Genomic DNA, 57,671 nt, shown 5'->3' with positions numbered 1-57,671 from the left:
CGACGTCGACCCGCTGCATCGTGTTCGACCAGAACGCCCGTCTGGTCGCGGTCGCCCAGCGCGAGCACCGGCAGTACCACCCGCGGCCCGGCTGGGTCGAGCAGGACGCCGTGGAGATCTGGCGCAACGTCGACCGGATCATGCCGCAGGCGTTGCGGCAGGCGGGAATCACCTCCGACCAGGTCGTGGCGCTGGGCATCACGAACCAGCGCGAGACGTTCGTGCTGTGGGACCGCCACACCGGTGTCCCCGTCGGGCGCGCGATCGTCTGGGAGGACATCCGCACCGAGGAACTCGTCGCGGAGCTGGGGAAGCAGCCGGGCATCGAGGAGGTCCGCGACCGCTGCGGCCTGCCGCTCGCGACGTACTTCTCCGCGCCGTCGCTGCGGTGGATGCTCGACAACGTGGCGGGCCTGCGGGCCAAGGCCGAACGCGGCGACGTCCTGTTCGGCACCATGGACACCTGGCTGATCTGGAACCTCACCGGCGGGGTGAACGGCGGCCTGCACGTCACGGACGTGACCAACGCGTCGCGCACCATGCTGATGAACCTCAGCACCCGTCAGTGGGATCCGATGCTGCTGGAGTTCTTCGGCGTGCCCGCGTCGATGCTGCCCGAGATCCGGCCGTCGACGGAGATCTCCGGCACGACCACGCGGGTCGTGCCGGGCATCTCGATCACCGCGGCGCTCGGCGACCAGCACGCGGCGTTGTTCGGGCAGACGTGCTTCGAGAAGGGCTCGATCAAGGGCACGTACGGCACCGGCGGGTTCCTGTTGATGAACACGGGCAACGAGCTGGTGCGGTCGAAGCACGGGTTGCTGACGACGATCGGCTACCAGATCGGCGGTGAGCCTGCGTACGCGCTGGAGGGTTCGATCGCCGTCGCCGGGTCGCTCGTGCAGTGGTTCCGCGACAACCTCGGGCTGATCCACAGCGCGCCGGAGATCGAGACGTTGGCGCGCACGGTGAAGGACAACGGCGGCTGCTACATCGTGCCGGCGTTCTCGGGGCTGTTCGCGCCGCACTGGCTCGCGCAGGCGCGCGGGCTGGTCGTCGGGCTGACGTCGTACATCAACAAGGGCCACCTGGCGCGAGCCGTGCTGGAGGCGACCGGGTGGCAGACGCGTGAGGTGGTCGACGCGATGAACGCCGACCTCGGCGCGCCGACGCCCGTTTTGAAGGTGGACGGCGGGATGACCGCCGACCACCTGTTGATGCAGTTCATCGCGGACGTGCTGGACATCCCGGTGCAGCGGCCGCTCGTGGCGGAGACCGTGTCACTGGGTGCCGCGTATGCCGCAGGACTCGCCGCCGGATATTGGCCGGACCTCGAGGGACTGCGGCGGAACTGGCATCTGGCCGCGCGGTGGAACCCGGTGATGGATGCCCGGCACCGCGAGGACGAGTACGCGAACTGGAAGCGGGCCGTGGAACTCACGTTCGCGTGGGCCCGCTCCAGTCCGTCCTGATTCTCGATGAACGGCGCATTTGTCCACCTGAGGTGGACAAATGCGCCGTTCATCGAGATTAGGAGCGCTGTTTGCGGACCCAGGCTGCGATGTCGTCGGGATCGATGGGGAGGGCGTCGGACAGGACGTCCGCGCCGGTCGAGGTGACGACGAGGTCGTCCTCGATGCGCACGCCGATGCCGCGCAGCTCCGGCGGCAGCGTCTCGTCGTTGGGGTGGAAGTACAGGCCGGGCTCGACGGTCAGCGCCATGCCGCGCTCCAGGATGCCCTGCTGGTAGGTCTCCTGACGGGCGTCGGCGCAGTCGTGCACGTCCAGGCCGAGGAAGTGGCCCGTGCCGCAGACGATGTAGCGCCGGTGGTGCTGGCCGCTCGGGTCGAGCGCCTTGTCGACGCTGACCGGCAGCAGGCCCCAGTCGTGCAGACCCTCGGCGAGCACGCGCATGGCGGTGTGGTGGAAGGCGCTGTAGTCGTTGCCGGGCCTGACTTCCGCGAGCGCGGCGACGTGTGACTTCAGCACCAGGTCGTACACCTGGCGCTGGGGGCCGCTGAACTCGCCGCTGACCGGGAACGTGCGGGTGACGTCCGCCGTGTACAGCGAGTTCATCTCGACGCCCGCGTCGAGCAGCAGCAGGTCGTTCTCGTTGACGCGGCCGTCGCAGCGCGTCCAGTGCAGGACCGGGGCGTGCGGGCCGGCGGCGACGATCGAGGTGTAGCCGGGGCCCTTGCCCTCGGTGCGGGCGCGGCGGTCGAACGTGCCCTGCAGCCACCGCTCTCCCCCGCCGCGCACGGCCTGGCCGAGCTCCATGGCGACGTCCGCGAAGCCCATGACGCTCGCGTCGACGGCCTGGCGCAGCTGGTCGATCTCCCAGTCGTCCTTGATGCGGCGCAGCTCGGAGAGGACCGTGCGCAGCTCGTCGCTGTGCGAGCCGGTGAGCGCGTCGAGCAACGGGTCGACGCCCTTGGCCGTGAGCGTCTCGGGGTGGCGTCCGCGCAGGGCGTGCGCGAGGTCCTCCAGCGGGCGTGCCGTGATGCCGAGCGCCTCGCCCCACTCCTTCGGCCCGGCGGCGGCGCCGATCCAGAACGGGCTGCGGTCGGCGTCGCCGAAGAAGTCGACGCTGTGGGTCTCGCTCGGGACCGGCACGAACAGCGTCGCGTCCTGGTCGGACAGGACCAGCACCGCGCCCTCGACCTGGCACCCGGTCAGCCACACGAAGTCGCTGTCGGCGCGGAACTCGTGGAACGTGTCGTTGGACCGGACGTGCGCGCGGCCCGCAGCCAGGGCGATCCGCTTGCCGGGCAGTGCCTCGACGAGCCTGCTGCGATGGGCCCTGGCTGCCTCGGCGGCGCCTTCCGGCAGGTCGATCGAGCTGTCCCACTCGCCCCAGCTGTCGCGGATGTACGTGCGGAAACCGTCCGCGTCCACCAATTTCGCCATGTCACGGCGTGTGCGGGCCACTCTTCGTCCTCTCGCTGGGCTGTGCCCAGCGTGCGTGGGTCCGGGTGATCGCACCAATCCCAGTTGGCCATAGGTTCGAGCTATGGAACTCGCCGGGTGTATCCACTGGCCGGCGGCAGGCCTCTACGTACGAGAGGAGGCATCCGCCATGAACCACCGACTCCCCGTCTGTCTCCTGACCGCCGCGACACTGGCCGCCTGCGGTCAGCCGCCCTCGCCCGGTACGCCTCGGGCGATGCCGCGGGCCGAGGTCACGACCACGGCGACGACCAGCGCGCCGACCACCACCAGCGCGGATCCGGTGCCGACGACCACGACGAGCCGGTCGCACCAGCCGCCGCCCGGACCGCCCCGCACGACGACAACGACAACGACCAAGCCGCCACCGCCACCACCGAAACCGCCGGACCGCTGGGTGTTCCCGGCCAGCCTGCGCGGGTCGATCGAGTCACGCGACGGCCAGGCGTTCCCCGACGCCTGGGCGGGGATGGTGGACGAGCTGGCCGACGTCTGCCCCGGCAAGAAGCTGTGCGTCGGGTACGCGCTGGTGGTCGATCCGTCCATCGTGAACGAGCAGGACTGCTTCATCGACGAGGACGGCGGCATCAAGGTGCCCGATCCCCTGTACGAGAAGGGCACCATCACGTTCAGGGTCAACAACAAGACGAACTGCACCCCGGGTTGAGCCGTGCGCGCCGCACCTGCCAGACCGAAGGACGACGCGCCCTCCAAGGCGTTGCGGGTCTTCGGTTCCCTGCTCGCGCCGACCACCGTGCTGACCGCGTTGCTGTTCTACTTCGGCACCCGGCACGCGACGTACTTCTGCGAATGGTTCGGCGTGCACTACTCGGTGCTCGGCCTGTCCGCGTCGGACTACCTGATCCGCAGTGCGGACGGCATGTTCGTCCCGCTGACGGTGCTGGCGGCCGCGGGGCTCGCGGCGTTGTGGGGCTACCGCTTCCTGCACGCGACCCTCGCGCCCCGGACGTGGCGCACCCTGACCAAGCGCGCCGTGCCGGTGCTGGTGGTGCTCGGGTTCCTGCTCCTGCTGCTCGGGCTCACCGGCATCGCGTGGCCTTCCCTGCTCTACGAAATGGCCGGGTTGCCAGGCCTGTGCGTGGCGCTGGGCGTGGTCATGTTCCCCGTGGCGGAACGGCTGCACGCGGCCAGCTCCGGCAAGCTCGCCTCGGGCGCCGTCCCGGTGATGCAGTGGACGTTCACCTTCGTGCTGGCGACCATCGGCCTGTTCTGGGCGGTCACCGACTACTCGACCGCGGTCGGGGCGGCCAGGGGCTACGAGTACGAGACGAAGCTCGGCGGCATGCAGGGCACGACCGTGTTCAGCACCAAGGACATCGGGGTCCGCGGGCCGGGCGTCACCGTCACCACGTGCACCGCGCCGGAGTCGGCCTACCGGTTCCGCTACGACGGCCTGGTGCTGGTGCTGCAGTCGGGCGGCCAGAGCTTCCTGCTGCCGAAGGGGTGGAACGAGCGGGACGGTGTCGCCCTCGTGCTGCCGCGGTCGAACGACGTGCGCCTGGAGTTCGCCCGATCCGAGGCCGAGCTCGAGCGCACCTGCTGAACCTCCGTATAGCCTCGCGCTATGGAACTGGAGATCCGGCACCTGAGGGCGATCTGCGCCATCGGCGACGCGGGCAGCCTCTCGCGGGCGGCGACGCAGCTCGGCATCTCCCAGCCGTCGCTCACGACGCTGCTGCAACGGGTCGAGCGGATGGTCGGCGGCAAGCTCTTCGACCGCGGCCGCTCCGGCGCCGTGCCCACGCCGCTCGGCGCCCAGATGCTCCAGCGGGCACGGTTGCTGCTGGTGGAGCTGGAGGCGTTCGGCGCGACGGTGCCGGTCGGCGGCCCGGTGCGGTTCGGGTCCGTGCACATGGAGTGCGTGGCCGTGCTGTTCTCGCGCCTGGAGGAGGTGCTGTCCGACGTCACGCTGCACGTCGACCCGTCGTCGACGGCCCTGGCTCTCGCTTTGGGCAAGGGACACCTGGACGCGGCGGTGATCGCGGTCGACGAGGAGGGCGACCTCGGACTGCCGCGCGGTGTGGCGCAGCGGATCGTCGTCCCGTGGGTGCCGATCTACATCGCACTGCCCGCCGATCACCCGTTGACGGCACGCTCCGAGGTGGAACTGTCCGACCTGGCCGGTGAGGCCTGGGTGGGACCGCCGGGTGCCGAGGACGGTTCGCTGACGGCGTTGCGCGCGGCCTGCCGGGCGGTGGGGTTCGTGCCGCGGATCCGGTTCGAGGTGCCGAGCGGCGCCGGCCGGCAGCTGATCGCGGCGGGCAAGGCCGTGCAGCTGGTCGAGCCGACCTCGCAGGGCGGGCCCGGCGTGGTGGTGCGGCCGCTGGCGGGCTCCCCGCTGCGGATGCGCCTGGTGTTCTGCTGGCGGCGGGAGCGGCTGACCTGGAGCCAGGCCAGCCGCGTGTTCACCGAGGTGCTGGGCGCCTACGCCGACCAGGCGCTGGCAAGTCCGGTGTTCCGCCCGTGGTGGGAGGAACGCGGCGCGGTGCTCGCCTCGACGAGGTGAGCCGTCACGCCACCGTGCCGAGCCACGCAGACCAGTCCGCGTCGTACCGCGTCCCGATCACCCGCGTCACGTGGTCCCGCGCACCGGCCCAGTCCCCCACCCGGTACCGCGCCAGCACCGCCGCCACGTCCTCCGGGTGCTTCTCCAGCAGGTACCGCACCGCGAGATAACCCCAGTTGTAGACGCGCTTGGTGTCGTGGTCGTAGGTCGTGTCGAACAGCGCGCTCAACGTGTAGGTGCGCAGCTTCGCCTCGGCGAGCGCCCGGTCGTAGGTCACGCCGCGGTAGTGGTACGAGACGTACTCCGCGAAGCCCTCGACCCACCACACGGTCGGCGTCCTCATGTTCTCCGTGAAGTCGCCGTACATGTCGAACCGGCCGTCGAGGTAGTGGGTGTACTCGTGGTTGAGGTTCCAGATCTGGAACTCGGGCTTGAGCCACTCGGCCTCGTACGCGATGAACCTGGGCTGGTTGCCCGCTTTCGCCGGGTCGCCCTCGAGGTACATGCCGCCGTTGTTGGTGTCGATGTCGAACAGCACCCCGGCGTACGTGCGGTAGTCGTTGCTGGAGTCGAACACCACGACCTCCAGCGTCGTGTTGAGGTCGCCGGCGACCGGGCCGGGGTCCTGCGCGATCCGGTGGAACACCGCGTCCTGACCGGCGAGGCTCGTGCACGTCCGGCGGAGCTCGTCGGTGGTCAGCTGCTGCGCGCGGATCTTCAGCGTGGCGCTGCAGGTGTACCGGATGCCGAGCACCCTGCGGTTGATGCGTTCGCGGAAGTCGCACGTGCGGTACGTGCGGCAGTTGGCCTTGTCGTACCAGTCGACCATTTCGGCGACGCCCACCCACATCGGCGCGAGCCTGCCGACGACGTCGCCGCGTGACGCGAGGTCCGCCAGCAGCGGGCGGACGCGCGGGACGAGGTCGCGGTGTTGCAGGAACCGGCCGAGCTCGCGGGTGGCGTTGTGCACCAGGTACGCGCGGGCGGTGCCGAAGAAGTCGAGGTGCCGCACGACGAACCGGCGCAGCGCCCGGAAGATCGCGGGATCGGCCTTCACCGCGGCGAGGAACTCGGGGCTCGCGTGGCCGTAGTAGAGCATGATCATGCCGGCGTGCACGGTGGCGTCGTCGGCTTCGGTGTAGTTGTCGAGCACGTGGGTCAACGCGCGCAGCTCGGCCGGGTAGTCGGTGACGGCCGCGTAGATCGTCGACTCGGGTGCGCTGTGCGGGTGCAGGTTCCGCGCCACCTCGGGCGGCAGCAGCGGACTGGTCGGCGAGCCCTGAGCGGCGTGCGCTGCCGTCGGGACCAGGAGTCCGGCCAGGAGAGCCAGGACGAGTGCCAACAATCGCATCGGTGTCCTCCGCAGGGGATGTGAGGTGCTCGGAGCGTCACACCCGCGAAGGGCCCGCGATCATCCCTTCCGCTCATAGCCCGCCGCTATGGCGGTCAGGCGGGCTTCTCGGGTTCGGCGAACAGCAGGTGCCGCACGTGCGGGGATTCCTTGGCCAGCGCACGCGCGGTCTCCTGGTTCTGCTGGTCCACGACCGTGCCGCGCTCGACGTGCTGGCGCAGGTGCTCCTGCCAGGTCGCCACGGTGAAGGTCTCGAGGAACGTCTCCGGAGTCTCGGTGTCGCGGAACAGCCCCCACATGGTGGCGCCCGTCCGCCGCCGGGCGCGCCCGACCCGTTGCATGGCCTCGATGAACGCGTCCTCGTTCTCCTTGGCCACCGGCCACTCCACCGTGACGAGCACCGGCCCGGCGTCGGTGTCGTCGATCTCCGGCGGTTCCTCCCAGTAGGTGGCGGGGCTGACGTCGAGCGGGCGGTCGTTGAGCGGCAACCACTTCGTCGCCGCGAGCACGCCCACGGCCATCGCCGCCGCGGGCACGATCATGGCCGTCCGCAGGCCGTACCCGTCGGCGATCGCGCCCCACACGACCGCGCCGAGCGCCTGGCCGCCCATGAGGATCAGCTGGTAGTACGCGAGCGCCCTGGCCCTGGTCCAGGCGGGCAGCAGCACCTGCGCGGTGGCGTTGAACGTCGACAGCGTCGCGATCCAGCAGGCGCCGGTGAGCAACATCGCCACGATCACGAGCGCCACGCTCTCCGTCAGCACCGCCGTGCTGGTCGCCCCGGCGTAGACGAAGGTCGCGAACAGCACCATGCGGTTCTTCGTCATGCGCTGCAACAGCTTCGGCACGACGAACGCGCCGCCGATCGCGCCCGCGCCGACACTGCCGAGCAGCACGCCGTAACCGCTGGCGTCGAGCTTGAGCGGGCCGCGCGCGATGGCCGGCAGCAACGCCCACAACCCGCTGCCGAACACGATGAACAGCGACAACCGAGCCAGCACCCTTCGGAACAACGGTGAACTGGCCACGTACCGCGCACCCGTCCGCATGGCGGTGGTGATGTGCTCCGTCCCGAGTGGACGGTTGTCCGACGGCCGCCGCCACCTCCCGAGCACGATCAGCACGCCGAGGAACGACACCGTGTTGAACGCGAACGTCGCCTCGGGCCCGGCCAGCGCGATCAGCAGACCACCGAGCGCGGGCCCGATCGCGCGGCCGACGTTCATGTTGACGCCGTTGAGCAACGCGGCCTGCGGAATTTCCTCACGCGACACGAGCTCGGGCTGGATCGCCTGGAACGACGGCATCGACAGCGCCTGCCCGATCGCCATCAGCGCCAGCAACCCGAGCAGGCTGACCGGCGTCGCCTTGCCCGCGCCCGCGAGCAGCATCAGCCCACCCGCGCCCGCGAGCATCAGTGCCTGCCCGGACATCAGGACGCGGCGGCGGTCGAGGATGTCGCCGAGCGCCCCGGACGGCACGACCAGCAAGAACACCGGCAGCGTCGTGGCCGTCTGGACCAGCGCGACCTGCAGTGCGGTGCCGCCGAGGTCACCCATGAGCCACTGGGCGCCGACGGTCTGCGCCCACGTGCCGATGTTGGAGGCGAACTGGGCGAGCCAGAGCGCGCGGAAGGCGCTGCGGCGCAGGGGTGCCCAAGCGGAGACGGTCACGCCCCGATCTTCACACCTCGATCCGTTGTGCGCCGAACTGTCGGTCCCGCTCCCTAGAATTGATTTTGGGGGAACCCGGCGGGCGCGTGTGTGTGGTGAGCGCACACGCTCCACCAGTGCGGAGTTCGGCCGCCTGTGGGACGAGGGCGCGGTCGGCCCGCGCGTCTCGGCTCGCAAGACCGTCGTGCCTCCCCAGGTCGGCGAACTGACGTGCGACTGCGACGTGCTCACCGTCCCGGGCTGCGACATCCGTCTCGTCGTCTACACGGTGGCCGCGGGTTCCGTCGATGCGGAGGAGCTGGAGTTCCTGCGGGTCACGAGCGCACCGTGACCGGGTGCCTCACCACCGCCCCGAACAGATACCCCCTGCGTGTTGTACGGCGACTCATCCGGCTGACCGTCCGCCCGCACCCGCAGCACGTGCGCCCCCGGTGTCGCCAGCCAAGGCACCTGCCACCGCGTCCAGGCACCACGAGACACCGGCGTGGCCCGCCGCCAGGTCCGCCCGTCCGTCGACACCTCGACCCGCCGCACCCCGTCCGGCGACCACGACCGCCCCGTCAGCACTCGACGTCCAGCCGGCACCGAAGCGTCCCACTCCAGTTCGAAGGCGCTCTTCGCCACCTGAGTCGTCACCAACGTCCCGGAAGCCGGGTACGACGGCCCGAGCAGCCGGTAGTAGTCCGTGTCCCACGGCGAATGCAGCACCGAGGACGACACCTCCAGCGACCCCAGCCACTTGATGCTCGCGATCCCGCCCCACCCCGGCACCACCAGCCGCGCAGGAAACCCGTGGTCCACCGGCAACTCGGCACCGTTCATCTCGTACGCCACCAGCACGTCGTCCAGCGCCTTCCCCACCGGTAGCGGCCGACGCACGTGCCCCAGGTTCACCCCGCCCGTCACGTACTCCGCGTCCAGCCCGGAAGGCAGCACGTCGACCGCGGACGACCGGAGTCCCGCCCGTCGCAGCAGCAGGCCGAGCGACACCCCGCGCCACCGCGCGTTGCCCACCGCACCGAGCTTCCACGGCGTGCCCGAGACCGACTGGCCCTGCTGCGAGGTGAAGAAGCTCCGGCCGTTGCCCGCGCACTCGATCACCGCCTCCACCGAGGTCGACGGCAACGCCCGCAGGTCGCGCAACGACAGCGACAACGGCCGGGAGACGCCGGAACCAGAGACACGCAGGCGCCACGACGAGGCGTCCAGCAGCGGGGTCGAGGTGTGGTTGCGGACGAAGAACTTCGAGACCGGTGTCAGCGAGCCGGTGTCGCGCAGAGCTTCCCAGCGCGTCTCGGCGTTGGTGCCGTGCAGGATGAAGTCCGTGGCGGGCAACGGCTTCACGATCGAAGGGGCCGCCACAGCACGAGAAGGTAGCAGTGTCAGTCCTGCGGCGAGCAGCACGCCGCGCCGGGAGATCATGCTTTCGACGCTAGCCAGCCGCTCAAGGGGCCATCCCACCTGACGAGACGAACGAAGGTCGTGCGCGGAATCGGACCGCGCACGACCTTCCCCCTCCAGGCGAACGGGCTGGGGGACCCGTCCACCCCACCCGGTTCCGCTGACTCCCCCTCAGCAGAAACCGGTCGTTCTCACGGGCACGGCGTCGGCGGCTTCACCCCGATCGACAGGTCGACCGCCGTGCCCACCGCGACCTCGGTGCCCGCCGCCGGGTTGCTGCTCAGCACGTTGTCGATGTCGTTGCACGTGCGGTCGACGACGCCGCGGATCGAGCCGACGCGCAGGCCCTCCGCCGAGAGCTGGGCGCGTGCCGCGTCGTACGAGAGCCCCCGCAGCGACGGAACGGTCGCGACCTCCGGGCCGCCGGTGAAGCCGCCGGAACCGTTCGCCAGGCCGACGAACACGCCCGCGTTGCCGAACCCGACGACGTCCGCCCAGCCCTCGCCGGTGACGTCGGCGAGCAGGCGCGGGTGCTGGGCGACGGTCCAGCCGCGGCCAGAACCGAAGTCGGCGTTGACGCGACGGGCGGCGTTGAACGTGCCATCGCCGCGCGACACAGCGGAGACGACGCCGGTCGAGCTGAAGCCCACGATGTCGGCGCGGTTGTCGTTGCTGATGTTGCCCAGCGACGGCGACGGCTGGGTCGCGGTGCCGTAGCCGGTGCCGTTGTTGTAGCCGAAGTGCCCGACGCCCACGGCGAACGTGGTGAACGTGCCGGCACCGATCGCGCGGCCCGTGTAGGTGTTGGCGTCGTTGCCGAAGCGGACCGCGTCGGCGTAGCCGTCACCGGTGACGTCGGCGAGGCGGAAGATCGCGTTGCCGGACTGGTCGGGGTTGTTCGTCGACGTCTGCGACGTGCCGTAGGTGCCGTCCGCGCGGCCGATCGTCGACATCGGAGCGATGCCGGGGACGTGCCGGATCGACAGGATGTCCGGTCGCGCGTCGCCACCCACGTTGGCGAGCTTGAAGTGGTTGAAGTCGAAGCGGTCCACGGTGAACTCGGTCGACGCGAGGTACGGCGCCGAGAAGTTCCCGTTGCCCGACGCCAGTGCCACGTCCACCCGGCCGTTGGTGAAGGCGAAGATGTCGGTGCGGCCGTCCAGGTTGGCGTCGGCCACCTGCAGGCTCGTCGGGCTCGGCCGTCCGGTGGAACCGAAGGACGCCAGCACGAAGCGGAACGCGCCGAACGTGCCGTCGCCGTTGCCGACCGCGGTCCACACGCCGTCCAGCCCGACGCCGACGAGGTCCGCGAGGCCGTCGTTCGTGATGTCGGTGACCCAGCGCGGGTGTGTGCCGATGCGCCATCCGGAGTTGTAGCCGTAGTCCGACAGGACGCGTCGCGGCTGGCTGAAGTTGCCGTCCCCCAACGCGATCGACGTCCACACGCCGTCCTCGCCGAACCCGACGATGTCCGCCTTGCCGTCGCGGGTGACGTCGACGAGCGTGCGGATGTGCCGCTCGGTGCGCCACCCCTGGTCGTGACCGAACGCGGCGAGCGCGTACTTCGCGGTCGGGATCGGCGCCGCCGCCGCGGGCACCGCGGGCAGCAGGGCCGTCAGTGCGACGACGCCCGCCACGAGTCTCTTTCCATTGATTCCCAAAGCATTGCCCCCTGAAGCAATTCCTGTTCGACGGTCGTGACCTGAGGCGTTCCACCCCGTTCCACCCCCGTTCCAGTGGTCTGCTTGGGTGTGCGGCGTGACGCCCGAGTCGTTGTTGGAAGCAGGCACGCGAGCGTTGGCGCGCAACGGGGACCTGCGCACCAGCAGGCAACGGTTCGCCGAGGCCTACGAGGCCGCTGAACGTGACGGTGACGTGGACACGCTCGTCGCGGCGGCGCTCGGAGCGGGCGGCGTGTGGGTGCACGAGCACCGCACCGCGGCGGAGGCAGAACTGGTGCGTTCACGGATCGAGCACGCGCTGACGCTCGTGGAACCCAAGTCCGACATCGCGTTGCGGCTGCGGCTGCGGCTCACCGCGGAGAGCGACTACCAGGCCAACACGAACGCCGACGTCCTCAAGCTCCTCGACGAGGCGCGGCAGGCCGACGACCCGGTCGTGCGGGTGGAGGCGCTGAGTCTCGCGCACCACTGCGTGCTCGGGCCGGACCACGTCGAGCTGCGCAAGGAGCTCGCGACGGAGATGATCAGCGAATCGCTCCGCAGTGGACGGCCGGGCGACCTGCTGATGGCGTTGCTGTGGCAGGTCGTCGACCACTTCCTCGACGGCGACCCGCACGCCGTGCGCCGCCTGACGGATCTGCGGGAGCGGCTGGAGCACACCGACCACCTCGCCGTGCGGTTCGTGGTGAGCGCGATCGAGGTGATGCTCGCGATCCGGGACGGACGGTTCGAGGAGGCCGAACAGCTGGCGGGTGCGAGTGCCCAGCTCGGCGCCGAAGCGGGTGACGTCGACGCCACCGCCTGGTACGGCGCGCAGCTCTGCGCGATCCGCTGGTACCAGGGACGCACGGCCGAGCTGTTCCCGTTGCTCGACCACCTGGTGCACTCGCCGACGCTGAGCACCGTCGACAACTCGTTCTTCAGCGCGCTCGCCGTCGCCGCCGCGCTGTCCGGTGACCGGCTCAAGGCCCAGGGCGCGCTCGCGATGCTGACCAGACGTGGCCTCGACGCCCTCCCCCGCTCCAGCACGTGGCTCGTCACGATGAGCGGGGTCGCGGACGCCGCGCACCTGCTCGGCGACGCCGACGCCGCCCGCGAGGTCCACGCGATCCTGCTGCCGTTCGCCCGGCTGCCGCTCATGGCGAGCCTCGCCGTCACGTGCTTCGGCTCGGCGCGGCACCCGCTCGGGCTGGCCGCGCTGACGTTCGGCGACGCCGAGCTCGCGGTGACCCACCTGCGTGCGGCGGTGCGCGACAACCTCGCGCTCGGGCACTGGCCGGCAGCGCTGTCGTCGCGGCGGAAGTACGCCGAGGCGCTGGAACGGGCCGGTGACGTCGAGGAGGCACGTCGCCAGCTCGCGACGTGCGCGCAGGAGGCCGCCGCGCTGGGGCTCGGCACCGCCGGCGCGGAGCTGTCCGTGCGGCGCGAGGGCACCAGGTGGCGCGTGAGCCTCGGCTCCCGCAGCGCACTCGTCGACGGCGGGATCGGCATGGCGCACCTCGCGGTGCTCGTGGCCAACCCCGGCCGGGAGATCGACGCCGCCGAGCTCGTGGCGGGCACGAACGCGGTGACCGAGGAGGTCGCAGCGTACGACCAGCTGGACCCGGAAGCGTTGCGGCAGTACCGGAACAGGCTCACGGCGTTGCGCGGTCGCGAGCTCTCCGACGCCGAACGGCGCGAGCACGACTGGCTCGCGGGCCAGATCGCGGCGGCCACCGGGCTCGGCGGGCGGACCCGGACGTTCTCCGACTCCGGCGAACGCGCCCGGATCGCGGTCGGGAAGGCCGTGCGGCGCGCCGTGAGAACTCTGTCGTCAGCTGATCCGGTGATCGGGAACCACGTCCGTGATCACGTGCGCACAGGCCGTCGGTGCAGCTACTCGCCCTCGTGAGTTGGGTCACAAACGTCCTGGGCGCACACGTGGTTCAGACCTGTGAACGGACCTCGGCTGCCCGTTCGGGCAGTCGGTTGAGAGCGATCCCACAACCTGCGTAAACCTTCTTTCCCATCAGGGCGCGTTCATCCGGAAGGGGCCCGGTTCGACCCATCGCGACCGATTGTGAACATCTGTCTCAACCGGTAGCGCCTCCGCGTGTTCGTGAACTTCCGCCCGGTTTCTGCTCGATACTGCGCGCACATCAGGCAGCGCAGAAAGGTTCCGCCGTGATCACGCCCGAGTTCCTCCTGTCGACGCGCGAGTTCGAGGTCCTGTGGCAGACGCTGCGGCTGGGACGGATCCCGTACCCGCTCGACGTGCCCAGCGAGGGCGACACCGAGCGGGAGCGCAAGGCGTTGCAGGACAGCACTCTCGCCGGGCTGCGCGACCGCGGGCTCGCCGGTGACGCGCGGCTCGAGGACCTGCTGCGAGTGCTCGACGACCACCAGGTGTCCGTGGACGCCGTCGCCGGGCTGGACCGGACGGTGCGGGCGCTCGCGGCGTCCAACGGCGACGAAGCCGTGCTGGCGGTCATCGACGGTGACCACGTCGGGCTCGCGGAGATCAGGCCGACCGGGCTGGCCCGCGAGATCGTCCGGGTCCTGCCCGACGGCGAGGCGGGACCCGGCAGCGCGCTGTCCGTGCGGCTGGAGACGTTGCAGCAGGCCGTCGCGCTCCAGGAGGCCGAGCAGGACGAGGAGTCCGAGGACCCGTGGGGCGCGGCCGACGACGAGCTCGACGACCGGCAGGCGCTGCTGCGGGCCGGGTTGTCCGCGCAGGACGCGCGCCAGATGGACGAACTCGCGTCGAACCGCGTCGCGGGCGGCCAGTTCGGCGTCACGCACGGCAGGCACCGGGCCGACGTCGTCATCAACTGGTTCGACACGCACCAGGGCCGCTACCTGATGGTCCGAACGGATGGCTGGCTCAGCCTGTCGCCCACCGACAACGACCGAATCGCAACACGAATCGACGCCGTTCTGGCGTGAGGGGGAATCCGTGGATCCGTTGGCACCAATAGACGGAAGCCAAATGGCCGGGGTCGATCCGGACCGCTGGTTGCAGGACATGCAGGCGAAGGCCGACGACCTCGCGGCCAAGTCGGCCCAGCTGCGCGAGGACCTGGCGCACTCGTCGGCCACCGTGGTCTCGAAGGACCACGCGGTGCAGGTGACGATCGCACCGACCGGTGCGCTGCAGAACATCCAGCTCACCGACCACGCCGCCGGCCTGAGCCCGCAGCGGCTCCAGGCGTCGATCATGGAGGCCGTCGCGAAGGGGCAGCGCGCGGCGTCGGAGAAGATGCTCGAGGCCTTCGCGCCGATCGGGGCGGGCACCGAGTCGATGGACCTGGTGATGTCGTACCTCCCGCCCGCCGTGGAGGACGAGGAGAACGCCGAGCAGTACGGCTACGACGAGGACGGGTACGCCGTGGAGCAGCAGGCCGCCGCTCCGCCGGCCGCACCCGCTGCCCGCCAGCCGCGTGCCGCGCACGACGACGATGACGAGGACGGGCAGCCCTGGTGACCGCCTTCGAGGTAGACCCCGCGACCCTCAAGACGTTCGCCAACAACCTCGACACCCTCGTGGCCGAACTGGAGACGTCGAAGAACGTGCTCGGCAGCGTGCACTTCGACCCGCTCGTGTTCGGCATCGTCGGGCAGATCTTCGCCGCCGCCGCGCGCGTCGAGGTGAAGAAGGCCGAGGACTGCATCGCCAAGTACGAGAAGGGCCTGCGCGAGGCGGCGACCGACACTCGCCGGACCGCGGACACGTACAGCAACACCGACCAGGGCAACGCCGCCGCGTTCAGCGGAGGTGCCTGATGGTGCAAGGTCTGACGTGGACTCCCGGCTTCGGTGAGGGCACGGAGCTCAACGACAAGTTCTCCGGCGCCGGCATGGTCGACACCGTCGCCGGCCTCGTGAAAGCGGTGCAGGAGAAGGACAACGCCTCGATCGCCGCGTACAGCGTCGGTCTCGCGTTCGACGTCGTCGGCTTCGCCCTGAACCCGCTCGGCGCGGTGATCGGCGCCGGCGTCGGCTGGCTGATCGACCACATCGCGTTCCTGCGCGAACCGCTGGACCTGCTGGTGGGCGACAACATCGCCATCCGGCAGGAGACCGAGAAGGTCAAGACCGACGCCGAGAAGTACGAGGGCCTCGCCTCGGCGCACCTGGAGGCGCTGAAGAAGCTCGACGGCTGGATGGGCCAGACGGCCGACCGGTTCCGCGAGACCATGGCGCGGGTGGCCAAGGAGATCGAGGCCATCGGCTCGGCGGTCAACGCCTCCGCGAAGCTGATGGCGACGATGGGCGCCTGCGTCACCGCGGTGAGGTCGCTGGTGCGCGACATCATCGCCATGGTGATCGGCAACCTGATCGGCGGTGCCCTGATCGCCGCGGGCCTGGCCCCGATCACGTTCGGCGCGTCGATCGTGGCCTTCGTCGGCACCGCGGTGGCAACCGCGCTCGAGGCGCTGGCCCGGATCATGCGGCACGTCACGAAGCTCAAGTCGGTGCTCACGTCGTCCGCGAAGTCGGCGGACGACCTCGGCACGGCGCTGGCGAAGATGGGCGACGACGCGGCGCGCTTCGGCAGGGGCGGCGGCTCGTCGGGCACCTCGGCGCCGCCGCCGGTGAAGCCTCCGGGCGGGGACGCGCCGACGATCAACGGTGGTTCCGGTGCGGGCGGTGCGAAGCCGCCTGCCGGGGACGCGCCGCCCGTGCAGAAGCCGCCGGAGGTCAACGGCGGTGGCGGAGCTTCCGGTGGTGCCAAGCCGCCTGCCGGGGACGCGCCGCCTGTCCAGAAGCCGCCGGAGGTCAACGGTGGTGCCGGCGCGTCCGGCGGCAAGACCGACACCCCGGACACCCCGCCCGTGCAAAAGCCGCCGGAGGTCAACGGTGGCGCCGGGGCGTCGGGTGGCAAGACCGACACCCCCGATGCGCCGCCGGTTCAGAAGCCGCCGGACACCGGTGGTGGCAGCACGTCCACCGCGGGCGTGAAGCCGCCGGAGACGCCGCCGGTCAACCTGCCGCAGCCACCCCCGGCCGCGGTCACCAAGCCGCCGTCGGACATGCCGCTGCCGCCGCCCGTCGGTGGTGGCGCGATGGGTGGTGGCAAGCCTCCTGCCGGGATCGCGCCGGGAGACCTGCCGAAGCCGCCGCCGGCCGCGGTCACCAAGCCGCCCAAGGACAATCCGCTGCCGCCCGCGGGCGGGTCGGGTGGGCCCAAGGCGGACACGCCACCGCCCACCACGCCGAAACCCGACGACGCGGCACCCAAGCCGCCCACGCCGAAACCGGACGACGCAGCGCCGAAACCGCCGCCCACCACGCCCAAGCCGGACGACGCGACACCCAAGCCGCCCACGCCCAAGCCGGACGACGCGACACCCACTCCACCCAAACCCGACGACGCCGCACCCAAACCGCCCTCCACCGACCCGGCGCAGAAGCCGCCGTTCTCCTGGGCCGAGGTCAAGAACCACGTCAGCGACCTCAGCAAGTACGGCAAGGAACACCTGGAAAGCGTTCTCACGACGAAGTTCGGCAAGACTCCCGAGGAAGCCGCCAAGATCACTCAGTGGGTCAAGAACTTCGAGGAGCTCGCCGCACCCGGTGGCCAGTTCACGGCCGGCGGCAAGGCATTCCCGATAGGCAGCGGGCTGCACCTGGTGCACGAGCTCTGGAAGGAACTCGGCGCCGACAAGCACTCGCAGAAAGAGGGCGCCGATTATCTCGGTGACCTGAAGGATTACAACGCACAGCACTGATCATTAGGCCGAATGCGGGCGTACCCTGACGTGGTGCGCCCGCATTCGCCTGTCCGTCAACCGATTCAGCCGTTCCGGTGATCGACGAACCTGGCTGTGGCGAACCTCAAGAGAGCCCTAAATTCCAGGTATTCCACCATGTGATTTAGGTCACAGCAACCTCTGACGAATGTCCGATTCAGCGTTGAAACAAAGATCGGAAGCCCGAACGGGCAGTTACTGGAGAGCGCTCCCACAACCAGGGGAAACGATCACTACCGTTACACGACGTTCACTCACCGGTGGCCCGTTTCGGTCTGCGGCAAGACATTGTGAACGCCGGTCTCAATTGGCAACTCGGTCCAGGGAATGCGCCCGGTGCCTCTGAGGACACACGATACTGCCCGCATGTACATCGTCGGTGACAACGACGCTGTCCCGCTCAAGGACACCGTCAGCTCGGGTCAGGTGCAACTCGACCCGACCGCGGGCGAGGAGCTCCGCAAACAGTTCCAGGCCCAGATCGACCAGGTCGACACGTGGCTCGAACGTGCGAACACCAGCATCGCCCGCCCCGCGCCGCTCGGCGCCAACCCGGTCGGCGACGCCATGCGCGACAAGTTCACCCATCGCGCCGAGGGCGAGCAGTACTCGTTCGTCAGCGTCATGACCGCGTACCGCACGGTGCTGGAGCAGACGAAGAACTCGATCGTCGAGGCGATCGAGAACTTCACCAGCCTCGACGAGGAACACCAGGCCGAACTGAAGAAGCACATGGGTAACGGCTGAGCTTCGGCCAGCAGTGTCCATCGACGTGAGAGGCGAGCCGGTCATGCCCCCCGAGACCGACCCGAGAGAGATCGAGAACGTCCCGGTCCTCACGGACCCGCAGAACTGGGCGTCGCGGTCGCACCAAGAGCTCTACGCCGCGGTGCACAACAACAACGACCCCGGCCAGGCCGGCCAGATCAGCTCCGAGTGGGGCAGGTACGGCTCCGAGCTGACCGAGGCGGCACGCACGATCAACGCGGTCATCACCGCGTCGGAGAGCAAGTGGACAGGTGACGCCGCCGAGGCCGCCCGAGCCGCGATGAAGAAGCTCGGGGACTGGGTCGACGAGACCGCGCGCACCGCCGTCGAGGTCGGCAACAAGGTCGCCGACCAGGGCCGCGTCATGGAAGCCGCCCGAGCGCAGATGCCGGCGCCGGTCCAGTTCGACTGGAACAAGGCAGCCGCCGCGCTCTCCCAGCCGGGCACGACCGCCTTCGTGCTGGCATCCGTTGACATCGCTGTCGCGAACGCCGCTTCGCGCGCGGCGCACGACCAGGCGGTCACCGTGATGACCTCCATGGAAGCCAACTCCCGGCAGATCGACTCGTCGACGCCGACCTTCAAGCCGCCGTTCAACCCGAACACCGGCGAGGTCGAGCAGCCGGTCCTCGCGACGCTGCGCTCGGTGTCCGCACCGACGCTCGGTGGCGCCGAAGCCCTCATGTCCACGCACGCCCAGAGCGCCGCCGGCGTGGCGACCGCGCCCACGCCCACCGGAGCCGGTGCGGGAGCAGGCGCCGGTGCCGGAGCTGGTGCGGGAGCAGGCGGTGGCGCGGGAGCGGGCAGTGGCGTGAACCAGCCCGCCGCGGCGGCCTACACGCCTTCGGCTCCTGGCTACACCCCGCCCGCCAACCCCGGCGGTGGCGGCGGCAGCTACACGCCTCAGATGACGAACTACAACCCCGGCAACACGAACGCGGCCGCCGCCACGTACACGCCGACGGCACCGGGCTACACGCCGCCGCCCAACCCCACCAGCTACACGGGTGGCGGCGGCAACAACAACTACACGCCGCAGTTCCCGTCGGGTGGCGCGCCGTACCCCGGCACGGGCCCGTCCGGCTCGACGCCGCGACCGAACTCGACCTACACCCCGCAGAACCCGAAGGCCTTCACGCCGACGGCACCGGGCTACACCGGTCCTGGCGGTCCCGGCGGCGGTCCTGGCGGCGGTGGCGGTGGTGGTTCGTCCGTGAAGCCCGGTGCGATGCCGAACTTCGGTGGCGCGGGCGGTGGCGCGGGCGGTGCCGGTGCGTTCGGTGGCGGTGCGGGTGGCGCCGGCGGTGCGGGTGGCGCGATGCAGCCTGGTGGCACGGCCGGTGTGCAGGGTGCTCGTGGCGGCATGCCGATGGGCATGACCGGTCCCGGTGGCGCGGCCGCGGCCGGTGCCGGCATGGGTGCGGGCGCGCCGATGGGTGGTGCTCCCGGTGCCGGTGGCAAGGGCGACGAGGACAAGGAACACCGTTCCGCCAGCTACATCATGGGCGGCGACCTGTTCGACGTTCCCGGCGAGAACCTGCCCCCGTCGGTGATCGGCGGCGCGAAGCCCAAGAAGAAGGGGCCTGACGCGTCGTGATCACTCCCGAGTTCCTGCTCTCGCCACGCGAGTTCGACGTCCTGTGGCACGAGCTGCGGCTCGGCCGGATGCCCTATCCGCTGGACGTGCCGAGCGAGGGTGACACCGAGCAGGACCGCCGGGTGCTGCGGGAGAAGACGCTCGACGAGCTGCGCGCCCGCGGCCTGGCCGACGACCAGCGGCTCGCGGACCACCTGCGACTGCTCGACGAGCACGACGTGTCCGTCGACGCGGTCGCCGGCCTCGACCGCACTGTGCGCGCGCTCGCCGTCTCCAACGGCGAGCGGGCCGTCCTCGCGATCATCGACGACGACCGCGTGGGGCTGCTGGCGATCCGGGAGACCGGCATCGCCCGCGAGATCGTCAGGGTGCTGCCCGACGGCGAACCCGGCCCCGGCACGGCGGTGAACGTGCGGGTCGAGACGTTGCAGGACGCCATCGCCCTGCAGGAGGCCGAGCAGCAGGACGACTCCGGCGACCCGTGGGGCGACGGCGAGATCGACGACCGGCAGGCGCTGCAGCAGGCCGGTCTGTCCGCTCAGGACGCGCGGCAGTTCGACGAGCTCGCAGCCAACCGCGTCGCCGGCGGCCAGTTCGGCGTCACCCTGGGCAAGCAGCGCTCCGGTGTCGTGATCAACTGGTTCGACACCCACCAGGGCCGCTACCTGATGGTCAACTCGGACGGCTGGCTGAGCCTCTCGCCGACCGACAACGACCGCATCGCCACCCGAATCGACGCTGTGCTCGCGTGATCCGACGCGTTCGCAGTTGAACCACCGCCGCCGGAGGACCGTGTGAATCCCGCGAACCCCACTCAGTGGGTCGAGGAGTACGAGGCCAAGCTGGCCGACCTGAAGAAGAAGTCGGAGGACCTGCAGGAGAACTTCGCGGCGTCCACCGCGACCGTGAAGTCGAGGGACGGCTCGGTGACGGTGACCGTGGGCCCCAACGGCGGCCTGCAGAACCTCGTTCTCGGTCACCGGGCGGTCGAGCTGGGCGTGGCCAAGCTGACCGCGGTGATCCTGGAAACCGCGCGGCAGGCCCAGAAGCAGGCGGCGGAGAAGGTCCTCGAGATCTTCAAGCCGCTGGGCGAGGGCACCGAGGCCTACCAGATGGTGTCGGACGCGATCCCGGACGACGAGGACGCCGAGGAGACCACCGACACCTACGACGAGATCGACGACGAGCCGGCCCCCGCGCCTGCTCCCCCGCCGGTGAGCCGCCCCGCGGCGGCCCCGCAGGCGGCGCCCGTGCGTGGACGACGACGCGCGGACGACGACGAAGACGACGACAACCAGCCCTGGTGAGGAACATCGATGACCGCGCCTGAAACTCCACTCCCCTCTCCTCCGGGGATGAAGATCACCGAGGAGAACAAGCTCAAGGGCTCGCTGTTCATCGAGGCCTACGGCAGCCTCATCGACGGCATCGGCAAGGACGCCGAGTCGGAAACCGAGAAGGCGCTGGACATCACGTTCAACGCGATCGGTGCGGCGTCGGCCACGGTGATGCTGGCGATCGACCCGCTGGGCAGCATCATCGGCGCCGGTGTCGGCTGGCTGATCGAGCACGTGTCGTTCCTCCGCGACGCCCTGAACCAGCTGATGGGCAACCCGGAGGAGATCCAGGCCAACGTCGAGGCGAACAAGGCCCGTGCGGCCGAGCTGCGCGTGCTGGCCGAGGACCACAAGAGCGGGCTCGCGACGTTCGACGGCTGGACCGGCGCGTCCTCCGAGGCGTTCAAGCGGAGCATGGACGGCATGGGCCAGGAGCTCGACGAGCTCGCACAGGCCGTCGAGACCAAGGCCAAGATCGTCGCGATCATGGGCATGCTGGTCACCGTGCTGCGCGACATCGTCCGCGACCTGATCGCGCAGCTGATCGGTTCGCTGATCGGTGGTGCCATCCTCGCGGCCGCCGCCATGATCCCGACGTTCGGCGCCTCGATCCCGGCCTTCCTCGGCTTCGCGGTCGGCAAGGCGGTCGCGCTGGGCACGAACATCGCCTCGCGCGTCGCCCGCGTGGTGGCGGCGCTGGGCCGTCAGATGAAGCGGATCGGCGACCTCGACGGCATCATGGCCAAGATCAGCAAGGGCTGGGAGCGCTTCGAGAACACCGCCGACGTCGCCGAGATCTCCTACGAGGGCTACAAGGCCTCGAAGGACGTCGACAAGAAGATCGACGAGGCGGTCCAGAAGAACCAGTCGGGCGGCCAGAGCGGCGGTAGCACCCCGGAGACGCTCGCCAACGCCCGTGTCGGCACGGTGCAGGCGAGTGCGTTCGAGGCGCCACACGCCCGAGTGGGCACCGTGCAGATGGACGCGGCCGAGCCGATGCAGGCACTCAGGCGGCCGGACGCCCCGGTGGAGCCGATGCAGGCCCTCAGGCGGATGGACGCCCCGGTGGAGCCGATGCACGCGACTCTGCGCGCGGAGGCAGCCGTGGAGCCGATGCACGCGCTCAGGCGGATGGACGCCGTCGAGCCGATGCAGCCGATGCACCGGGTGGAGGCCGTGACGGCCACCCATTTCAACGCCCCCGCTGCCCAGGACGCGACGATGGTCTCGGGCGTGAGCATGACCGCGGCCTCGCCGGTTCACCAGGTCGTGCAGCCGTTCGAGATGAGTGAGGCGTACAGCGAGCCTACGGAGCCCTCTGGTTACGAGCCGATGGCGCGGACGCAGATGTCCCACGCGTACGAGGCCCTCGAGCCGATGCAGCCGGTCTACGCGCGGGCCGAGGCCGAGCCCGTCCACGAGGCCGTGAACCCGCTCATGGCGAGCGAGCCGCTCCGCCCGGCGTACGAGGCGGGAGGCGGTGCCGCCGCCACGCCGCTGCGCCCGACCGTCGTGCACGAACGCTCCACCAGGCCGACGGAGTAAGTCCAGCCAACAGCCGGGATCCCGATCCCGCCTTGTTCTGACGCAGCACTGGAGAATCGCCGCTCATGGCCAAGGGGAACGTCAATCCCAACCCGTCGCCGAACCCGAACCCGGCGCCGAACCCGACCCCCTCGGCGCCGCCCCCCACCGGAACCGGTGGGGGCGGCCCCACCGGCAACACCGGCTTCTCCATGAGCGACTCCTCGATGCAGGGGTTGCAGAACAAGGCGGGCGACCTGGGGTCCCGGCTGGCGAGCATCTCCAGCGGCCTGCGGGGCCTGAACTTCAGCGGCAACGCGCTGGGCCCCATCGGCCTGTTCGCGGTGCCGGCGCTGAACGCGTCCAACGACAACGCCGTCGCTCAGGCCGACAAGGGAGCCAAGGCGTTCAACGACGTCCAGTCGGGCATCAAGGCCACGCACCAGACCGCCGTCAACACCGACACCAGCCAGGGCACCAACTTCAAGTCGTTCGACACCAGCACCACGGCCAAGCCGCCACCCGGTTCGGCGGGAACCACGCTCGGCGGCGCCAAGCAGGACGGCCCCAAGGTGTCCGGGCCGGGCACGATCGCCGGTGGCACGGGCGGCACCAAGGGCAGCAACGTCCAGGGCGGGCCGAAGGTCTCCACCGCGCCGAACATCAAGGGCGGCACGGGACCTGTCGGCAGCGGCGGCGTGAAGACGCCTGGTGGTCCGTCGGTGGGGGCCGCGCCGAACATCAAGGGCGGCACCGGACCTGTTGGTGGCAGCGGGGTGAAGACGCCTGGCGGTCCGTCGGTGGGGGCCGTGCCCAACATCAAGGGCGGCGCCGGACCTCTCGGTGGCGGTGCGGTGAACACGCCCGGTGGACCGTCGGTCGGGGTCGCGCCCAACATCAAGGGCGGCACCGGACCTGTCGGGACCGGTGGGGTGAAGACGCCTGGCGGCCCGTCGGTCGGAGCCACACCGAACATCAAGGGTGGTGCCGGACCCGTCGGCACCGGCATTCCGAAGGGCCCTGGCGGCGTCGGTCCCGTGGCGCCTCCGGTCATCGGCGGCACGCCAGGTTCCTCGACCCCGAAGTCGCCGGGAACGCCCGGCGGTGGCGGCAAGGGCACCGGCATCCCGACCCTGCCCGGCACCACCCCGGGTTCAACTCCGGGTTCGACCGCGGGCACCAAACCCGGCGTGACCCCACCCGGCCCGCAGAACGCCGTGACGTCACCTTCGCGCGGCACCACCCCACCCGGAATGTCACCGGGCATGGCGCCTCCCATGGCTCCAGGCGCAACCCCGGGGGCCGCTGGTGGCGAACGGGGCGGCAGCAAGTTCGGCGCGGGCAGCGGCAAGGGCCTGTTCGACGCGCCCAAGCCCGGCACGCCTGACAGCACGATCACCAAGGCGCCGCCGAGCTCGACCTCAACGCCCCCGCCCGCCCCGAAGCCGGGCGCTGGTGTTCCGGGTGCGCCCACCAGCGGCGTGCCCGGCAGCGGCGTTCCGGGTAGTGGCGTGCCCGGCAGCTCGACGCCAGGTGCGGCCAAACCGGGCGTCCCAGGCAACGCAGCCCCGTCCACACCGGGCCCGCAAAGCGCCGTGACCCCACCCTCGACCACGGCCCCACGCGGCGGCATCGCCCCACCGACCTCTCCAACAACCTCCCCCGCGGCCAGCCCAGGCATGGCCCCGCCCATGGCTCCAGGCGCAACCCCAGGAGCCACCGGCGGCGAGAGGGGCGGCAGCAAGTTCGGCACAGGAGCTGGCAAGGGCGTGTTCGACGCCCCCAAGCCTCCAACCCCGGACAACACCATCACGAGGGCTCCGGGCACCTCACCCTCAACGCCCCCGCCTGCCCCGAAGCCAACCCCGCTGACCCCACAACCGTCCTCCACCACCACACCCCCACCACAGTCGCGCCCGGCACCCACCCCACCGCCCGCGCCGTCCCCTGCTCCCAAAGCGGACACCGCGCCCGCGCAGACGCGCCCGGCACCGAACGTCCCGCCGCCCGCGCCGAACGTGCCGCCGGCCAACACGCCGACCCCTGCCCCGGCGACGAACACGCCGCCGCCGACCACTCCGGCACCGAAGCCGGACACCACGCCGACTCCGGCAACGCCGAAGGCCGACACGCCACCCGCACAGACGCGCCCGGCCCCGCCGACGAACGTGCCACCGGTGAACACGCCGAGCACCAGCGCGCCCTCGGTCAACCCGCCGAGCCCGAACACCCCGCCGGCCAACGCACCGAGCACGAACACGCCGCCGGCCAACGCGCCATCGCCGAACCCGAGCGTCAACGCGCCGTCGCCGAACCCCGCGACCAACGTGCCGCCGGCCAACGTTCCGTCGGCGAACCCTGCTGCCAACGTGCCGCCGGCCAACGTCCCGCCGTCGAACACGCCGCCGGTTCAGGCCAAGCCGACGCCGGACGTCCAGCCGAACCCGAACACCCCCAAGCCGGACACCACCCCCGGCCAGGCGAAGCCCACCCCGGACACGAACACGCCGCCGCCCGCGCAGACGCGTCCCGCTCCGGCGCCGCCCGTCAACACGCCACCGGTCAACACGCCGTCCCCGAACACGCCGACCAACGTGCCGGGCACCGACGTCCCGCCCGCGAACACCCCGAGCCCGAGCCCCAACACGCCGACCGTCCAAACACGACCGGCCCCCGGCGGCGCCAACCCCCAGCCCAACCCCACTCCAACCCCGAACACCACCACGACCGCCGCACCCGACCTCGTCGTGGCACCCCCGCTGGTCACCCCAGCTCCAGCCCCGAACCCGACCCCAGCCCCCAGCGCGAACCCCAACCCCAACGTCGTCCCGCGCTCCCACCCGGCGGCCTCGAACTTCCAGGCCCAGCCACGCCCCGACGGCGGCAAGGGCAAGAAGCGGGCCGCCATCAAGAAGTACCTCGGCATCAACTTCATCAAGGGCCTCTTCAACAAGCCCCCCGCAGCACCAAACCCGACCCCCGCCCCAAATCCGAACCCCAACCCCGCACCGGCCCCGGCATCCACCGCCCCGCCCAACCCGTGGACCGACCTCCTCAAGAACCCCAACCCCAAGAACATCGACGTGGAGGCCGTCAAGACCCAGATCGACACCGCGGTCAACGACGGCAAGCCCGCCACCGCGCGCATCCTCATCAATCGCCTCAAGAACACCGAGGGCGGTGCAAAGGCCGCCGCCGACCTCCAAGCGCACTACGACCAAGCCGTCGCGAACAAGCGTGACGCCGGCAAGGTCGACGTCCCCAAGCAGCTGCACTTCGCCTGGTTCGGCGACACGCCGTCGCCTGAGTCGGTCAACGGCATGCTCGAGTGGGCCGCGCAGACCAACGAGAACAACGGGTGGAAGGCCACCCTGTGGACCGACGGGTCCAGCGCGAAGTGGGACCCCGCGGTCGTAAAACAGCTGAAAGACGCCGGCATCGACATCAAGTCCGATGTGGACAAGCTCGTCGACGAACTCTCGGACAAGACGCCGCCCACCAAGAACAACACGACGCTCAAGGACGTCTACGCGGCCGCGCAGAGTTCTGACGCGAAGGCCTACAACCTCGCGTCGGACATCGCCCGGTACGCGGTGCTGGCCAAGAACGGTGGCGTGTACGTCGACGTCGACATCAAGCCAGGGTCGTTGTCGCTGGACAACATCGGCGACATGAAGATGCACCCGACCGACGTGCCGGTGATCGGGCCACGTCTCAGGGACACCAGCAGCGTCCAGAAAGCCACCGGTGACGCTCAGCTCACCCCCGAGAACGTCCAGAACGCCGCCGACGCCCAGTGGAAGAAGGGTGAGCTCGGCAACGCGTTCATCGTCACGCCGCCGGACGGGGCGCTGATCAACAAGTTCGCCGAGGTCATCCCGCAGAAGTTCGACACCCTCGTCGATCGCGTGGGGCCCAAGGACGTTCCACTCGCGGACAAGAAGAGCTCGCCGGACTTCCTCCGCACGCTCAAGGAGCAGGCTCCGGACGTCTCCGGGCCGAACGCGCTCGCCGACAACGGGCTGTCGCCGCAGATCGGGCTCATCGGCCAGGTCGCGATGGACCACGACGGCCTCAACCTCGGGTACAACCCGGGGTACATGCCGACGGACGTGCCCGCGATCGGCAAGACCGACTTCGAGGCGATGTTCGACCCCGACGTCAAGAACCAGTGGAACGGGATCGAGTGGGTCACGCCGGAGAGCGAGAGCCAGCTCGACAGGTCGACCGACACCCGTCCCGCACCGAGCGACGGCACGCCCAAGGACGTCAAGAGCGGCGGCGCACCACCGAAGCTGGAGCCGCCGACGCCCGAGTCGCACCACGGCAAGGACGTCATCACCGACGAGTCGTGGCGGCACGACCCCGCGAAGACCGCTGACTGGTTCGCGCCCAAGGACCCGGCTGACCGCAGCACGTGGGCCGATCGCAGGGACGACACCAACGTGCGGACCGTCGACGTCGTCGTCCACGACGTCCGCACCGACTCGACGCCGTCGAACATCAAGTCCTACCAGGGCCTGATCAACTACGACCTGCGCCGCATCGAGACGAGCCCCGGCAACTTCGTGCAGGAGTACACCGTCAAGGTGCACGTCGATCCGGCGGCGAACGTCGATCCGGACGTGATCGCGCAGGTCAAGGAGAACGCCACCAACGGCGTCAACAACCTGCTCAACCAGGGCTACCGGCTGCCCAGCGGTGACCAGTTCCACCTCAACCTCGAGTTCACCGACAACAAGGCGGACGCGCACACCAGCATCAAGGTCGACCCGGACAACCCCAACGTCGACCAGACGCACTGGAACCCCGACACCAGCCCTGAGGTTCTCGCCCACGAGACGCTGCACTACCTCGGAATTCCCGACGAGTACAGCGATTCGAGCCGCGTCTTCCAGCAGCACGACACGAACTCCGGCGTCCACAAGGACGACGGCGGCATGATGGGCAGCGACGTCCACGGACCCGACCCCGGTCTGCGGCCCCGTCACCTCTGGCTGGTCGAACGCACCGCCAACAGCCAGGTGATGGTGCCCGACACGAGGATCGAGCCGGCCGGCCCGGCCACCGTACCGCCACCCGCGAACCCGAACACCAGCACCGACACGCGGCCCGACGCCGACACGCGGCCGATGCCGGACAAGCGCCCGTTCGAAGAGGACAGCGACAGCGACGCCGAGCCCGAACCGGTCACCAAGAAGCCGAAGAACGACGGGGAAGCGTCCACTGTGGACGACTCCTCGATGGACGTCGACGAGAACACCCAGCCGGACGGCGACGTCGACATGAACGACAGCCAGCTGGACAACCTCGCCGACCAGTTCGACACGCTGTCCCTCGGCGACGTCAACTTCTCCTACAACCCGGCGTTCGCCCAGCTCGCCAACGGCGACATCGACCTGCCCACCAAGGACAACTACCTCGCCAAGCTCAAGGAGAGCGTCGAGGGCGAAAAACGACCGTCGTTCGTGGTCAACATGATCGTGAGCCACAACGACGTGGGCAACATCAACGCGGTCATCGACTCCATCACCAAGGACGCCGGGCCCATCGGCAAGGACATGGTGTTCGTCGTCGGTGTCAACGGCCCCAACGGTTCCGGCCCGCAGATGGCCACCAACATCGAGTCCGCGAACAACGCGGTCGCCGGCCGCAAGGAACCGGTCGCGCTGGTGCCGCTGCCGACGTTCGACCCGAAGGACGGCTTCCCCTTCGGCCGCATGCGCAACGGCACGATGCACAGCCCTGCCACGACGTTCGCCATCGGCGCGCTCGGCGGCAAGAACACCCACCCGTACATCTCGTTCCAGGACTTCGACACCGGCTCGCGTCAGGTGACCGGCGGGCAGAAGGACGTCTTCACCCACTTCACCGAGTCGCTGAACCCGCCGGGCGCCGGCCCGATCCGCCCGCTGCTGTACTCCGGCGGCTACCGCGTCGGCGACCCGCAGAAGCTGGTCGACGACACCCGGCAGCGGATCGCCTCCGAACGCGACAAGATCAACAGCAAGCCCAAGCTCACCAAGGACGACCAGGCCGACCTCGACAAGCTCAAGACCGCGGAGAAGCAGCTCGCGAAGCCAGAAGAGTTCGTCGCGAAGTTCGAGCAGGCCATGCGCGACGACATGGACGCGCGCAACCGCCAGAAGGACTCGGCTCCCCTGCTGCCGTACTCGCCGGAGCCGAACCTGTTCATGGACGCGGCCGTGGCGGTCGTCGACCCCGACGTGAAGTTCAGCGACGGCGGCAACGAGTTCGGCGACCTCAGCCAGTCGATCAACGAGTTCGCGGGCAAGGAGCTCGCCGACATCCACGGCACCAGCCCGGACTCCGGCATCGACGTCGACCTGCAGACCAACCGCAACCCGTTGCGCGGCGAGAACTTCACGAGCGACTTCGTGGACGGCGCGGTCGGTACCGACCTGTCCCGTCTCGCGCTCGGCTTCGCCAAGTCCGAGGGCAAGTCGTGGCCGCAGTCGCACGTCGCCCTCACCTCGGTGACGAACCGCATGTACGGCGGTGACCCCAACTCCAGCGACCCGAACGCCGACCGGGCGGCCAAGGCCGACGTCTCCGGCGCGAAGATCCGCGACGAGTTCGGGGACAAGAAGCCGAACAAGGACGGCACGCCGAACGCCAAGAACAAGCCGCACCAGCAGCGCGAGGCGCAGCAGAAGATCGAGCACACCTACGGCGTCGATCCCGACACCGGCAAGCGCGTCCACACGGGCTCCACCGGCGGCTGGACCCCGTCGAACCTGGACGCGCTCAAGCTCGGCTGGGAGGACAAGAACTCCCTCAACCAGGCCGTTTCCGCGCAGATCCCCGGTCACGGGACGATGGGCATCGACCCGCAGACCGACCCCACCACCGTCTACCCGCCGAAGAAGGAGAAGGTCGACGGGAAGGCCCCGGTCAAGACAGAGGCCGACGTCCAGCACATCGACGCGTCGGCCAAGCAGCACAAGATGGCCGCGATGCTCAACCTGGCCATGTCGGCCAACACGAGCAACGTGACCCGCACGTTCGGCACGCTGGAGCACGGCGTCCTGCCCATCGCGGCGGACCCGAGGCCCGACGGTCTGTTCAACGCCGTGCACGACGCCCTGACCAGCCAGCCCGGCCCCTCCAAGAAGGGCAAGAGCCCGCAGATCAAGTCGGCGGCGGACCTGCGGACCGGCGCGATCCAGAAGGGCTCGACCGCCTCCCCCGCGATCACCACGCAGATCGCGAACTTCCGCCAGGAACACGGTCTCCACAACAGCCACCTGGTCAACGCGCTCATCGAGCCGGGGCCGACGCCGCAGACGAAGATCCCCGCGCACTTCAATCCGGGCAGCGGCGACGTCGAGGTCGACAACACCACGACAGACCCCGACTGGACGCCGATCACCGACGCCGAGGCCGACGCCCACGCGCAGGAGAACGCCGCCGAGCAGAAGGCCGACAACGCCAAGGCGGCCAAGGCGGAGGAACTGGCCGTCAAGCTGCTCGCGACCGAGATCGGCCGGCCGATCACGATCCACGGCCCGGACGGCGTCAAGACCGTCGAGCCGTTCTTCGAGAAGAAGAAGCCGGTTTTCCCGCCACCACTGGAACTCGACGCGACCCCGAACCCGAACGGCAAGACCAGCTTCACCCCGCACGACCCCGGTCCCAGCACCCGTTCGGCACCCGAGGTGCAGACGCGCCCCGCACCGCCGACGCCGAACCCGGTCATCCCGATGACCACCGTGGCGCCGCCCGCGGTCGGCCAGGTCATGCCGGGCACGCAGAACCTGCCGTCGTTCTTCCAGGACAACAAGGCGCTGGGCACGATCGCGCCGACGGACGTGCGCGGCGCCGAGAACGTCACCGGCGCGATCCCGAACCTCAAGCCCAACGACGCCGCCCGCATCCAGCAGGCGCTCAAGGGCGACTTCGAGTCGTTCCTCGACGGCGGACGCAACTTCCAGGTCAAGATCGGCAACACCTCGTACGAGGCGAACGTCCGCGCCACGATGCAGGCGCAGACCGACACGGCCCCGGTGGACGCGCCGCACGTCAAGGTCGACGCGGTCACGCAGTCGGGCAACTCGTCGGCGACGACGCACACCGTCGCCACGGCCAACGACATCGGCGGCTCGGCCACGGCCGGTGTCGCGATGGGTCCGTACGGCTCGCTCGGCGGCAAGGCACAGCTGGCCACGCCGGCGCAGTCGCAGAGCACCTCGTCGTCCCTCACCGACCAGCGGGCGATCCGCGCGGGCGAGGGCTCGACCCAGGCGACCGTGCAGGTCTTGTACGACATCACCCTCACTGCCGCCAACGGCACCGTCCGCACCCTCGACCCGGTCAACACGGGCACCGACGTCACGCTCCAGATCCCGAACGACCTGGCGACGATCACCAGTTCCGGCAACACCTCCGCGGCGGTCACGCCACCGGACGCCCAGTGGGGCGCGAAGCTCGAGCACCCCGCCCCCGAGGCCGTGTCGGTCGACAACCAGAAGAAGGCGTTCAACGACGTCGCGGCGAAGCTGCACCCGTCGATCACGAAGGTCGGCGCACCCGGCCGCGAGGCGTTGCAGAACTTCCTGAGCCCCACCGAGATCCGCAACAACCTCGGCGCGATGCTCGGCGGCGCCTACGTCACGTCGCCGGACCTGCTCAGCCCGCACGCGAGCAAGGGCGCCGCGGTCCAGATGACCGCCAAGCTGCAGACCGCGGAACTGGTGGGCACGCACAACAGTTCGGTGCTGCGCCTGCACGACACCGCGTCGCACAGCAGTGGTGTGTCCTCGACGACGAAGTCCGGTGGCGGTGTCACGGCCGGGTTCGGCGGCAACATCGGCGTGCCCAACGCGGTCGGCGGCCAGGTCGGCGCCACGGTCGGGTACAGCGCGACCGTCGCGGAGAGCGTCAACGCGGGCATCAACACGAGCCACAAGAGCGGCATCCAGATCAAGGGCGACACCGGTCTGTACAAGGTGACCGCCGAGGTCGAGGTCCGCACGCCCAGCGGGGACAGCGTGAAGGTCCCCGTCACCACGTACATGCGTGTGGGGCTGCCGGAGGCCGGCGCTCTCGGCCTGCCCACCCCGGACGGCACCAGGAACTCCACCGTCGACCCGGCCACCGCGGGCACCAAGTTCGCGCCGCCGTACCTGGCCGACGCGATCGCCGCGGGCAACGCCAAGGTCGGCGAGTTCGAGGCGGCGGCGCAGGTCCAGGGCCAGGTCGAGGACGCGCTGCGCAAGGTCCCCGGTTTCGAGAAGTTCCTGCCGAGCTGGAACGACCCGAACGCGAACCCGCGCAGCAGCAAGGGCAAGAGCTTCGCCGACGTCGCCGAGCAGCTCGCGAACCAGCGCAAGCTGACCTCGCAGCTCTCCCCGGCGGCGTTGAAGACGAACATGGACAGCCTGATGGGACCGGGCGTCCAGGTGCAGCTGAAGAACAGCGGCACGACCAGCAACACCTACGTCAACGTCACCGTCAAGGCGAAGCTGACGAACCCGCAGCACCTCGGCCAGGCCGACGCGCGCAACATCCGTGACGCGTCGTCGACCGGTCCGAAGCTCGACGCGTCCACGACGACCAGCAAGGGCTGGAGCGGTGGTGTCGAGGGCAAGGTGACGATCCCTGCCAAGACCAGCGTCGCCTCGCTCACGCCGACGCCGCAGTTCGGCGTGAAGTACAACCACGGGTGGTCGGACAAGACCGCCGCCGGTCCGACGGTCAACAGCACCTCGCTCAACGCCGGCAGCCCGAACGCCCAGGTGTTCCGGCACGACGTGGAGTTCGACGTCGAGATCACCACGTTCACCCGGCCACGGGCGTGGGTGCGGCGCATCGTTCCCGGCGCGCCGGGTTTCCACTCCCCCGAGCAGAACACGGTGGCCAAGACGGGCACCGGTGACCTCGAGCCCATCAAGGGCGGGGTCAACCTGTGGGTGTCCGACAGCTCCACTTTGGACAACGACCCCGGCAGCGGGTTCAAGCCCGGTGACCCGGAGCTGCGCAAGCTCAAGGACGCACCGACGGTCAAGGAGCTCCTGAGCACCAGGCCGAAGGAGAAGTCGCCGGACTTCCTGCACGTCGAGGCCGTCGCCAACACGACAGCGCTGCGCGACCAGGCCATCGACGCGCTCAACCGCGCGGCGGGCGGCGACTCCGCGCTGACCGTGCCGGGCACCGCGTCACGGGCCCAGATCGACAAGATGTTCTCCCCGGAGAACATCAAGGCGAACCTGCGCACCCTGACCGAGACCGGCATCGGGGAACAGGGCCTCAAGTACGACCGGCGGATGACCGACCGTACCGGCGCGATCGGCGTCAGGTTCGGGCTGAGCAACCCCAAGATCGTGTCCATTTCGGACAACACAGGTACCGAGAACGCCAACACCGGCGGCTACAAGGCGGGTCAGACGTCCTCGACCAGCCGCTCGGTCGACATCACCGGCGGCATCAACGTCCCTGTCAAGCCGAACGTGACGGGATCGCCCGCTCCCACCAGCGGTTCCGGTGGTGTCGCAGTGGCCGGCAAGGTCACGCCGTGGTCGGACTCGAAGTCGTCGTCCACCGAGGTCGGCGGCAGCGTCGACCGCAACTTCGTGACGCCGTCGGGTGGCCGCACCGTGCTGGTGCAGCTCGACGCGGACGTCACGGTGGTCGGCGAGAGCCGTGCGACGAACTTCCTGCACGGCGGTACGCCGAAGGCCGAGGGCGCGACGGTCACGTTGCCGAAGTCGGTGTTCGTGCGCGTGACGGAGGACGTCGCGCGGGACATGGGGCTGCTGCCCGACGTCAAGCCGAACGTGCCCAAGCCCGACTTCCCGAAGATGGCGCCGCCGTCGACCATCGTGAAGGACCAGCCCGGCGCGCTCGGACTGTCCGTCGTGGAGTCCGTGCCGGACCTGTCGAACGTGGTCTCGAAGCTGACCGAGGACGTCAACGCCAAGACCGCCAAGAGGTTCGGGGACCCGCTGCTGCCGGACTCGGTGCTCAAGGACTCGATGAGCAACCTCCAGCGCCTGGTCGACTTCAGCTCGCCCGCCAGCGTCAAGGCGATGATCGACAGCGCCATGGACGGCGGTGTGCCGTTGCTCGTGCACCAGCCCGGCACGTTCGGCAAGGACTCGTTCCAGATCACGTTGCGGGCCAAGGCGGACACGCCGAAGTTCCAGGAGGTCGTGAACGACGGCGTCGAGATGGAGTCGACGCTGTCCGGTTCGCAGAAGGTCGCCGACAGCCAGGGCCGCGGCACCGGCTGGGCTCTTGGCCTCAAGGCTCCCGGCCTCGCCGCGCCCGGCAGCGCGAACCCGAACGTCTCCGGCACCGTCGGCGCGGCCGTGGCGGCCAACGTCGGGCAGTCGAAGAGCAGCTCGGTCACCACGTCGACGACCGACCAGTTCAGCCAGTACCGCGGCGCGAGCGGACCGGCGGCGCGCTACACCGTGCCGATCGAGTTCGAGCTCGTCGTCGAGAAGGGCGACAAGGTCGTAGCGACGGCGCCGAGCGGCCCGCAGGAGATGACGGTCCGGCTGCACGCGGACAACCAGAAGGTCGCGGGGCACGCCAACCCGAAGCCGTACTGGACCCAGATCCACACCCGCACCGCGGACCAGGGCTCTGCGCAGGCCGCTTCGCAGTGGCAGCAGAACGGCAGCCCGGCCACGTTGCCGCCGAGCGCGTCGGTCGAGAACCTGCGCGGCGCCAAGGACCTGCGCGCCGCGACGCTCCAGGCGCTGAAGGACGCGGGTGCGGGCAAGGGCCTGACCGGTAAGGGCACCGGCGCGTTGAACAGCCTGCTGGCCACGCTCAGCCCGGAGAACCTCCAGCCGCACCTGCCGGGCATGCTGTCCGGTCCGCTGACCGTGCCGGGCCTGCACGAGGCCGCGCTGACGTTCGGTCAGGACGCGGACGTCAAGGTCTACGCGAAGCTGGTGGACCCGTCGCTGGGCTCGCTCAGCGACAACGTGGCGCTGGAGAACCCGAAGTCGCAGGTCACCTCGACCAGCGGCGAGGCGAAGGTCACCGAGAGCGGTGACGTGTCCGTCGGTCTCGCGACCGGTGGCGCCGGCATCAAGCAGAACACGGACCCGAAGGACAACGTCAGCGTCGGCGTGAGCGGTGTCGAGCTGCGTCACGCCGCCGAGGACGCCACCGCGAACTCCGGCGGCCCGACCGACAACAAGACCAACAACCTCAAGCCGAAGGCCACCACCGGACTCGTCCAGTTCGGCGTCGAGTACCGCGTGGTCGCGACGATCGGCGGGAAGACCGCCGTCGTCGACCTGTCCGTGCCGAACTCGGCCGCCGTCCGGATGCAGGCGACGGACGCGCAAACCGTGCTGGGCCACGAGTTCGGCGCGGACCTGACGGACGCGCAGGCCGACGTCAAGAAGGCCGCGGACGACTGGCGGACCGCGGAGGTCGCGGTCGACACGGCCCGCCACGACGCCCAGCAGGTGATCAACGCGGCCGCGGCTGCGCTCGCCCGCAACGACTCGGACTTCACGAGGGTCCAGATCGACTACAACGCGGCGATCGAGAAGCACCTGGACGAGCAGGCCAAGCTTCCGCCGCTGGAGGCGCGAGCCGAGACGGCACGTGCGGAAGCCGCACGGACGCTGGAGACCGTCGCCGACCTGACTCCTCGGGTCAGCGGCCTCAGCGTCGTGGCCTTGAGCGCGCAGTTCGAGGTCGACAACGCTCGCGCCGAGGTGGACACCAGGGCGCAGGCGGTGCGGTCGCTGGAGAACCAGCTGACGAGGACGCCCGACGCTCCTGGCCTGTCCGGGCAGGTCGACGCGGCCCGTCAGGCCCACGCCGACGCTCAGGCCGCGTTGCAGACGGCCGAAGCCGAGGCAGCTTCTACCGGAGCGGCCTTGAGCCAGGCGCAGCAACAGCTCGCCGAGGCCGAGGCCGACCTGGTCGTGCAGCGTGAAGAGGTCACGTCGCGCCGTGAGGCACTCGCCGCGCAGCAGGAGGTCGTGGCTGAAGCCGATGCGGCCCGCACCGACGCGGAGACCCGGTACCAGGAGGCCGTGGCGAAGCTCGACGCGGACCGTGCGGCGCAGGAAGCCCGCATCAAGGACGCGGAGACCAAGCTCGACGACGCGCGGCGGGCGGCGGACGACAAGCAGAAGCAGTGGTGGGACAGGAAGGCCGTCGTCGACGACAAGATCGCCGACTACAACCGGCCGCCGTCGACGACCACGGCGTCCTCGCCCAGCAACGCCCCCTCGCCCAGCAACGGTTCGTCGAGCAGGGACGTGCAGACGCGTCCCGCACCGCAGCCGCCCAACGCGCCGAGCACCGGCACGCCCAGCACCGGCACACCCGCCACCGACGCGCCGACCCCGTCCACCGAGTCCCAGGCACCCACCAGCGTGCCCGGCCTCGTCGTGGCGAGCCACCTCAAAGCCCTGACCGCCGACGCGATGCTGAACGCCTCCCCCCTCGCCCAGCAGGTCGAGACGGAACTGCGGTCCAACCCCGGCACCTACCTCGACCACGAGGCAGGCCTGGACCTCCTCCGCGCCTCCGTCGTCCTCGACACGAAGACCGACGACATCGCCACCCTGATCCAGCGGCACGGCGTCGAGGCGGTCGCACGGGCGTTCAACGCCGAGTTCGGCCGTCCGATCATCGAAACCGCGCAGCTGCAGCAGTTCGGCGACCTCAGCACCCCGGAGAGCCGGACCGCGTTCGACGGCTGGGCGCACCAGCTGTGGGACACGATCGGCAACACGCCCTCGTACCAGGACAACCCCGGCAAGCTCGCCGACGACGTCTTCAACCACGAGAAGGGCTACAACCGCGGCACGAACTTCGCCCAGGAGACCGCGCTGACGGACCTCACCGGCGCGCCTTCGCTGCAAACGACCATCACCGACAACCCGCATCCCGGCCCGGACGTGACCAACCAGGCGTTCTGGGTGCACAAGGTGCTCAGCGACGCCCAGGTCCTGCCCGCCGGCAGCGTGAGCCCCGACCGGTTCACGCAGGCCGTCACCGACAACAGGACCGTGCTCGGTGACGCCCTGGGTGTCGAGCTCGACGACGTGAAGGTCACCGAGCTGACGACCACGTTGCAGGACAACGGCATGGTCGACGACGACCCGGCTCCCGCGAACGAACCCGCACCGCCGAACGCTCCTGAGCTGACCGAGACCGAGCTCCAGCTCGCCGCGTTGACCGACCACGCGATGGAGAACGCCACCCCGCAGATGAAGGCCGTCGAGGCCGCGCTCCGGTCAGACCCGCAGAAGTACGTCCACCACGAAGCGGGTCTGAACCTGCTGCGCGCGTCGGTCGTGCTGCACACCAGGACCGACGACGTCTCCGGGCTGATGTTCTTCTACGGCCTGGACGAGGTGACGAAGGCGTTCAACACCCAGTTCGAGGCGCCGGTCATCGAGGCAGAGCAGCTCGACGCGTTCATGCAGGAGGGTGGCGCCGCCAACTACGAGAGCTGGGCGCACCAGCTCTGGGACACGATCGGCAACACGCCCGCGTACGAGGCGGACCCCGGCAAGCTCGCCGGCAACGTCTTCAACCACGACAAGGGCTACAACCACGCGGTCGACCTGGCGCAGCAGACCCCGCTCGACGACCCGGCACCGTCCACTCCCCCGGCGGACACCACCACGAACCCGTTGCACAGCACGGAAACCAGCGCACCGTGGTTCGACCCGCACAACCCGGTGTCCTCCCAGGCCATCGCGGACGCCCGCGCCACCACCCCGGCGAGCAGCTGGGTGCGCGGCGAGGACGGCGGTGTCCTGAACACCACGCAGGTCGGCCCGCACGGCATCAAGATGCAGGCCTGGCGCGGCCCGATCGCCTACGACAACCGCGTGATGGACGTCGACGGCGTGCCGGTGCGCGACTTCACCGTCCGGCTGCACCTGAACAACGGCACCGCCGACGTGCAGGACCGCACCCGCGCGGGCGTCGAGGAGATGTTCAACCAGGGCTACCGGCTGCCGAGCGGCGAGCAGTTCCACGTCACCGTCGAGTTCACGGACAACCCGGCCGACGCGCACGCCACGATCGACGTCACCGACGACCCGCAGGGCCGTGCCAACCAGCTCACCTGGCCCGCGAACACGGACTCGCGGCGGCTCGCACACGAGGTCGGGCACTTCCTCGGCCTGCGTGACGAGTACCTGGAGACCGGCGACGTGAAGCCGATCTTCCAGCACCAGGACGGCAAGGGACGCGTCGTCGACGACAACTCCCCCATGACCCAGGGCATCGACAGGCCGGACGCGCGGCTCAAGCCCCGTCACCTCCAGCTCGTCAACGACCGGATGACGGCGCTGCAGTCGCACAACCGGCCGCAGTCCGGTCCCGACGTCCAGCCGAAGGACGTGCCGGCACCGAACATGCCCAAGCGCGACGCGACGCACATGGACGTCGACCCCGAGGCGGACCCCACCAAGCGCGCCCGTGAGGCCGAAGTTCAGCTGGTCAACGAGAACGGCGTGCACAACGCGGCGTTCCAGAACCTGGCGAACGGCAGGACGCTCGCGCCGATCACGGCCGACAACTACCTGCGGCGCACCCAGGAGAGCATCGCGAACAACGAACCGCCGTCGTTCGTGGTCAGCATGATCGTGCGAGCCGGTGAGCTCGACCAGCTCGGCAATGTCGTCAACGGCGTCATGGCCAACACCAACAACATGGACGGCCGTGTGGCGTTCGTGCTCGGTGTGAACGCCTCTACGCAGCAGGAGATTGACGCCGCCATCGCCGCCGCCACGCCGGTGGTGAACGGTCAGGCGGTGCCGATCGCACTGGTGAGCGTGCCGCACGGGCCGAAGGGCTTCAAGTTCGGCGACACCCGCAACGCGACGCTCGACAGCGACGCGCACGAGTTCGCCGTGACCGCGTTGGCGGCCAACGGGACGCACCCGTACGTGTCGGTCATGGACTTCGACGCGGGCGATCGCAGGACCAGGCAGGGCGGGCACGTCTTCGACCACGTCGCGCAGCTCGTGGACGGCAGGGTCGGCGATGACGTCGTGGAGCCGTCACGGCCGTTGATGATCGGTGGCGGCTACCGCGTCACCGCCACGCCGCAGCAGCTGCACGCCGACGTCCTCGCGCGCATCAACAGCGACACGAAGACCACGGACGCGCAGAAGCAGGCCTACCGCGAGAAGTTGAGCGAACCCGGCTTCCACGAGCGGTTCGAGCACGTGATCAACGCGGACATGCACGCGCGCCGCAACCAGCAGGCCATCCACCCGTTGCTGCCCTACACGCCGGAACCGAACCTGTTCGTCGACGGGCTCGTGCCGCTGGCGGACCCGGCGGTGCGCTTCGGCGAGGGCCAGGCGGAGTTCGGGCAGCTCGGCCAGTCGCTCAACAGGTTCTACGCCAGGGAACTCGCCAAGCTGCACACGCCGGAAGACCCGGCGGACATGGAAGAGGCCACCGAACGGGCCAGAGTGGACGTTCAGAACAACCGGCACCCGGTGCGCGGTCAGGCGTTCACGACCGACTTCGTGGCGGGCGACACCGGCACCGACCTCTCCAGGATCGCCTACGGGCTGATCAAGGACGGCAAGCTGCCGCAGTCGCACACCGCGCTGCCGAACGTGAGCGAGCGGTTCTTCGACGGCAAGTCGTCCAAGGCGGGCACCAAGTTCGCCGACGAACGCGAGCGGCTCAGCACCGGCGCGCACGCCGTCGTCGAGCCGTTCCTGCCGCCCGCCAACGGCCAGACCACGACCACGTGGGCCCCGCCGAAGAAGATGGAGACCCAGCTCGGCGCACCGGCCAAGAACCGGCTCAACCCGGCCGTCTCGGCACCGCTGCCCGCGCCGTTCACCGGGCAGCAGGCGGGTATCCAGAAGGACCAGAAGGTCGTGGCGGCGCACGGGCTCGTGGCGTCCGACCACGTCAACCACACGCTGCGGCAGCTGCGGTACCTCAACGAGGACGTGCTGGTCCGCCAGCCCGCACCGCCGACCTCCCCCACCGGTCTCTACGCCGCGGTCGGGCAGGTCCGGGGCGTCGACCCCGCGACGCTGCGGCAGCAGGTGGTGAGCCTCGCCGCGACCCACCAGGCGGTGATGAGGGCCGTCGCCGACTTCACCGTCACCCGGCCGATGCACCAGGGCCACCTGTACGGCGCGCTGGTCGAGAACATCGACTGGCACATGCAGCCCGACGGCGCCGAGAACTCCGGTGCCGGCAACGCACGTGACCTGGTCGGACACCTCATCGCGACCCAGCTCAGCGTCAACGTGAGGATCCACCAGCCGGGCAGCAACCCGATCCTGCTCCGGCCGATGGGCCCGCCCTTCGAGGAGACGATCGACGTCGAGATGGTGCTGGACGGCCGGCAGGTCACCTACCGGCCACTTCCGGGGCTACAGCAGGACGTGGAGATGCATTAGCGTGACCTGCGTGGACGAGTTCGCGGAGGCGCTCCGGACGGCGATCACCAATCGCGGTCTCGGCCTCGAACGCCTGCGCGAACACCTCGCGCAGCACGGCGTGTCGGTGTCGATGGCGACGCTGAGCACCTGGCAGACGGGCCGCAGCCGCCCGGAGCGGCAGAAGTCGCTGCAGGCGGTCGTCCACTTGGAACACATCCTCCAGGTGCCGCCGGGCCACCTCTTCGAGCTCCTGGGCTCGCCGCGTTCGCGGGGCCGGTGGCTGCGCAGGGCCCCGGAGCCGATGTCCACGTTCTGGCCGGACACCTCACCGGTCGAGGACGCGATGCAGGACCTGGACACCCAGTGGGACGACCAGCTGATCCGGGTCAGCCAGCAGGACTTCGTGACGATCGGGGCGGAGCGGACCGAGAAGTCCTTCCGCTCGCGGCAGGTGCTGTCCGCGTCGATGAACGGGCCCGACCGCTGGGTCGTGATCATGCACAGCGACGACTACGACCGGCCGTTGCCCGCGGTGCGCGCCCTGAAGAACTGCGAGATCGGGCGGCTGGTCGAGGACGAGGCACGGGGTTTCCTGGTGGTGGAGCTGCTGTTCGGCCGCGTGCTGCGCAAGGGCGAGAGCATCGTGATCGAGCACGAGCTCGTCAACCAGGACGAGGACCTGAGTCCGCTCGCCTTCAGCTACGAGCGCAGGTTCCGGCTGCCCACGCGGGAGTACGTGCTGGAACTGACCTTCGAGGGGGCACCACCTGCCTCCGTCGTGCAGCTCGCCGACGACTCGCCCGTCGAACCGAGCGGGACACTCTTGGACGTTGCCCTGGACGTCCAGCCGGGGGTGCGCGGTTTCCGCTGGGACTGGTGAGGTCAGGACCTCGCGCTGAACCCTCGCGATGACGGGACCAGCGCGGCGGCCGCGGGAGCGGCGAAGCAGATCACCGCGCAGGCGATGAGCACGGCGCTCGTGCCGAACTGGTCGATCGCGGGCGCGATGAACGCCAGACCGACCGGCGCCAGGCCGTACGACAGCAGGAAGTCCAAAGAGGACACACGGGCCAGCTTGCCCGGCTCCACCTCGCGCTGGGTCGCGGTGAACCAGGGCACGTTGAACAGCTCGATGCCGATCCCCGTCACGGCGTACGCGGCGATCAGGACGAACGGGTGCACCGGCAACAGCAGGAACAGCGGTATCAGGCCGTAGCAACCGAGCCCGGCCAGCGCGGCCCACCCCGCTGCCCGAGGCCGCCAGCGGGCGATCAGCACCGCACCCAGCAGGGCACCGACGGTGTACGCGGTCGTGGCGGCCGCCAGCACCGCCTCCGTGTCGTAGCGATCCCTGCTCACGACCGGAAGCAGGACGGCCGACGCGGAATAACCGGTCGCGATCACCACGGTCAGCGCGCTGAGCCCGGCGAGGAACCACGGGTGGCGGCGCGCCTCCCTGACGCCCTCGACGAAGTCGGCGACGAACCCCGCTCGGGTGGCATCGGCCTGCACCGGCCTGCCGTTGCCCCCGGGTGGCACGAGCGCGGCCAGCAACCACACCGCAGCCGTGACCGCGAGCAACGCGCGGGCGTCCACCAGCAGTGACGCCAGTGCGGTGAGGCTCGGCGCGACCAGCGTGGTCACCCGCACGGCCAACGTCATCGCGGCGTTGGCCTGCTGCCGTCCGGATTCCGGCACCACCTCGGCCACGAGCGCCTGGAACGCCGGGCGGCACGCGCCCTGACCGGCGCCGACGATCGTCGCCGCGACGGCCATCAACAGCAGCGACCTGCCCATGCCGAGTGCGATGACCGGTGTCACGACCGCGGCCGTGAGACAGGACCAGAAGACCACGACCCGGCGGGCGTACCGGTCGGCGAGCACACCTGCCACAGGCACCGCGGCGAGGAATCCCGCTGTTCTGGTGGCCAGCACGACACCCAGTTCGACGGCCGTGATCGAACGTTCGAGCACGGCCAGGCCCAGCACGAACGGCAGGGCCCACATCGCGAGACCCGAGGCTGTCGTGCCGGTCCACAGACGGAGGAACGCGGTGTTCCGGAAGACTGACGGTGGCGCCGCTTTCTCAGTCACCGGATCAAGATCTCACCTGAGCGCACACAGCACAACGGACGGGCACACCCCCTTGCGCCATCCGGGGGATGTACCCGTCCGTTGTGGACGGTCAGTCGATCTTCTCGATCTTCGCGTTGCGGATCAGGAACTTGCCGGGCTCACGCACCTGTTCGAAGGCCGCGTTGTTCAGCAGCGCGCAGCTGCCGGACACGGACGCCACCTTGACGGTGGTGGACTTGTTGTTGTCCAGGTTGGTGACCTTCAGCGTGGTGCCGACGGGGAAGGTGCCGCTCGACGCAGCGGGCGCGCCGCCCTCGCCGGACAGCGTGACGGTCGAACCCTGGCAGACCTGCTGGCCGGCCGCGCCGCCACCGTTGTTGTTGCCCTGGTTCGCATCGGGCTTCGGTGCGGGCTTGGTCGTCGTCTGGCCCTGACCGGCGTTGTTGCCCTGGTTCGCGTTGCCCTGGTTCGCATTGCCCTGGCCGGCGTTGGCCGCGCCGCCGTCACCCTTGCAGCCCGCCGCCTCGCGTCGCTGCTGGATGAGGTCGACCACGGCCTGCCTGTTCGCGATGCGGGCCTCGGACTGCGCGTCCGGCTGGGCCTTCTGCCCCGCGATGAAGTTCAGGTTGTTCTGCAACGCCTTGTCCAGTCCGCCGCAGTCCTCGCCGGACGTCGCCGCCTGGCCCTTCTCTGGCTGCGCCTGGACGTTGTTGCCACAACCAGCCGCCGCACGCCGCTGGTTGATGAGGTTGACGACCGCCTGCCGGTTGGCGATGCGGGCGTCCGACTGCGCGTCGGGGTTCGCCTGCTGACCAGCGATGAAGTTCAGGTTGTTCTGCAGGGCGGTGTCCAGTCCGCCGCAGTCCTCAGCCGCGTTCGAGTTGGTGCCGCTGAAGGCGAAGATGCCACCGGCGACAGCAGCGACCGCGAGCATGGCGCCCGCGCCGATCATGGCGGGCTTGCGGTGTCGAGCGCCCATTCGATTCTCCTCGGGGGGTCGATCGGTGTTGTACCGATGACTACGGGGAGGTCACGGAGGGGGTTCAAATCGGACTAGACCACAGGCGTTTTAAATCCGTTTAAGGTTTTCCGAGCCTGATGATCTTGCAGGTCAGACGTCTTTTCGAAGGTTTGCAAGCCCGTTTGACACATGGTTCGTGAATGGACAGATCAAGGCCGTACCAGTGGGCGCACTGGTCTGGTGCGAGGCCATTCGGCGGCGGTGCCGTTCGACTGGATTCGATTCAGCGCGGCTTCGCCGTTCGACAGCGGTCAGCGCCCGTTCGTCCGGCCTTGCTGCGCACAACGGTGGCTTGCGGCTCCCAGCCGGAGGGCAGTTTGCTTGTCTGATGCGAAGACTTGTTGGCGTCCTGGGGATTTCCGCGGCCTTGGCGATGAGCGGCACCGGTGTGGCCACCGCCGCCGCGTGGACGTGGATAGGTCCGTATCCGACGATGGCGGAGTGCGAGATCTCCGAACAGGGCTTCCGGGACGCCGGTCACCTGACGGCGGGATGCGGCTATCGCGACCTCGCGTACCCGTGGCAGGACGGCTACTACTTCCCCGCATGGCCCGTCGAGTGAAGTCAGTGAAACAGCCTGCTACATCCGGTCCAACAAACGGGCTCGTGCCACTTCCAGGTGCGCGGTCATGGCGTCACGAGCCCCGTCCGAGTCCCCGGCCACCAGCGCGTCCACGATCGCGCGGTGCTCGGTGATGGTCTGCACCCCGAACGGCTGCTGGAAGTTCAACCGGAACAGGTGCAGGTGGCAGTGCGTCTTGGCGAACGACTGGAGCACGGCGTCGTTGCCCGCGATCCGCAGGATGAGCTCGTGCAGCCGCTGGTCGTGCGCCGTGAGGTTCTTGTAGTCGTCGTAGGCGTCATCGGCGGGAGCCGCCGGACAGGTCGCCAGCTCCTCCTCGATCAGGACCACGTTCTCCGGCGTCATGCGGGCCGCCGCCAGAGCCGCGGACGGCGGCTCCAGCAGCAGGCGCAGGGCGTAGAGGTCGTCGACCTGCTTGCGGTTCAGCAGGTCCGTCACGCGGTAGCCGCGCAACGGCAGCCTGCTGACCAGCTCCTCCGACTCGAGGCGCGCGAGGGCCTCGCGGACCGGTGTCGGGGACACGTCGAGCTGGCGCGCGATCTCGTCGATGTTGACGCGGGCGCCCGGCGCGATGCCGTCGCTCATGATCAGCCCGCGGATCTGCTCGTAGACGTCGTCCGCGAGCACGCGCCTGCTCGGTATCCGCAACACCACTCCTCCGTCAGTTCTTGGCCAGTATCTCCTGGCTGACGCGTTCCATCTCGGCGAACACGTCATCCGAGCGCTGGCCGCCGAAATAAGCCTCGAACAACGGCTGCTCGGCGGACTGCACGGCCGAACCGTTGGCATAAGCGGTCGACGGGTACAGAACACCGTCTTTCACGTACTGGTTGAAGACCGTGAGGTCGACGCCCTGGGACTTCATCGAGGTCACGGTGTTGTCCATGGCGGCGGGAATCGACGGGAAGAACGTGCCGGAGGCGCCCGCCTTGGTCTGGCACTCCTCGCTGCCCATGTAGCTGACCCACTTCCAGGTCAGGTCCGGGTTCTTGGTACCGGCCCAGATGTTGTTGCCGTTCGAGTTGGAAAGAACCGAACGCTTGCCCTCGGGCCCGAGCGGCGTCGGTGCGATGCCCACGGGCACGCCGGGGATCTTGCCGAACGACGGCGCGGACCACGACCCGCCGATGGTCATCGCGGTCTTGCCCGAGCCCACCAGGTCGATGTCGGAGATGGTCGACTGGTTGCCGGTCGTGAACGTGCCGAGCTTCGGCGAGAAGCCGCGCTCGGTCAGCGACGTCACCCACTTCATCGTCTTCACGAAACGCGGATCGGTGAAGTTGAACTTCGTGGGCCACTGGTCCTTGTCGCCCATCTTCCAGCCCAGCGTCGAGACGAGCGGAGCCCAGGTCGTCTCGCCGATGAAGCTGCGGCCGGCGATGGCACCGACGCCGTAGGTCGCGATGGCGTTCTTGTCGAACCCGGGCTCGTCGCCGCGCTTGCCGTTCTTGTCGATCGTCAACCTCGCCACGATCTTCTCGAACGTGCCGCCGTCGTCCGGGTTCCAGGTCATCTTCGCCACGTCGGCCTCGGCGATCCCGGCCTTCGCCAGAGCGTCCTTGCTGTAGTAGATGCCGGCAGCCGCCCAGTCCAGCGGCAGCGCGTACTGCTTGCCGTCGGTGAACTTCCACGTGTCGACGCCGACGGAGTACTTCTTCAGGTCCACAGAGGACTTCGCGATGAGGTCGTCGAGCGGCATCAGTTGGTGTTGACCGGCATAGGCCTGGAGGAACTGCACGGAGTTCTGGAACGCGTCCGGCGCGGTGCCCGCGACGAAACCTGCCGTGAGCTTCGTGAAGTAGTCGTCGACGTTGTAGCGGGTGATCTTCACGTCGGTGCCGGGGTTGGCGGCCTCGAACGCCTTCTTGCACTCGCCGTAGGCGACTGCCTGCTTGTCGTCCCAAGTCCACCAGTTCACGGTGTTGCCGGAGCCCGTGTCGGAACTCCCGCAACCCGCGATCACCAGTGCTGTCACGGCTGCCAAGGCGGCGATTTTCATGGCATCTCCAGTTGCGAGCGGAAGGCGTCGAGTGCGATGTCGAGGTCGTCGGAGCCGCCCGCCTCGTGGGCGCTGTGCTCCCAGATCTGGATCTGCCGCGGTCCGGCGTAGGCGTGGTAGGCGCCGAACACGGTGGACGGCGGCACGATGTCGTCCATCAGGCCGATCGAGAACCAGGCGGGGGCGACTGCTCGAGCGGCGAATCCCACACCGTCGAAGTAGGACAGCGTCGGGAAGACGTCGGTTCGCCGGTTCTCGGCGATGTAGGTGGTGAGCTCGGTGTAGGGCGGGCGGCCGCAGACGTTCAGCGCCCTGCGGAAGTCGCACAGGAACGGTGCCTGCGCGTGCACGGCGGCCAGGTCGGGCACCAGACCGGCGACGGCCAGCGCGATCCCGCCACCCTGGCTGTTGCCGATCACGGCAACCTCCGGGGATCCCAACGCACGCACGGCATCCACCGCGCGAACGGCGTCCGTGAACACGCGGCGGTAGAAGTACGTTGAGCGGTCGGCGATCCCTCGGGTCATGAACCCCGCGCCACCGCGTTGATCCCGCACCTCGACCTGCAGGTGGGCGAACCCGGCGCTGGCCCAGGTCAGGTTCTCGACCGCGCTCCCCCGGTTGCTGCCGTACCCGTGGTACTGCACGACGGCGGGCAGGCCGGTCTCGCCTTCGGGGGTCCGCAGCCAGGCGCGGATCCGGTCGCCGCCGAAGCCGGAGAACGTCACGTCGTAGACGTCCAGCGTCCGCAACGGCGTCTCGACCGGCACCGCCTCGACCTTCAACGGAAACGAACGAGCCTCGGCCAGCGTCGAGTCCCAGAACGAGTCGAAGTCGTCCGGCCGCGTATAAGAGCTGCGGTACTCCCACAGCGCGTCGAGGCCGAGGTCGGTCAGCACGAAATCCTCCCGCGCACGTCCACGACGTCGTTCACCACGACCTCGGTCAGCCCTCCGCCGATGCGCACCGGCACGACCTGCGCGGCGTCACCGGACAACCGCCGCACCCGCACGGACACGAACCCGTCGTGCCAGGTCACGTCGACCGCCAGCCCGCCGCGGCAGCGCAGGCCGCGAGCCGAGCCGCGCGACCACCCGGACGGCAGCGCGGGCAGCACGTCGATCACGCCGGTGTGGCTCTGCACCACCACTTCCGCGAGAGCCGCGGTGAAGCCGTAGTTGCCGTCGATCTGGAACGGCGGGTGCGTGCTGAACAGGTTCGGCAGCAGGCCGCCCCACTCCGAGCCGTCGAACGGCGCGTCGCGGTGCCGGTCGCCGGTGAACGGTTGCGAGGCCTCCGACAGCAACGACTTCACGGTCTCGCCGTCGCCCAACCGGGCTCGCAGCGCCATCTTCCAGGCCCACGACCAGCCCATCGCGCCGTTGCCGCGCCGGTCCATCGAGGCCACCGCGGCGTCGCCCAGCGGGGTGCCGGCGACGATCTGGCCTAGCGGGTACACGGACACCAGGTGGGACAGGTGCCGGTGCGTCGGGTCCTCCTCCGGCAGATCTTCGACCCACTCCCCCAGCCGCTCGCCGAACACCGGCACCGGTCGCAGTCGGGGCAGAGCGGCCGAGATCTCGGCGACGATCGGGTCGGCTCGGCCCGAAGCCAGTGCCAGCGCCAGGGTCCGTTCGAACACGGCACGGATCAGCACCACGTCCATGGTCACGGACCACGTCAGCGCCTGAGGTTCGCCGTCGACGAGGAACCAGTTCTCCGGCGAGGTCGACGGGCACGTGTCCAGGTAGCCGTCCGGACCTTCGACCAGCCAGTCGAGGCAGAACTCCGCACAGCCGCGCAGCAACGGCCACGCACGCTCCAAAGTGGACCAGGTGCGGGCGAAGTCGTAGTGGTCCCAGGCGTGCTGGACGAGCCACGCGCCACCCATCTGCCAGATCGCCCACGACGGCGCGCCGTGGCCCATGCCGACCGGCAGCGACCAGCCCCACGCGTCGGTGTTGTGGTGCGCGACCCAGCCACGCGAACCGTACAACTCCCGCGCGACGTCCGCCCCGGTCACCGCGAGCTTCTCCAGCAGCTCCAGCAACGGTTCGTGGCACTCGGCGAGCCCGGTGACCTCGGCCGCCCAGTAGTTCATCTGCGTGTTGATGTTGATCGTGTAGTTCGACGACCAGGCGGGCCGCAGCTCGCCGTTCCAGATGCCCTGGAGGTTCGCGGGCGGCGCGCCGGGCCGTGACGAGGAGACCAGCAGGTAGCGGCCGAACGCGAACAGCACCGAGGCGATGAGCTGCTCGCCCTTGCCGGACAACAACTCCGGCACGTCGACGATCTCGGGGACGTCGCCGAACGTGACCTCGCACGCGTCCATCAACGTCATGTGGGTGCCGTGGCGTTTGCCTGCCCACCCCGACTCCGCCGTCGTGGAGCTGGTCAGAGTCAGCAACCAGCGGTCGCTCTGCCGGATCTCGACCGACACCGTGCCGCGCTCGCCCGAGCCGTAGACCGGGGCCTCGACCTGAGGTTCGTGCTTCGGCGCGGAGTCCACCGGAATCTCGATCACGAGGTTCAGGCCGTCCCGCGAGACCTCGCGCAGCGGTGTCGTCAGCTCGACGTCGACCGGCACCGCGCCGACGATCTCCACGCAGAGCGCCGTTTCCGACGCCCACACGCGCCGGACGACCTCCGCGCCGTCGATCGTCAGCCGCTCGGTGACCACGCCCGTGCTCAGGTCCAGGGTACGGCCGTGCGACTCACCCTCTGGCAGCGTGATCCACAGATCCACATACGGCAGGAACGTCTGGCTGTACGGGCCCTCGAACGACATCAGCAGCTCGGTGGCCCGTTCCAGATCACCGCCGAAGATCGCGGCACGCACCTCAGCAAGTCGTTCCGGACCAGCACCGGAAGCCAGCACGTCGGCCAACGCGAGAGAAGGCCCGTCCGCCGTGCCCGACCACACCGTTGCGTCGTTCACCTGCACGCGGGACCGGCCGGCCCCGCCGAACACCATCGCGCCAAGGCGTCCGTTGCCCACGGGCAACGCCTCGGTCCACTCCGCCGCTTCACGCGGCCAGTGCAGTCTCACTTGATCCCCGTGAAGCCGATGGAGTTGACCAGCCGCCGCCCGAAGACCACGAACAGCAGCAACATCGGCAGCGCCGCGACCAGCGTCGCCGCCATCAGGCCCGCCCAGTCCAGCGACGCCTGCGGTGAGGACTGCTTGAACACCGCCAGCGCCAGGGTGAGCGGGCGGACCGACTCGTCGTTGGTGACGAGCAACGGCCAGAAGTAGTCGTTCCACGTCGTGATGAACGTCAGCAACGTCAGGGTCGCCATCGGCGCGACGCTCATCGGCAGCACGATCCGGAAGCACACCCGCAACGGCCCGGCGCCGTCGATGATCGCGGCCTCCTCGACCTCGTTCGACAGCCCCAACATGAACTGCCGCAGGAAGAAGATGTTGAAGGCGGAGAAGAACGCGCCCGGCAGGATCATGCCGCCGAACGTGTTGAGCAGTCCCAGGTCCTTCATCAGCACGAAGTTCGGCAGCAGCGTGAACACCGACGGCACCATCAGCGCGGTCAGCAGCACACCGAAGACGACGTCACGGCCCTTCCAGCGCAATCGCGCGAACGCGTAGGCCGCCAACGCCGAGAACCCGACCGTGCACAAAGTCAGCAACCCTGCGTACACAACGGAGTTCCACAGCGCCAGAGCCAGGTCGATCTTGGCGCCGGAACCGCCCTCCGCCGCGGCTTCCGCCGGTGTCGCGAGGCCGAGAGCCCGTTTGAACGGACCCCACGTGAAGTCCACGGGCAGCAACGACGACGGGTCCGTCGACATCGCGAAGTTGTTGGACAGCGCGGTGCGCACGATCCAGTAGAACGGGAAGATCGTGATCAGCAGGACGACGATCAGGTAGCCCCAGGCCGCGCCCCTGCCGAGCTTCATCGGAAGAGTCACCCGCAAGCCTCCTCAGTTCGTGTCCGACTCACCCGCACGGGCCATCCGCAGCTGCGTGAAGGTCACCGCGACGAGCAAAAGGAACAGGGCGAGCGACATCGTTGCGGCGTAACCGAAGTCGAACTGGCCGAACGCCTTGTCGTAGATGTACATCTGGAGCACGAGCGACGCGTCCGCCGGACCGCCCTTGGTGCTGACCTGGACGATGTCGAAGACCTGGGTCGCGCTGATCACGTTGAGGATCACGACCATCACCAGGATCGGCCGCAGCAGCGGCAACGTCAGCGAGCGGAACATCTGCCACTCCGACGCGCCGTCGATCCGGCCGGCCTCGTAGATCGACGCCGGGATCGTCTGCAGGCCGGCGAAGATGAGAACCGCGTTGTAGCCCATGGACTTCCACACGTTCAACGCGGCCAGTGTCGGCACCGCCCAGCCGCCGGAACCGAAGAACATGACGGGCTCGTCGGTGACCCACGTGATCAGCTGGTTCACGATGCCGAGCTGCGGGTCGAGCATCCACGTCCACACCAGCGCCGTGACGACACCGGAGATGAGGAACGGCAGGATCATCAGCCCGCGGACCGTCGTGTTGACTCCCAGCCGGTGCAACACGACCGCGGTGACGAGCGAGACGCCGACGCCCAGCACCACCGACAGCACCACGAAGTACGCGGTGACGCCGAGCGAGTGCCAGAACCTGCCGTCGCCGACCAGCTCCTGGATGTTCGCGAGCCCCGTGAACACCGGCGGGGTGAGGATGTGGAACTCGGTGAAGCTCAGGTACACGCCGCGCAGCATGGGGTAGGCGAAGAACACGCCGAACCCGAGGATCGCGGGCGTGACCAGCAGCCACGCGACCCAGGTGTCGTTGCGGCGCGAGGCGGGGCCTGGGCGCCGCCGTGTGGGCGGAGGCGCCGCGGTGACAGGTCTGCGCACGACCTGGGCGCTGGAGTCCTGCACGGTTGTCACCACGACGCCTCCTGTCTGAGAAGGGTTAGATGCGGATGCTGTCGACGTCGAACACGGAGTCGTCGGGGTTGCCGAAGCGAATCGTGTTGTTGCCCGCCAGCAGGTAGATCGGCACGGTGACCTTCTGCGGCGCGTTCCAGTTGTCGTCGTTGGACCCGGCGACGGGCAGCTTGAAGCTGGTGCCGTTCACCGTGACGACGCCGGTCCGGCTGGAGCTCGCGTCGATGTAGGACAGCTCGACGAGGTAGGTGCCCTCGCGCGGCACGGTCACGGTCGGCATGGTGAGAACACCGCTGCCGCCGATGAACCCGACCTTGTTGCCGTTCGAGCACGCGCAGCCGTAGACGGTCGCGCCACCGGCGACGCTGCCCTTCTCTGCCTCGTACGTCACGGATTCGTTGGGTGTGACGAACGAAACCGGCTTCGAGCGACTGCCGTTCTGCACCACCGTGAACTCGTAGGAGGTCGACGGGGTCAGGCCGGTGACGGTCGCCTTGGTGTCGGTGGTCGTCGCGACCTTCTTGTTGCCCGCGTAGACGTCGTAACGGACGCCGGACTTGCCGTACCACTTCAGCGAGATGCTCGTCGGCGTGGCACCGGTGCCCTGGACGACGCCGGGAGCGACGGCCGAGCGCGGAGTGATCTTCAGCAGCTTCGTGCCGTGCACCGGCAGGTCCGCGGTGAACGAGCCCTTGGCCTGACCGACGTCCTTGCGCTCCCAGACGTCGCGGACCTTGGCGTTGCCGGAGATCCCGAGCTGGGCGAGGTCCGCGGTGACGCTCGCGGGCTTCGAGCCGAGGTTGAACAACGCCACGGTGTAGCTGCCGTCGGCGTTGCGGGCGTACCAGACCTGTTGGTCGGAGAACTGGTCGACCGGACGGGCTGGAATCCCGGCCTGGTTGATCGCGATGACCTCGTCGTTGGTGAGAAGCCTGTAGCCGAAGTCGTCGATCTTGGTGAGGTCGTCGCCCATGTACAGCGGTGAGCTGGAGATCGCCCACAACGTCATGTAGCTGCGGCGTTCGGCCTCGGTGATGCCGTCCATCTCACCGTTGCCGACGGCGAGGCTGTCGAGGTTGTTCCACCGGCCGGGGCCCGCGTCGTCGATCCACTGCACGACGTCGTTCCACCGCTGCTTCACCGACTGGTTCCAGGTGACGAGCGTCGGGCAGTAGCACTCGACGTCGGTGTCGACGCGCCAGCCGTTGGTGTTGGCCTTCCACACGTCGGCTTGGCGGTGGCTGAGCGCCCACGAGATCAGGAACTGGATCGGGCGGCCGGTGGCTTTGAGCGCGGAGTTCCACGCCTTCACGTCGTCGGTGTTGTCGTAGTTCTCCCCGCCCCTGAAGCTGCCGGGGCCGACGCCGTCGAGCTTGAGGAAGTCGACGCCCCACCCCGCGAGCACCTGCGCGATCGAGTCGATGTACTTCTGCGAGCACGGGTTGGCGAAGTTCATCTTGTAGGCCATGTCCCACCCGTTGGTCTTGCGCAGGTCCGGGTAGACGAGGTCCTTGGTGGTGCAGCCGGGCGCGTTGTAGATCGGCGTCTTGCCGTCGTTGTAGGCCTTGAGGTCCAGGCCGACCGCCAGGTACGAACCGAACTTGAGGCCCTTGCCGTGGACGTACTCGCCGAGCCACTTGAAGCCGTGCGGGAACTTCTTCGCGTCCACGACCGGCCGGCCGTACTCGTCGAACGAGCCGAGCCAGCCCGCGTCGACGTTCACGTGGTTGTAGCCGTGCGTCTTGAACTTCGCCGCGAGCACGTCGGCCTGGGCGAGGACGTTCTTCTCGTTCAGCCAGCTGGCGGGACCGTCCGGGTTCACCCCGGGGTAGTTGGTCGCCTGCAACGTCCAGCTGCTCCAGCCCATGTACGGCTTTTCACCCAGTACGGGGGCCTGCTGTTGTGCTTGGGCCGCCGGGACCGCGATCAGCGACGCGAGCAGACCGGCAACGACACCTAACGCTCTCAAGACCACTCCTTTGTGATTTTTCAGGCGACCCGGAGGTCTTCCATCGCGTCGCGGTCCCAGTCGATGCCGAGACCTGGCGTGTCAGGCGCGAGTGCGTGTCCGTTGTGGACGGTCAGCTCGCTCTTCGTGATGCCGCGCAACTGCGGGATGTGCTCGACGAACTTCCCGTTGGGCAGCGCGGCCGCGAGGCTGACGTGCAGCTCCATCAGGAAGTGCGGGCAGACGTCGGCGTTGAACGCCTCCGCGAGGTGCGCGACCTTGAGGAACGGCGTGATGCCGCCGATCCGTGCCGCGTCGACCTGGACGATCGAGGCGGCACCCCGTTCGAGGTACTCGCGGAACTGCGCCACCGAGTACAGCGACTCCCCCACCGCGATCGGGATGCTCGTGCTGCGAGCGAGCCGTTCGTGCCCGCTCACGTCGTCGGCGGGAAGCGGTTCTTCGAGCCACGCGAGCCCGACGTTCTTGAAGGCGTCCGCACGCCGGATCGCCTCGGCGCTGGTCATGGACTGGTTGGCGTCGACCATGATCGCGAACCGCTCGCCGACCGCTTCCCTGACGGCTTCGAGACGTTCGACATCCTCGGTCAGGTCGGGTTTGCCGACCTTGATCTTGATGCCCTGCCAGCCCTGCGCCGCCGTCTCCTTCGCGCCCTTGACGAGGTCCTCGGTGGACAGGTGCAGCCAGCCGCCCTCGGTGTCGTACAGCGGCACCTCCTGCCGGAAGCCGCCTGCCACGCGCCACAACGGTTCCCCGGCGCGCAGGCAGTGCAGGTCCCACAGCGCGGTGTCGACGGCGGCCAGGGCGAGCGAGGTGATCGCGCCGACCGTGGTGCTGCGCGTGCTCGCGAACAGGTCCTGCCAGATCTGCTCGATCCGGCGCGCGTCGGCGTCGACGAGCCGCGGCAGCAGGTGATCTTTGAGGAGGGCGAGGACCGAGCTGCCGCCCGTGCCGATCGTGTAGGCGTAACCGAGTCCCGTGAGGCCGTCGTCGGTCGTGATCTCGACGAAGACCGTCTCCTGCTTGACGAACTGCTGGACCGCGTCGGTGCGCAGCGTCTCGACGGGAACGTCGACCTGGAACGCCTCGGCACGCAGGACCTTTGCCACGCCAACTCCTCGGATCTCTGATCCTATAGGATATTTGACGGGGATTGAACGCTGAGGTTTCGAGGGTGTCAACCGTCGTTCGGCCACGCTCCCACGCTGGTGGGAGCGTTAAAAAGGGGGTGAGGCGACCGGTTCTTGTTCCGGTCCTCCGATGTTTGCAGCTCACAGCCGTGGTCGGCCTTGTTCAGGCGTGTTGGACTGTGAGTGAAGATGTGAGCGTTTCTGTCCGATTGTCAGCGGACAGGTCAGGCGGACTCCGCCGCCCGCTTCAGCCGCTCCAGCGTCGCCACGATGTTGGCCTGGTTCGTCACCGCGCGGTCCTTGACCCCGGTGGCGAGCACGGTGATCGGCTTGTACCAGCTCGGCCGGCGGTCCCAGGTGGACTCCGTGACGCGGCAGCCGTCCGCCGTCTGTTCGATGTCGTACTGCCAGCGCGACACCGGCATCCCGAGCGACTTCACCTCGAACGCGAACCGCTCGGCCGAGCAGTCGGTGACGGTGGACGTCGTCGGCCAGACCCGCCAGCCGCGCTTGTTGACGCCGCGGAAGCGCGCCCCGACGGACGGGCCGGACGTGCCCAGCCACTTGCCGCCCGCGTACTCCTCAGCGACGCCGCTCAGCCCTCGCAGATCGCTGACCAGGTCGAACACCCGTTGCGGGGTCGCGGCGATGTCGATGTGCGCGGAGGCGTCCGGCGTCATGCCGCCGAAGTTACTACGAGTAGGTTCGCTGCACCAGCCACTGCTCGACGGTCTTCGCGGACGGCACGATCGCCCTGGTCGTGGAGGGATCGGCCACGACGGGGTTCGCGTGCAGCCAGCGCCACATCTTCGTCAGGTCGTCGCCGACGAACCGGTGGAAGAGCCAGATCGGCATCGGGAAGCCCCGCGGCGCGCGGCCCGTCGCCTTCCGCCAGAGCGCACGGCACTCGTCGATGGTCCGCACGTCCGCGCACAGCGGGACTTCCACGCCCACGAACCGGCCCGGCTCGGCGAAGACCTTCGCCGCCACCGCACCCACGTCGTCGGCGCACAGCCACGGCAGCGGCCGGTCGACGCCGACCAGCTTCGGCATCAGGTGCCACATGGACACGGGCGGGTAGAAGTCCTTGTCCGTCATCAGTTCCATGAACGCCATCGGGCGCAGGACCGTCAGCGGCAGGCCGAGCGACTCCAGGTGCTCCCGCACGACGAGCTTGTTGTCCCACTGCCCGACACCGGTGCCCGGCACACCCGGTCCAGCCGACGCGTACACGACGTGCCGCACCCCGGCCTCGGCCGCGGCGTCGCCGACCGCACGTCCCTGCCGGACCTCGCCGTCGAGCCCGCTGATCATCGGGTTCTGGACGCTGAACACGCCCTGTGCTCCCGCCATCGCCGGGCGGAGCGTCGCGATGTCGTCCATGTCCGCCCGCACGACCTCGGCGCCGGAGGACGAGAGTGCGGCTGCTGCGGCCGACGCGGGATCACGCGTCAAAGCGCGCACCCGCCAGCCGTCCGCGAGCAGGTGCCGTGCGACCGCACCGCCCTGGCGGCCGGTCGCACCCGTGACCACGATCAACCCGGTGTCGTCCATCGCGGACCTCCTGGCTGTCTATCGCCAGGACGCGCCAACGGTTACTTCAGTTCGCGGATCGGTTCTCCGGCGACGAACGCGTGGACGTCCTCGACGGCCTCGCGGAAGTACGTGCGGTAGTTCGCCTCGGTGACGTAGCCGAGGTGCGGGGTGGCGAGGACGTTCGGCAGGGTCCGCAGCTCGTCGGTCAACGGCAGCGGCTCGACCTCGAACACGTCGAGCCCGGCGCCGGCGATCCGCCTCTCCCGCAGCACTTCCAGCAGGGCGGGTCCGTCCACGATGGCCGCACGCGAGGTGTTGACCAGGAACGCCGACGGCTTCAGGCACGCCAGCGCCGCCGCGTCGACCAGCCCACGGCTCCGCTCGCTCAGCACGAGGTGGATCGACGCGAAGTCGCTCTGCCCCAACAGGTCGTGCAGCCCGGACGCGAGCCGCACATCCTCGGCTTCGGTCCGATCGGGAGTAAGGTTCGGGCTCCACGCGACGACGTCCATCCCGAACGCCTTGCCGATCCGGCCCACCGCCCTGCCGAGGTTGCCGAACCCGACCAGGCCGAGCGTGCGGCCGGCAAGGTCCACGCCGACGGTGCTCTGCCACGGCCCGCCGTCGTGGAACGCCGCGTTCTCGACGACCAGGTGCCGGGCGAGGCCCAGGATCAACGCCCAGGTCAACTCGGTCGGCGGCGTCTTGGCGCTGCCGGTGCCGCAAACCGTGACGCCGTGCTCGCGCGCCGCGGCGAGGTCGATGGAGGCGTTGCGCATCCCGCTCGTGACCAGCAACCGGAGCTTCGGCAACCGGGCGAACAGCTCGGCCGTGAACGGGGTCCGCTCGCGCATGATCACTACGCACTCGGCGTCGGCCAGCGCCGGTGCCGGGTCGTCCAGGTGTTCGCGCAGCACGGTCACGTCGAGACCGGACCAGTCGGCGTTGGCGAGCGCCACGCCCTGGTAGTCGTCCAGCACCACACACCTCATGGACCCGATCATGTCAGAGTGGTGGCATGGGGGCTTTTCACCTGGCGCAGGCCAACATCTCGACCGGGCTGTGGGCGTTCGAGGTGTTGGACGTCGACGTGGGCGGTTCGGCGCGGTTCCAGCGGAGCGGTCCCCTATGCGGTCATGTCGCTTTGCGTTGTTGGTCGCTTTGGGTCGTATAACGAGCTTTGGTTGCGTCATCGCCGCTTCGCGACGATTGCGATTGGGGCTTGACTTCGGGGCCCTTGCGAGGCGCTCATCGGCCTTGAAAAGCCGGGCAATAAGAGCCCGGCCGATCCAACCAGCGTAGCACCTCGCTCCCAAAGTCAAGCCCCAATCGCAATCGTGCGTGGTCGCGTTTGTTGGTCGGCTCACCTCATTACCGGTTGCCCGATGACGCATAGCCCTGTCCGGCTCGGCTTCGCCATCGCGGTTGTTGGGTGCTCGGCTTCGGCTCCGCGAGATTGACTGCACTGGACGTGACCACGCAGGACGCTCATGCGGGATTACCTCTGCGGGACTAGCTCGCAGGATTGATCCCAGGGGATTGCCCTCGCCGGATTAGCCTCGCGGGAATCGCCTCGCGGGAATCGCCTCCCGGAATTGTCTCTACGCGGCTGTAGTACCACGAGGCAGGGGGCAACGACCGCCCCATGCCGCCGTTGGTTTCTCGGCGTTGGCGAGGGTGCCTGGGGTAGTCCGGCAGCGTTGGCGAGAGTGCCTGGCCGTGGTCGGGGCGGCCTTCATCGGCACCGCCTGGCCGTGGTCAGGCGGTGTTGATCAGGTTGCGTCTGGGCGTTCGCTGGGGGTCGAGCCAGGCCGGTGCGTAGAAGGTCGGGATGCCGGTGATCATCCTGACTTCCCACTTGCTCTGGTGGATCAGCGTGTGGTGCTGGCGGCACAGCAACACCGCGTTGTCGACCGAGGTGTCCCCGCCGTCGGCCCAATGCCGGACATGGTGGCCGTCGCAGTGCCGGGGCGGTCTGTCACAGCCCGGGAAGGCACAGCCACGATCCCTGAGAACCAGGGCCCGGCGGATCCGGGCGGGGAAGGTACGAGTCTTGCGGCCGATGTCCAGCGGCTGACCCTCGCCACCCAGTACGGCGGGGATGATGCCCGCGTCGCAGGCCACCCGGCGGAGCTGGTCGGCGGGGAGGTGCTCGCCGGTGTCCAGCATCGCCTCGCCCACCTGCTTGACCAGGTCCTCGTAGCGCATCGTCACCGTCATCGTGACCGGCTCACCGCCGTGCTCGGGCAGCTGGTCGGCGCGCAGCATCAACTCGATCAGCTCGGCCAGGGCGTCGCCTTCGCGCTGGGAGCGGGTGCGCGGGTCCGGGCCTTCGCCGGTGTCCGGGCGGGGCTTGGCCAAGGGATCGAGCAGTGCCTCGTACTTGGCGCCGGTGACCTTGTCCAGCTTGGCGCGGATCTCCAGCCGCCCGTTCTTCCACTGCATCGAATGCTCATTCGCAGGCGGCGGCGTCTGGTCGGGCTCGCGGGGCTCGGGGTCGTTCTGGTAGAGGGAGTAGGCGAGTTTCCCGCCCAGGGTGCGC

The 57,671-nt window shown here is 69.4% G+C and carries 38 protein-coding genes (1 of these 38 running past the window's edge); 18 read left to right on the top strand and 20 right to left on the bottom strand.

Going from position 1 to position 57,671, the window contains the following annotated elements:
- On the top strand, positions 1-1,472 hold the 3' portion of the coding sequence (gene glpK / locus ACFOWZ_RS37815) for a glycerol kinase GlpK (RefSeq protein ID WP_382379027.1). Its footprint begins 19 nt before the window's first position; 1,472 of the gene's 1,491 nt are visible here — the last part of the coding sequence; the start codon falls outside the window, past its left edge; its stop codon occupies positions 1,470-1,472.
- A 58-nt stretch (positions 1,473-1,530) separates the two neighbouring features.
- Here the strand turns inward: glpK and ACFOWZ_RS37810 are convergent, their stop codons facing one another.
- Both ACFOWZ_RS37810 and ACFOWZ_RS37805 read right to left on the bottom strand, forming a co-directional pair.
- Positions 1,531-2,907: an aminopeptidase P family protein gene (locus tag ACFOWZ_RS37810; RefSeq protein WP_382379026.1), complete on the bottom strand. Its 1,377-nt coding sequence runs from the start codon at positions 2,905-2,907 to the stop codon at positions 1,531-1,533.
- Positions 2,908-3,132: 225 nt separating this feature from the next.
- On the bottom strand, positions 3,133-3,306 hold the full coding sequence (locus ACFOWZ_RS37805; protein WP_382378758.1) for a hypothetical protein: 174 nt from the start codon (positions 3,304-3,306) through the stop codon (positions 3,133-3,135).
- Positions 3,307-3,343: 37 nt separating this feature from the next.
- Here ACFOWZ_RS37805 and ACFOWZ_RS37800 point away from each other — a divergent pair, with 37 nt between their 5' ends.
- From ACFOWZ_RS37800 to ACFOWZ_RS37790, 3 genes are read left to right on the top strand one after another with little or no spacing between them, the layout of a single operon-like run.
- A complete protein-coding gene (locus tag ACFOWZ_RS37800; RefSeq protein WP_382378757.1) occupies positions 3,344-3,613 on the top strand; it encodes a hypothetical protein in 270 nt (89 codons plus the stop codon).
- 3 nt (positions 3,614-3,616) lie between these two features.
- Complete coding sequence (locus tag ACFOWZ_RS37795; protein ID WP_382378756.1) at positions 3,617-4,510, top strand: hypothetical protein; 894 nt, start codon at positions 3,617-3,619, stop codon at positions 4,508-4,510.
- Between the two features lie 21 nt (positions 4,511-4,531).
- On the top strand, positions 4,532-5,473 hold the full coding sequence (locus ACFOWZ_RS37790) for a LysR family transcriptional regulator (RefSeq protein ID WP_382378755.1): 942 nt from the start codon (positions 4,532-4,534) through the stop codon (positions 5,471-5,473).
- Positions 5,474-5,477: 4 nt separating this feature from the next.
- On the opposite strand, the gene ACFOWZ_RS37785 is transcribed toward ACFOWZ_RS37790, so the two are convergent.
- Together ACFOWZ_RS37785 and ACFOWZ_RS37780 are read right to left on the bottom strand one after the other, a co-directional pair.
- The gene (locus ACFOWZ_RS37785) at positions 5,478-6,824 is read right to left on the bottom strand and encodes a collagenase (RefSeq protein ID WP_382378754.1); all 1,347 of its coding nucleotides are present in this window, start codon (positions 6,822-6,824) and stop codon (positions 5,478-5,480) included.
- 95 nt (positions 6,825-6,919) lie between these two features.
- Entirely contained in the window at positions 6,920-8,497 is a 1,578-nt protein-coding gene (locus tag ACFOWZ_RS37780; protein WP_382378753.1) for an MFS transporter, read from the bottom strand.
- Positions 8,498-8,585: 88 nt separating this feature from the next.
- Between ACFOWZ_RS37780 and ACFOWZ_RS37775 the strand changes: the two genes are divergently transcribed.
- The gene (locus ACFOWZ_RS37775) at positions 8,586-8,828 is read left to right on the top strand and encodes an MmyB family transcriptional regulator (RefSeq protein ID WP_382378752.1); all 243 of its coding nucleotides are present in this window, start codon (positions 8,586-8,588) and stop codon (positions 8,826-8,828) included.
- Here the strand turns inward: ACFOWZ_RS37775 and ACFOWZ_RS37770 are convergent.
- On the bottom strand, positions 8,759-9,919 hold the full coding sequence (locus ACFOWZ_RS37770; RefSeq protein WP_382378751.1) for a molybdopterin-dependent oxidoreductase: 1,161 nt from the start codon (positions 9,917-9,919) through the stop codon (positions 8,759-8,761). The genes ACFOWZ_RS37775 and ACFOWZ_RS37770 overlap by 70 nt on opposite strands.
- Before the next feature lie 170 nt (positions 9,920-10,089).
- Entirely contained in the window at positions 10,090-11,535 is a 1,446-nt protein-coding gene (locus ACFOWZ_RS37765) for an FG-GAP-like repeat-containing protein (protein ID WP_382378750.1), read from the bottom strand.
- Between the two features lie 121 nt (positions 11,536-11,656).
- Between ACFOWZ_RS37765 and ACFOWZ_RS37760 the strand changes: the two genes are divergently transcribed.
- The 12 genes from ACFOWZ_RS37760 to ACFOWZ_RS37705 all read left to right on the top strand — a co-directional run bounded on the left by ACFOWZ_RS37760 (position 11,657) and on the right by ACFOWZ_RS37705 (position 40,796).
- On the top strand, positions 11,657-13,471 hold the full coding sequence (locus tag ACFOWZ_RS37760; RefSeq protein WP_382378749.1) for a hypothetical protein: 1,815 nt from the start codon (positions 11,657-11,659) through the stop codon (positions 13,469-13,471).
- A gap of 272 nt (positions 13,472-13,743) precedes the next feature.
- Entirely contained in the window at positions 13,744-14,505 is a 762-nt protein-coding gene (locus tag ACFOWZ_RS37755) for an ESX secretion-associated protein EspG (RefSeq protein ID WP_382378748.1), read from the top strand.
- 43 nt (positions 14,506-14,548) lie between these two features.
- Positions 14,549-15,043, top strand: a complete 495-nt coding sequence (locus ACFOWZ_RS37750; protein WP_382378747.1) for a YbaB/EbfC family nucleoid-associated protein — start codon at positions 14,549-14,551, stop codon at positions 15,041-15,043.
- Positions 15,040-15,342 (top strand): WXG100 family type VII secretion target, encoded by a 303-nt coding sequence (locus ACFOWZ_RS37745; RefSeq protein ID WP_382378746.1) that lies wholly within the window; start codon positions 15,040-15,042, stop codon positions 15,340-15,342. Before ACFOWZ_RS37750 ends, ACFOWZ_RS37745 begins: the two co-directional genes overlap by 4 nt.
- A complete protein-coding gene (locus tag ACFOWZ_RS37740) occupies positions 15,342-17,291 on the top strand; it encodes a hypothetical protein (protein WP_382378745.1) in 1,950 nt (649 codons plus the stop codon). Before ACFOWZ_RS37745 ends, ACFOWZ_RS37740 begins: the two co-directional genes overlap by 1 nt.
- 387 nt (positions 17,292-17,678) lie before the next feature.
- Positions 17,679-18,059, top strand: a complete 381-nt coding sequence (locus ACFOWZ_RS37735) for a hypothetical protein (RefSeq protein ID WP_382378744.1) — start codon at positions 17,679-17,681, stop codon at positions 18,057-18,059.
- Between the two features lie 43 nt (positions 18,060-18,102).
- Positions 18,103-19,677: a PPE domain-containing protein gene (locus ACFOWZ_RS37730; RefSeq protein WP_382378743.1), complete on the top strand. Its 1,575-nt coding sequence runs from the start codon at positions 18,103-18,105 to the stop codon at positions 19,675-19,677.
- Positions 19,674-20,429 carry an ESX secretion-associated protein EspG gene (locus ACFOWZ_RS37725; protein ID WP_382378742.1) on the top strand — a complete coding sequence of 252 codons (756 nt, stop codon included), beginning with the start codon at positions 19,674-19,676 and terminating at the stop codon, positions 20,427-20,429. Before ACFOWZ_RS37730 ends, ACFOWZ_RS37725 begins: the two co-directional genes overlap by 4 nt.
- Before the next feature lie 42 nt (positions 20,430-20,471).
- Positions 20,472-20,984 (top strand): YbaB/EbfC family nucleoid-associated protein, encoded by a 513-nt coding sequence (locus tag ACFOWZ_RS37720; RefSeq protein WP_382378741.1) that lies wholly within the window; start codon positions 20,472-20,474, stop codon positions 20,982-20,984.
- Between the two features lie 48 nt (positions 20,985-21,032).
- Positions 21,033-22,559, top strand: a complete 1,527-nt coding sequence (locus ACFOWZ_RS37715) for a WXG100 family type VII secretion target (protein WP_382378740.1) — start codon at positions 21,033-21,035, stop codon at positions 22,557-22,559.
- Between the two features lie 65 nt (positions 22,560-22,624).
- Complete coding sequence (locus tag ACFOWZ_RS37710) at positions 22,625-39,934, top strand: glycosyltransferase (RefSeq protein ID WP_382378739.1); 17,310 nt, start codon at positions 22,625-22,627, stop codon at positions 39,932-39,934.
- A gap of 10 nt (positions 39,935-39,944) precedes the next feature.
- Positions 39,945-40,796, top strand: coding sequence for an XRE family transcriptional regulator (locus ACFOWZ_RS37705; protein ID WP_382378738.1), 852 nt, complete (start codon positions 39,945-39,947; stop codon positions 40,794-40,796).
- Positions 40,797-40,798: 2 nt separating this feature from the next.
- On the opposite strand, the gene ACFOWZ_RS37700 is transcribed toward ACFOWZ_RS37705, so the two are convergent.
- Positions 40,799-42,010 carry an MFS transporter gene (locus tag ACFOWZ_RS37700; RefSeq protein ID WP_382378737.1) on the bottom strand — a complete coding sequence of 404 codons (1,212 nt, stop codon included), beginning with the start codon at positions 42,008-42,010 and terminating at the stop codon, positions 40,799-40,801.
- Positions 42,011-42,101: 91 nt separating this feature from the next.
- Entirely contained in the window at positions 42,102-42,737 is a 636-nt protein-coding gene (locus tag ACFOWZ_RS37695; RefSeq protein ID WP_449280289.1) for a hypothetical protein, read from the bottom strand.
- Positions 42,738-43,341: 604 nt separating this feature from the next.
- Between ACFOWZ_RS37695 and ACFOWZ_RS37690 the strand changes: the two genes are divergently transcribed.
- Positions 43,342-43,575 (top strand): hypothetical protein, encoded by a 234-nt coding sequence (locus ACFOWZ_RS37690; protein WP_382378736.1) that lies wholly within the window; start codon positions 43,342-43,344, stop codon positions 43,573-43,575.
- 18 nt (positions 43,576-43,593) lie between these two features.
- Here ACFOWZ_RS37690 and ACFOWZ_RS37685 read toward each other — a convergent pair whose 3' ends face one another.
- The 12 genes from ACFOWZ_RS37685 to ACFOWZ_RS37630 form a co-directional block, all read right to left on the bottom strand.
- Complete coding sequence (locus tag ACFOWZ_RS37685; RefSeq protein WP_382378735.1) at positions 43,594-44,247, bottom strand: GntR family transcriptional regulator; 654 nt, start codon at positions 44,245-44,247, stop codon at positions 43,594-43,596.
- Positions 44,248-44,257: 10 nt separating this feature from the next.
- A complete protein-coding gene (locus ACFOWZ_RS37680; RefSeq protein WP_382378734.1) occupies positions 44,258-45,595 on the bottom strand; it encodes an ABC transporter substrate-binding protein in 1,338 nt (445 codons plus the stop codon).
- Positions 45,592-46,494 carry an acetylxylan esterase gene (locus ACFOWZ_RS37675; RefSeq protein WP_382378733.1) on the bottom strand — a complete coding sequence of 301 codons (903 nt, stop codon included), beginning with the start codon at positions 46,492-46,494 and terminating at the stop codon, positions 45,592-45,594. The genes ACFOWZ_RS37680 and ACFOWZ_RS37675 overlap by 4 nt, the downstream gene beginning before the upstream one ends.
- Positions 46,488-48,644, bottom strand: coding sequence for a glycosyl hydrolase family 95 catalytic domain-containing protein (locus ACFOWZ_RS37670; protein WP_382378732.1), 2,157 nt, complete (start codon positions 48,642-48,644; stop codon positions 46,488-46,490). The genes ACFOWZ_RS37675 and ACFOWZ_RS37670 overlap by 7 nt, the downstream gene beginning before the upstream one ends.
- On the bottom strand, positions 48,641-49,522 hold the full coding sequence (locus tag ACFOWZ_RS37665; RefSeq protein WP_382378731.1) for a carbohydrate ABC transporter permease: 882 nt from the start codon (positions 49,520-49,522) through the stop codon (positions 48,641-48,643). Before ACFOWZ_RS37665 ends, ACFOWZ_RS37670 begins: the two co-directional genes overlap by 4 nt.
- 12 nt (positions 49,523-49,534) lie before the next feature.
- On the bottom strand, positions 49,535-50,497 hold the full coding sequence (locus ACFOWZ_RS37660; RefSeq protein WP_382378730.1) for a carbohydrate ABC transporter permease: 963 nt from the start codon (positions 50,495-50,497) through the stop codon (positions 49,535-49,537).
- Positions 50,498-50,519: 22 nt separating this feature from the next.
- Positions 50,520-52,463: an alpha-galactosidase D gene (locus ACFOWZ_RS37655; protein WP_382378729.1), complete on the bottom strand. Its 1,944-nt coding sequence runs from the start codon at positions 52,461-52,463 to the stop codon at positions 50,520-50,522.
- Between the two features lie 20 nt (positions 52,464-52,483).
- Complete coding sequence (locus ACFOWZ_RS37650; protein WP_382378728.1) at positions 52,484-53,572, bottom strand: mandelate racemase/muconate lactonizing enzyme family protein; 1,089 nt, start codon at positions 53,570-53,572, stop codon at positions 52,484-52,486.
- A gap of 245 nt (positions 53,573-53,817) precedes the next feature.
- Positions 53,818-54,273, bottom strand: coding sequence for an SRPBCC family protein (locus ACFOWZ_RS37645; protein WP_382378727.1), 456 nt, complete (start codon positions 54,271-54,273; stop codon positions 53,818-53,820).
- 13 nt (positions 54,274-54,286) lie between these two features.
- Positions 54,287-55,147, bottom strand: coding sequence for an NmrA/HSCARG family protein (locus ACFOWZ_RS37640; protein WP_382378726.1), 861 nt, complete (start codon positions 55,145-55,147; stop codon positions 54,287-54,289).
- Positions 55,148-55,188: 41 nt separating this feature from the next.
- Positions 55,189-56,121 carry a D-2-hydroxyacid dehydrogenase family protein gene (locus tag ACFOWZ_RS37635; RefSeq protein WP_382378725.1) on the bottom strand — a complete coding sequence of 311 codons (933 nt, stop codon included), beginning with the start codon at positions 56,119-56,121 and terminating at the stop codon, positions 55,189-55,191.
- A gap of 766 nt (positions 56,122-56,887) precedes the next feature.
- On the bottom strand, positions 56,888-57,671 hold a 784-nt coding region (locus tag ACFOWZ_RS37630), incomplete at its 5' end, for an HNH endonuclease signature motif containing protein (RefSeq protein WP_382378724.1).

Source organism: Lentzea rhizosphaerae (assembly GCF_042649515.1).
GTDB classification, from domain to species: domain Bacteria; phylum Actinomycetota; class Actinomycetes; order Mycobacteriales; family Pseudonocardiaceae; genus Lentzea; species Lentzea aerocolonigenes.
The sequence above is the reverse complement of the archived record's forward strand: the minus strand, read 5'-3'. Positions and strand labels throughout refer to the sequence as shown.

What these genes read in the sequence shown, in the direction of transcription:
- ACFOWZ_RS37810 (WP_382379026.1), bottom strand. Translation starts at nt 2,907, where the DNA reads ATGGCGAAATTGGTGGACGCGGACGGTTTCCGCACGTACATCCGCGAC.
- ACFOWZ_RS37790 (WP_382378755.1), top strand. Translation starts at nt 4,532, where the DNA reads ATGGAACTGGAGATCCGGCACCTGAGGGCGATCTGCGCCATCGGCGAC.
- ACFOWZ_RS37785 (WP_382378754.1), bottom strand. Translation starts at nt 6,824, where the DNA reads ATGCGATTGTTGGCACTCGTCCTGGCTCTCCTGGCCGGACTCCTGGTC.
- ACFOWZ_RS37770 (WP_382378751.1), bottom strand. Translation starts at nt 9,919, where the DNA reads ATGATCTCCCGGCGCGGCGTGCTGCTCGCCGCAGGACTGACACTGCTA.
- ACFOWZ_RS37750 (WP_382378747.1), top strand. Translation starts at nt 14,549, where the DNA reads ATGGCCGGGGTCGATCCGGACCGCTGGTTGCAGGACATGCAGGCGAAG.
- ACFOWZ_RS37740 (WP_382378745.1), top strand. Translation starts at nt 15,342, where the DNA reads ATGGTGCAAGGTCTGACGTGGACTCCCGGCTTCGGTGAGGGCACGGAG.
- ACFOWZ_RS37735 (WP_382378744.1), top strand. Translation starts at nt 17,679, where the DNA reads ATGTACATCGTCGGTGACAACGACGCTGTCCCGCTCAAGGACACCGTC.
- ACFOWZ_RS37730 (WP_382378743.1), top strand. Translation starts at nt 18,103, where the DNA reads ATGCCCCCCGAGACCGACCCGAGAGAGATCGAGAACGTCCCGGTCCTC.
- ACFOWZ_RS37715 (WP_382378740.1), top strand. Translation starts at nt 21,033, where the DNA reads ATGAAGATCACCGAGGAGAACAAGCTCAAGGGCTCGCTGTTCATCGAG.
- ACFOWZ_RS37710 (WP_382378739.1), top strand. Translation starts at nt 22,625, where the DNA reads ATGGCCAAGGGGAACGTCAATCCCAACCCGTCGCCGAACCCGAACCCG.
- ACFOWZ_RS37690 (WP_382378736.1), top strand. Translation starts at nt 43,342, where the DNA reads ATGCGAAGACTTGTTGGCGTCCTGGGGATTTCCGCGGCCTTGGCGATG.
- ACFOWZ_RS37680 (WP_382378734.1), bottom strand. Translation starts at nt 45,595, where the DNA reads ATGAAAATCGCCGCCTTGGCAGCCGTGACAGCACTGGTGATCGCGGGT.
- ACFOWZ_RS37645 (WP_382378727.1), bottom strand. Translation starts at nt 54,273, where the DNA reads ATGACGCCGGACGCCTCCGCGCACATCGACATCGCCGCGACCCCGCAA.
- ACFOWZ_RS37640 (WP_382378726.1), bottom strand. Translation starts at nt 55,147, where the DNA reads ATGGACGACACCGGGTTGATCGTGGTCACGGGTGCGACCGGCCGCCAG.
- ACFOWZ_RS37635 (WP_382378725.1), bottom strand. Translation starts at nt 56,121, where the DNA reads ATGAGGTGTGTGGTGCTGGACGACTACCAGGGCGTGGCGCTCGCCAAC.